Here is a 52,583-nt window from a genome sequence, read left to right on the forward strand (position 1 = left end):
CGCTTGAGCACACCGCGCGTCTCGTCGAGATATTCCGAGATCACCGTCGCACCGATGATCGGCACGTCGCCCTCGGCCAGCAGGATCGGCAGCGTGCCGGCCGGATTCAGCGCCAAAAATTCCTTGCGCCGCGTCCACGGCTTTTCCTCGATCAGCGCCAGCTCCTCGCCATACTCGCCAAAGGCGAGGCGGACGAAGCGGCAGGTTGCGAACATGGGATGGTGGAAAAGCGTCAGCATGGTTCCGCGATGATAAAGCGCACTAATGTGGTTTGGATTTGAAGTTCCTGCCCCTCAATGGCATCCGCGTTCAGGAACTTCAAATCCAAACCACATTAGAACTCAAAGTTGACAGTGTGGCTCAGAATCCGGAATTCGCGCATCGCGCTCGTCCCGGGTGTGGCGAATTCCGGATTGCCACACTGGCGAATCGCAGGGCGCACCGGTAAGTCTTGGCCGCCCGGTTAGCGGGCCGTCAGGGGTGTTGCGACCTATAGGGGGACTTCGGCGCCATGACAAGCAAGCCATTCTGTTAGCCGTCACGCCAACGCCGAGGTAGAAATGGAAAGCCAGACCATCGTCGAAGCCCTGCTGCTTGGCCTGCTGGAAGGGTTGACCGAATTCATACCGGTGTCTTCGACCGGCCATATCCTGCTCGCCGGCCATTTCCTCGGCTTCCAGTCGACCGGCAAGGCCTTCGAGATCCTGATCCAGCTCGGCGCCATCCTGGCGATCCTCAGCGTCTATTTCCGGCGCCTGTGGCAGATGCTGCTCGACCTGCCGCATGACCGGCTGACGCGGCATTTCGTCATCGGCATCCTCATCGCCTTCCTGCCGGCCGCGGTCATCGGCGCGCTGGCGCACGACTTCATCAAGACGGTGCTGTTCGAATCGCCCCGGCTGATCTGCATCATGCTGATCATCGGCGGCGTGGTGCTGCTGGTCGTCGACCGCATGAACCTCAAGCCGGTCTACCGCGACGTCGAGCGGTTCCCGACCAGGCTTTACCTGCAGATCGGGCTTTTCCAGTGCCTGTCGCTGATCCCCGGCACGTCGCGCTCCGGCTCGACCATCGTCGGCGCGCTGCTCCTGGGTGTCGACAAGCGGGCGGCGGCGGAATTTTCCTTCTTCCTCGCCATTCCGACCATGGTCGGCGCGTTCGCCTTCGACCTGTTCAAGAACCGCAACGTGCTGACCTCGGCCGACCTGCCGATCATCGCCATCGGCTTCGTCGCCGCCTTCGTCACGGCGTTGTTCGTGGTGCGCTTCCTGCTCGATTACGTCTCGCGCAACGGCTACTCGCTGTTCGGCTGGTGGCGGCTGGTGGTGGGTGTTGTCGGGCTGGTGACGTTGATGATCTGGGGGTGAGGAGCGATCCGCACCTCCGCGCCTTCGTCATCCACGGGCGGAGCAAGGAATGCCCCGCCTCAACTCCTCCCATAAAACGCATTCGGGACATGCACGGGCCAGCGCCAGGGCAGCACGGCGACCATGTCGAAGCGCATCGACAGCCTGCCATAGTCCGGCTGGCGCGACAGCCAGATGTCGGCCGCACCCTCGATGCGACGCTCCGATTCGTGACCGATCGCTTCCATGGCTTCGATCAGCGTGCGGCGCGCCTTGACCTCGACGAACAGCACCAGGTCGCCGCGCCGCGCGATCAGGTCGATCTCGCCAAAGCGCGTGCGGTGGCGGCGCGCCAGGATGCGGTAGCCTTTCAGCATCAACGCGACAGCCGCCAGCCATTCGCCGCGATGGCCGCGCCGGTAGGCTTTTTGGCGGCTGGCGCTCGGGCGCTCAGCCACTGCCGGCTCCGGAACTTTGCTCGACCATGATCTCTGGACAAACGAAACCGTTTGTCCGAGAAAACCGGCTTCCACTTTTCGGGATCATGGTCTGTCCTTGAGCTCGAGCAGCCGCCGATAGAGCGCCTGCTTCTGGCCGCCGGTCATTTTAGCGGCTTCCGCCGCCGCCTTGGAGGCCGGCATTTCGGCAGCGAGCGACAAAAGCAGACGATCGATGTCTTCGGGTTCGTCGGCCTTGGCCCCGGCCGGGCCGATACAGACGACGATCTCGCCCTTCGGCGTATCGGCCGCCGCATAATGGTCGGCCAGCGCTTGCAGCGTGCCGGTGCGCATTTCCTCGTACGTCTTGGTCAATTCCCGGCCGATCGCAGCTTTGCGTTCGCCGCCCAGCGCCTCGACCATGGCGCCGAGCGACTCAGCCAGCCGGCGCGGTGACTCGAAGAAGATCAAGGTCGCCGGCACCGCCTTCAGTGCCTCCAGCCGTGACAGCCGCTGGCCAACCTTGACCGGCAAAAAGCCGGCGAACAGGAAGGCGTCGGACGGCAGGCCCGACGCCGTCAGCGCGGCAAGCGGCGCCGACGGGCCGGGGATCGGCACGACGCGAATGCCCTGGTCGAGCGCTTCTCCGACCAGCCTGTAGCCGGGATCGGAGACCAGCGGCGTGCCGGCATCCGAAATCAGCGCCACGCTCTGGCCGGCTTCGAGTGCCGCGATCAGCTTCGGCCCGGCCTCGCCGGCATTGTGTTCGTGATAGGCGGTGGTGCGGCGGCGAATGCCGTAGCGGTCGAGCAGCACGCGCGACACACGCGTATCCTCGCAGGCGACGATGTCGGCGGCGGCCAGCGTCTCCAGCGCGCGCAGCGTGATGTCGGCGAGGTTGCCGATCGGCGTCGCCACCAGATAGAGCGCCGGATCGAGCGGACGAGCCGCGATCTCGGCCTGCCCGACCACATAGCTGCGCTTGCCTGTCTCGCCAGTCACCAATGCCGTCTCCGTTCAGGCCTGTCTGGCCCGCCAAATCTTGTTTGGCATGGCTGGCGCCGGCTTGCAAAACTCGCACCGGTGTAAGGCAATCGCCATTCCTTCGCCACAGTAGGGAACGAAACCGGGTTTGGCAGATTTAGCCCCTGATTCCCAAGGGAGGACAGGATGGACAGCCTGACGATACAGGACGCTTTCGAGCCTTACTATGCCGGCCGCAGCCGGAGTGCCGCACGCCAGGACAAACGGCTGCCAGCCCGGAACGACACCAGCCTGACCAAGCAGGCCGCGAGTGCCTTGCCAACAGACGTCAGGCTTTCCGACAACAAACCCGACAGCACGACGGAGCACTGACCGGACGATGCCCAATCGCTTCGATATCTTCATCACCCGTCTTGAAACGAAAACCGCCCGCAACGGCGTACCGCAATCTCCGATAGGCGACCAGCACCGTGGCCGCCGCGACAAAGACGGCGCTAAGCCGGTCCGGAGCGGCGAGACGCATGCAGAGAAGGAGCGCGGAAAGCACCGCCACAAACACGACGCCTGATCTGGCTCAGATTGGCAAGGCGGCCGCCGAAGGCGGAGGGGCGAACGCCGGTCAGGCGCTCAGTCCAGATATCGTGAAACGCGCGCCTTCAGAAGCGCCATCAGCTCCGGGTCCATAAATTCGTAGTCGTCCGGGATGTCGAGGCAGATCACCTTGGCCGCCTTCAGGCTGGCCTTGAATTTCTTCTGCAGTTTCGTCCGGTGGATTTTCTCCATGACAAAGATGATGTCGGCCCAGGCGACAAGTTCGTGCGTCAGCGGAGTGTCGGCATCATGATTGGTGCCGGCCGAGGCGACTTCCATGTCGCGCCGCGTGGAAAACACCTGCTCGGCGGTAGGGCTGCGCAAGCGGTTCTGGCTGCAGATGAAGAGGACGTTTTTCAAGGGTTTAGCGCGCCAGGTCCGCCACCACGGCGTCGAGCACGATCATGCCGGCCGGCGTGGCGCGCAGCCGCGCATTGCCGATCGGCGCCACCAGCCCCTCACCCTGCAGCACCGACAGCCGCGCGCTCGATAGGCCGCGTCCGGAAAACGCCTCGTAGCGGGAGAGGTCAATGCCTTCGGCGAGCCTGAGCCCCATCAAAAGAAACTCGTCGGCCTCTTCGGAGCGCGTCAGGAGTTCGCCGCCGGTGATGCCATGGCCCTTGGCTTCGACCAGATTGGCCCAGGTCTCCGGCATTCTCTCGGCAATCGTCACCACCCGATGGCCGTTCTCGACGAAGCGGCCATGCGCGCCTGGACCGACGCCGACATATTCGCCGTAGCGCCAATAGGTCAGATTGTGCCGGCTCTCGGCGCCCGGCCTGGCGTGGTTGGAAATCTCGTAGGCCGGCAGACCGTGCGCCGATGTGATTTCCTGCGTCAACGCGTAGAGATCGGCGGCGTGATCGTTGTCGGGAATGACGAATTTCTTTGCCGCGTGCAGCGCATGGAAGGGCGTGCCTTCCTCGATGGTCAGCTGGTAAAGCGACAGATGGTCGGCGGCATGGCCGATCGCCTGTTCGAGTTCCGCCTGCCAATCCTGTGGCGTCTGCCCGGGGCGCGCATAGATCAGGTCGAAGGACAGGCGCGGAAAGATTTCGCGCGCGAGCCCGATGGCGTGCAAGGCTTCCTCGACATTGTGCAGCCTGCCGAGAAAGCGCAAATCCTTGTCGTTCAGCGCCTGCACGCCGAGCGAGACGCGGTTGACCCCCGCCGCCCGGTAGCCACGGAAACGCTCCGCCTCGACCGAGGACGGGTTGGCCTCGAGCGTCACCTCGATGCCATCGGGCACCGTCCAGTTCCTGGCCACCGCGTCCAGAACCCTGGCCACCGTTTCCGGCTTCATCAGCGACGGCGTGCCGCCGCCGAGAAAAATGCTGGTCACGTCGCGCGGCCCGGTGCGCTGGCGCATCGTCGCCAACTCGGCCTCGAACGCGGCGGCAAAGCGCTCCTGGTCGACCGGCTGGTGGCGGACATGGCTGTTGAAGTCGCAATAGGGGCACTTGGCCGCGCAGAATGGCCAATGCACGTAGACGCCGAAGCCGGGACTGCGGTCGAGCGCCATGGTGGTTGCGGGTCCGATCATACGGAGCCAAGCCTGACCGAATCAAGCCGAGCTTGGGCGAATTTCTGGAAGGCGCGGGCGCGGTGCGACAGCGCCGTCGCCTGGCCTGGCTTCCAGCCGTGCTTTTCCTCGGCACTCATCTCGCCGAAGGTTTTGTCGAAGCCATTGGGCAAGAACACCGGATCGTAGCCGAAGCCGAGCTCGCCGCGCGGCGGCCAGACCAGCGTGCCCTCGGCCTCGCCGCGATAATATTCGGCCTCGCCGTCGGGAAAGGCGAGGCAGATGACGGCGACGAAGCGGCCCGTGCGCCGCTCGGGCGTGGCCGCGCCGACTTCCTGCAACGCGACTTCGGTGCGCTGCATGGCCATGGCGAAATCGCGCGATCCCTCCGGCGTCTCGGCCCAGTTGGCGGTATAGACGCCGGGCGCGCCGTCGAGCGCGTCGACGCAGAGGCCGGAATCGTCCGACAGCGCCGGCAGGCCGGTCGCCTTCGCGGCGGCGAAGGCCTTGATGTAGGCGTTTTCCTCGAAGGTGGTGCCGGTTTCGTCCGGTTCGGGCAGGCCATACTCCTTGGCCGACTTCGCCTCGAAGCCGAATGGACCCATCAGATCGGCGAATTCGCGCAGCTTGCCGGCGTTGTGGCTGGCAACGACGATCTTCTTGCCATCGAGTGTATGGAGGTTTGGTGAATGCATCAAAGGCCCCAGATTCTTGGCTCGGCGAACTCGATCGAATTGCCCGAGGGGTCGCGTATATAGATCGAACGGCCACCTTGCGGCCATTCGAATTCGCTTTCGATGGCGATTTTCTTCGCTTGGAGATGTGTTCTCCAGCCGTCGATTTCAGCGGCGCTGGCGGCAAAGCACAGATGACCCTCGCCGACCGCGCCGTGCGGCGGCACTTTCAGCTTCGCGTCCGGTGCGGGCGGAATTTTGGTCGCTTCGGCGTTGAAGACGAGCAGGACGCCTGGGCCGCAGCGGAAGAAAAGGTGGCGGCCGTCGACCTTGCCGAGGAGGATGAGGCCGAGGACGTCGGTGTAGAAGTGCTCAGCGGCGTCAAGGTCGGTGACGTAGAGGGCCGATTCCAGGATGGCGGAGGGAGTCACGAGGCACCCCCCTCTGCCCTGCCGGGCATCTCCGCCTCAAGGGGGGAGATTGGCAATTTCGATGTTGTCGCACACCCAGCAACGCTGAAAGCCAGCGAAGGCCGAGACGGTATCCGATCTCCCTCCTCGAGGGGGAGATGGCCGGCAGGCCAGAGGGGGGCGTTCAAGCTCGGCATTAAACCCTACGCGACCGCCATCTGCTGCAGGCTGACCAGTCGGGAAATGCCCTTCTTGGCCAGGCCCATAAGCGTCGCGAACTGGTCTTCGGAGAAAGGTTCGCCCTCGGCGGTGCCCTGAATCTCGACGATGCCGCCCTTGCCGGTCATGACGAAATTGGCGTCGGTGCCGGCCGAGGAATCCTCGACATAGTCGAGGTCGATGACCGGCTGGCCGTCATGGATGCCGCAGGAAATCGCCGCGACATGGTCTTTCAGCACTTTCGAAACGCTGGCCATCTGCCGGGCTTCCATCCAGCGCAGGCAATCATAGAGCGCCACCCAGCCGCCGGTGATCGAAGCGGTGCGGGTGCCGCCGTCGGCCTGGATGACATCGCAGTCGACGGTGATCTGCTGTTCACCCAGCGCCTGCAGGTCGACCACGGCGCGCAAGGAGCGGCCGATCAGGCGCTGGATCTCCAGCGTGCGGCCGCCCTGCTTGCCGGCGGAGGCCTCGCGGCGCATGCGCTCGCCGGTCGAGCGCGGCAGCATGCCGTATTCCGCCGTGACCCAGCCCTTGCCGGAATTGCGCATCCAGCCCGGCACCTTTTCCTCGAGGCTCGCGGTGCACAGGACGTGCGTGTCGCCGAACTTCACCAGGCAGGAGCCTTCGGCGTGTTTGGAGACGCCGCGCTCGAAGGAGATGGCGCGCATTTCGTCGAATTGGCGTTTGGAGGGGCGCATTCGGCCTGCTTTCTTGTCAGTTTCTTGAAATCGTGGCCGGCTTTTAGACGCAAGGGGGGCAGCGCGCAAAGGAAAACGGACCGGCGATCTGACACAGACACCCGGGGTGATCTGGCACAGACACCGAGGTGATCCGACACAGACAGCCCGGGTGATCCGACACAGACACCGGTTGCGCGCGCCCCACCGAAGTCTATATCCTTGAACCGGAGGTTTTTGGCCAAATGACCAAGCCAGTCGATCCCGCGTCGCAGTCGCCGGCGCTTCAATCGCTCGACATGCGCTCGCGCGACATCTTCCGGCGCATCGTCGATTCCTACCTGAGGGACGGCGAGCCCGTGGGCTCGCGCAGCTTGTCGCGCATCCTGCCGTCCTCGCTGTCGCCGGCTACCATCCGCAACGTGATGAGCGACCTCGAACATCTCGGGCTGATCTACGCGCCGCATATTTCGGCCGGCCGTCTGCCGACGCAGGCTGGCCTGCGTTTCTTCGTCGATGCCTTCATGGAGCTTGGCGACCTCTCCGACGAGGAGCGCCGTACAATCGAGGCGCAGGTGCGGGCCTCCGGCTCGGGCGCGACGCTGGAGCATATGCTGACAGAGGCCAGCCAGATGCTGTCGGGCATGTCGCGCGGCGCCGGCCTGGTGCTGGCCGCCAAGAACGAGGTGGCGCTCAAGCATATCGAATTCATCCAGCTGGAGCCGACCAAGGCGCTTGCCGTGCTGGTGTCGCAGAATGGCGACGTCGAGAACCGCGTCGTCGAGCTGCCCGCCGGCATCACCGTCTCGCAACTGCACGAGGCCTCGAATTTCCTCAACGCGCATATCCGTGGCCGCACGCTGGCCGAGGCGCGCACCGAGATCGCCCGCATCAAGGAAGAGACGAGGGCGGCGCTCGACACGCTGTCGCAGGACCTCGTCGAGAAGGGGCTGGCTGTATGGGCGGGCGCCGAAAGCGGCCTGCCAGCCCGGCTCATCGTGCGCGGCCGCGCCAATCTGCTGGAAAACGTCACCGCCCAGGCCGACATCGAATTGCTGCGGCATCTGTTCGAGGACATGGAGACGCAGGATGGTTTGATCCAGCTGCTCGACCTTGCCGAAGAGGGATCGGGCGTGCGCATCTTCATCGGTTCGGAAAACAAGCTGTTCTCGCTATCGGGCTCGTCGCTGGTGGTGGCGCCCTATCGCGATAAGGACGCCCGCGTCGTCGGCGCGCTCGGCGTCATCGGCCCGACCCGGCTCAACTATGCCCGCATCGTGCCGATGGTGGATTATACGGCGCAGCTGATATCGCGCATGCTGCGCTAGGTGTACTGATATTCGGGTGAAGCCGGCCTGCAAACGGCTGATACCTGCGCTTCCGGTGCCGCCGTTTTCGACTCGGCCTGACCCGAATCTCGACATACCTTTGGTGCGACACCGAAGGACCGGCTGCAAAGGAGAAAAAGAATGGCGCTGGAATCATTCAAGGCCCAGATCAGCCTGCTGCTCGAAGAAATGGTCAACCAGCCGGAGGACCAGCACGAAATTCAGGAACAGCTGCGCGAAAAACTGCGGGAAATGCGCGCCATGGGCCTGCCGTTGCCGGCCGATCTCGTGGAACTGGAAAAGCGCCTGGACGACGATTTCTACGCTGCCGGGACCTGATCCCGGAAGTTTGCTCACCGTGCGTGACGGAACCCACCGACAAGCCGATCGTTAATTTCCTTCACGACCGGGTGGAGGAAGTGATGCGATTGGCCGGACTGGCGATGTCGGCACTGTTTCTCACGACCGCGGCTCTCGCCCAGCAGGCCGACCGGCCCGTGCTCAAAGGCCCGGCGGCCTTCGGCGACTGGCGCGCGGATAAGCCCGGCGTGCGCCGGTTGATCAAGCCGGAAGACCTGCCGAGACCCTATGTCACCAAATCCGCCTCGAACGGCGCCGGCCTCACGGAGAGGCCGCAAGGCGCCAAGCCACAACTGCCGCCCGGCTTTTCGGCGGAACTCGTTGCGTCCGGCATCGACAATCCGCGTGTCGTGCGTGTCGCGCCGAACGGCGACCTGTTCGTCGCCGACAGCGAAGCCAACCAGGTCCGTGTCTATCGGCTGACGAACGGAAGCGCGAAAGCCGCGGAGAAAAGCATCTTCGCCGGCGGCCTCAACCAGCCCTATGGCATCGCCTTCCATCCACCCGGCAATGACCCGCAATGGGTCTATGTCGCCAACAGCGACAGCATCGTGCGCTTTGCCTACCGCAATGGCGATCTGAAGGCCTCGGGCGAACCGCAAACCATTGTCGACGACATCCCCTCGAGCCACCACTGGACCCGCGACATCGCCTTTTCCCCCGACGGCAAGACACTTTACCTCTCCGTCGGCTCCGGCTCGAATATCGCGGAGGACATGGGCAAAAGACCCAGAGGCGGGCTCGACGCCTGGGTCAAGTCGAAGCCGCTCGGCGCCAGCTGGGGTTCCGAGGCGGGCCGGGCCGAGGTGCAGGCTTTCGACCCCGACGGCAGGAATGGGCGCATCGTCGCCACCGGGCTGCGCAATTGTTCGGGCATGGCCGTGCAGCCGGCGACCGGCGCGCTGTGGTGCGTCGTCAACGAGCGCGACGCACTTGGCGACAATACGCCGGCGGAATACGCGACGACGGTCAGGGAAGGTGCCTTCTATGGCTGGCCGTGGTATTACATCGGCAACAATGAGGACCCGCGCCACAAGGGCGAGCGTCCCGACCTCGCCGGCAAGACTGATATTCCCGACGTGCTGATGCAGGCGCATTCGGCGCCGCTCAACATCGCTTTCTACGATGGCAAAAGCTTTCCGGCCGAGTACCAAGGCGACGCCTTCGTGGCCCTGCATGGCTCCTGGAACCGCGGCAACAGGACCGGCTACAAGGTGGTGCGGCTCAAGTTCAAGGACGGCAAGCCGACCGGTGAATATGAGGACTTCATGACCGGCTTTGTCGTCTCCAACGGCGAGGTCTGGGGCCGGCCGGTTGGCGTCGCGGTGGCCAAGGACGGGGCGCTGATCGTCACCGAAGACGGCAACGGCACAATCTGGCGCGTGACCTATAGTGACGGCCGGTCCTGATCCGTCTATTGGCAGCGCCGGCCCCCTCACCAGGTCTCACAGGGAGCTGGTGCAATCGAATCCAGTCCTCAGTAAATTCAATTCCATTCAGATATATGCGATGAAGCGCCCTCATCCGAGACCGAATCCATGACCCTCACCGGATTTCTTGCCTACAGCGCCGCGCTTGGCGTCGCCGCCGCCATCCCGGGCCCCGGCGTCACGGCGCTCGTCGCACGTGCGCTGGGCTCGGGCTTTCGCTCGTCGCTCGCCATGTCCTTCGGCCTGATGCTTGGCGATCTCACTTATTTGACCGCCGTGGTGCTGGGCCTGGCCTTCGTCGCGCAGGAGTTCGGCATGGTTTTCCTGGCGATCAAATGGGCCGGCGTCGCCTATCTCGCTTTCCTCGGCTGGCGCTTCTGGACCGCCGGCATAACGCCCGAAACCATCGAAGCCAGGAAGGGCAAGGGCGGCTTGCTGTCGAGCTTCATCGCCGGCCTCACCGTGACGCTCGGCAATCCAAAGACGATGATCTTCTATCTCGCCATCACGCCGACCATCGTCGACCTGAAGACCATCGCGCTTGCCGATTACGGCATTCTCGTCGCGCTGACGCTCGTCGTCCTGTTCGTCGTGCTGGTGCCTTACCTGGCGCTGGCGGCCAAGGCGCGCTGGTTCCTGAAGTCGCCGCGCGCGCTCAAGGTGCTGAACCGCACCGCCGGCGCCTTCATGGTTGGCGCGGCGGCGGCGATCGCTGCTCGCCAGTAGGTCGTTTCGACCAAACCATTCCCTGGCCCGGCTGTTTCGAGGAATGCTTTTCCGGGGTCCAGGCGCTTTCAGCACAGGGCCCACTCGGATATTTTCCAGCCGCAGCCTATCTTGCGCGGCTGAAAGCCCTATTCTGTCGGCTACTGCCAATTGCCTGAAATCCAGGGAGCGAAACCAATGAACAAGCCCGTCACTTCAGCCCGCGTGCCCGGCCGCGGCCGCATCTACGATTCCATCACCGACACGATCGGCGATACGCCCCTGGTACGGCTCGACAAGTTCGCCAAGGAGAAGGGCATCGTCGCCAATCTGGTCGCCAAGCTCGAATTCTTCAATCCGATCGCCTCGGTCAAGGACCGTATCGGCGTGTCGATGATCGAGGCGCTGGAGGCGGCCGGCAAGATTACGCCCGGCAAGACCACGTTGATCGAACCGACATCCGGCAATACCGGCATTGCGCTTGCCTTCGCCGCCGCCGCCAAGGGCTACAAGCTGATCCTGACCATGCCGGAGACGATGTCGGTCGAACGCCGCAAGATGCTGGCGCTGCTCGGCGCCGAGCTGGTGCTGACCGAGGGGCCGAAAGGCATGAAGGGCGCCATCGCCAAGGCCGACGAACTGGCCGCGACGATCCCCAACGCCATCATTCCACAGCAGTTCGAAAACCCGGCCAATCCGGAAATCCACCGCAAGACGACAGCGGAGGAAATCTGGAACGATACCCAAGGCGAGATCGACATCTTCGTCGCCGGCATCGGCACCGGCGGGACGATCACCGGCGTCGGCCAGGTCTTGAAGAAGCGTAAGCCCGTGCTGCATGTCGTCGCCGTCGAGCCGGATGCCTCGCCGGTGCTGTCGGGCGGCCAGCCCGGCCCGCACAAGATCCAGGGCATCGGCGCCGGCTTCGCGCCCAAGATCCTCGATACCACGGTCTATGACGAGATCGTCAAGGTCTCCAACGAGGATTCGGTCGCCAATGCGCGCCTGATTGCCCGCCTCGAGGGCGTGCCGGTCGGCATCTCGTCGGGCGCGGCCCTGCAGGCGGCAATCGTCGTCGGCTCGCGGCCCGAAAACAAGGGCAAGACGCTGGTGGTGGTCATCCCCGACTTCGCCGAGCGGTATTTGTCGACGATCCTGTTCGAGGGCCTGGGGGCTTAACCCTCGCATTCTTCCCGCGAGCGCCTGGCCCGCTGAAAAACTCCTCGTGGCCGCCTGCGCGCAGCTTGAGCCGACCCCTGCTTCCGGTTCATATCACCCCCGGCCCGCGCACGACTGGCCGGGGAGGATTCCATGTACAAGCTTTATACACGTCCCGGCAGCGGCGGCTTCGTCGTCGAGGCGGCGCTGGCGCTGATCGATGTGCATTTCGAACAGATCGACGTGCCGAAGACCGAGGCGCCCGATCCGGCCTTCCTCGCCATCAGCCCGTTGAACCAGGTGCCGGTGCTGATCTTGCCGGACGGACGCTCGATCACCGAATCGGCGGCGATCTGCATCCTGCTCGCCGAGCGCCACCCGCGGGCCGGTCTGGCGCCGGCGGCCGATGAACCGGCGCGCGCCGAGTTCCTGCGCTGGATGGCGTTCATGTCATCGGCCCTCTATCCGGCGATCCTGCGGTTCTACTATGCCCATCGCTACACGGCGGATGCCGAAGGTACGAAGGCGGTGAAACAGGCGGCGGTCGCCGAGATGGATCGCGGTTTTGCCGTCGTCGATGCCGCCTTGCGCGGCCGTGACTGGCTCGCCGGCGACAAGATGTCGGTGGCCGACATCTATCTCGTCATGCTGGTGGCCTGGCATCCCGACATCGACATGGCGCGGGCGGCCTGGCCCGGTATCGAGCGCCTCTGGGCGCGATTGCGGGAGCATCCGCTTATGAAGACGCTCAACACATCGCACGAGATGTGGCCGGCCTGAACGGACGGACCGACAAGTCACCCGCGCTCCGGGATCTCACTGCACGAGCGCGGTGCGTTTTTCCTGCAGGAAGCGGCGCACAGCCGGATCGCGCTCGAGGCCGATCGCCCGATCATAGGCTTCGACCGCCTGCGGTCCCTGGCCGAGCCTGGCCAGCAGGCCGGCACGCGCGGCCCAGTAGGGTTGGTAGTCATTGAGCCGCTTGTCGTCGCCCAGCACGTAAAGAGCCGCCAACCCCGCCACCGCGCCCTCGGTCTCGGCGATCGCCACTGCGCGATTGATCGCCACGACCGGCGACCCGACGATGGAAAACAGCGCTTCGTAGAGCCCGCGGATCGCCTCCCAGTCGGTGCGGCCACTCAGCCGTCGCGCGGCATGCGCCGACTGTACCGCCGCCTCGAGCTGATAGCGGCCGATCGTGCCCATGGTGGCGGCGCGGCCGAGCAGGGCTTCCGCCTCGTCGACCAGGGCATGATCCCACAATGCATGATCCTGCTCGGCGAGCGGCACATACTCTCCGGCCGGGTCGCGCCGCGCCGCGCGGCGCGCCTCGGCGAACAGCATCAGAGCCAGCAGGCCCAGCGCTTCCGGCTCGTCCGGCAGCAGCGAGGCCATCAGCCGGCCGAGCCAGATCCCTTCGGTGGCGAGGTTTCGGCGCCGCGTCTCGGTACCGGCCGGGTCGGACCAGCCCTCGGCGAAAGCGGCGTAGATTGCCTCCAGCACCGCGTCCAGCCTTTCGCCGAGTTCGGCTCGCTCCGGTACGCGGAACGGGATGCCGGTCTCGCGGATGCGGCTCTTGGCGCGCACCAGGCGCTGGCCCATCGTTGACGGCGAGAGCAGGAAAGCGGAAGCGATCGTCGCGGCATCGAAGCCGAGGATGGTCTGCAGGATCAGCGGCGCCCGCACGCCGGCTTCGATCGCCGGATGGGCGCAGGCGAACATCAGCCGCAATCGTTCGTCGGGCAGGTCCTCATCGGTCATGCGCGCCTCCGCCTCCTCTGCAATCAGCTTGAGATGGTCACGGCCGGCTTCGCTGGTCAGCCGCCGCCGCACCGCATCGACACGCCGCCGCCTGGCTACGGCGAGCAACCAGGCTTCCGGCTTTTCCGGCACGCCGGTGCGCGGCCAGCGTTCGAGCGCCGCCGCGAAGGCGTCGGCCAGCGCATCCTCCGCGGCGGCGACGTCGCGCGTGCGCGCGGCGAGCCAGGCGACCAGCTTGCCATAGCTTTCCCGGGCGGCGGCCTCGGCGGCCGCCCGGGCGATATCCGGGCGACTGTCCATCACGCCGTCATTTCTTGGGCATATAGTCGGCCATTTCCCAGATCGGCCGCAACTCGACCGTGCCGGTGCTGGCCGCCGGACAGCGCGCCGCCCAGTCGATGGCGGTATCGATATCGGCCGCCTCGATCATGTAGAAGCCGGCAAGCTGCTCCTTGGTGTCGGCATAGGGACCGTCAATAACGTTGGTTTTGCCATCGGCGATCCGCACCGAGGTCGTCGCCTGGGTCGGGCGCAGCCTTTCGCCGGCCAGCCACGCACCGGACTTCTTCAACGCTTCGGTATAGGCGGCGTAGGCCGCGCTCATCTGCTGGGCTTTCTCGACCGGCGTGTTCGCCAGCGCGGCTTCATCGTTGTTGATCAAAAGCATGTATCGCATGGGTCTTCTCCCGTGGTTTGGAAGGCCGCTTCGTTGCGGGCCGAACGTATGTCGCGCGTCGGCGACCGATTTCGACAGGTTGCGGAAAAAACTTTCGGCTCCGACCGCGCCTTGCGCAAGCGGGTATGTGTTTGGCGACCTCTCAACCATTCGTCTAACGCGTGGAATTGCGGGTTGGCATTTCCCTTTCGCTGTCTAAACTCGCCTCTCTTCGCATCAGGGAGGTGATGCGGCCACTATTTCAGGGAGGAAACCAGATGTTGAATTTCAGAACGAAATTCGTTGCTGCCGGCGCGATGGCGCTTTCACTTGTCCTTGGTGCGGCGTCGGCCAAGGCGCAGGAATTCATCAATGTGCTGACCGGCGGCACTTCGGGCGTTTACTATCCGCTCGGCGTAGCGCTGTCGGAAATCTACGGCAAGGGCATCGAGGGTGCCCGCACGCAGGTGCAGGCGACCAAGGCGTCGGTCGAGAACCTCAACCTCCTGCAGCAAGGCAAGGGCGAGATCGCGTTCGCGCTCGGCGATTCCGTCAAGATGGCCGCCGAAGGCAACGCCGAGGCCGGCTTCCCCGGCAAGCTTGATAAGCTGCGCGGCATCGCCGCCATCTATCCCAACTATATCCAGATCGTCGCCAGCCAGGAGTCCGGTATCAAGACGCTCGCCGACCTCAAGGGCAAGAGCCTGTCGGTCGGTGCGCCGGCCTCCGGCACCGAACTCAACGCGCGCGCCATCTTCGCCGCCGCCGGGCTGAAATATGAGGACCTCGGCCGCGTCGAATACCTGCCCTTCGCCGAATCGGTGGAGCTGATCAAGAACCGCCAGCTCGATGCCACGCTGCAATCGGCCGGGCTGGGTGTCGCCTCGATCCGCGACCTCGCCACCTCCGTGCCGATCAATGTCGTTGCCGTGCCCCCCGAAGACGTCGCCAGGATCGGCTCGCCCTATCTGTCGGTGGTCATCCCCAAGGGCACCTATGAAGGCCAGGGCGAGGATGTCGCCACGGCCGCCGTCGGCAATTTCCTCATCACCCGTGCCGATGTCTCGGATGAGACCGCCTACCAGATGACCAAGCAGCTGTTCGAGCATCTCGACCAGCTTGCCGCCGCGCACGCCGCCGCCAAGGCGATCGATCCGGCCAAGGCGCTCGACGGCATGCCGGTGCCGCTACATCCGGGAGCCGAGCGCTATTACAAGGAAAAGGGGCTGTTGAAGTAAGGTATCGCGGCAATCCGACATGTCTTCGCGAGGCACTGCAATTCGCCTGCTAGGGAGCGCATCCAATGAGCGAAACACCGTCTGGAGCGATAGCCGACGGCAAATCGTCCCTCGCCCATCTCCCCCCGGGCGAAGAGCAGGTCGAAGGGTTGCCGCCGGGCTTCGGCGACGGCATCGCCGGCAAGGCGGCCTTCGCCATCGCGGTCGCCTTTTCCGCCTTCCAGATCTACATCGCCGCCTATGGCAGCCTTCCGAGCCAGGTGGTGCGGGCCATGCATGTCGGCTTCCTGCTGCTGCTCGGCTTCGCCCTGATCGCCAATTTGCGCGCCACCAGCCTGCCGGCAAAAGCCTTCTTCTGGGCACTCGGCCTGCTCGGCTTCGGCACCGGCCTCTATAACTGGGTGTTCTATACCGACCTCATCCGGCGCTCCGGCTTTCTGACCACGCCGGACCTGATCGTCGGCGCGGGGCTGGTGGTGCTGGTGTTCGAGGCGGCCAGGCGGCTGATGGGGCTGCCGCTGGCGGTCATCGCCTTCATCTTTCTCGCCTATTGCTTCGTCGGCAATCATCTGCCGCCGCCCTTCATTCATCGCGGCTATGATTTCGCCCAGCTCGTCGACACCTTCGCCTACGGCACCGAAGGCATTTACGGCACGCCGATCTACGTTTCGGCCGCCTATATCTTTATCTTCGTCGTCTTCGCCGCCTTCCTCGAGCGCGCCGGCATGATCGCGCTGTTCAACGATTTCGCTCTCGGGCTGGTCGGCACCTGGCGCGGCGGCCCGGCGCAGGTCTGCGTGCTGTCTTCGGCGCTGATGGGCACCATTTCCGGCTCCGGCGTCGCCAATGTGGTGGCGAGCGGCCAGTTCACCATCCCGCTGATGAAGCGCTTCGGCTTCCGCTCGGCCTTTGCCGGCGCCGTCGAAGCGACGTCCTCGATGGGTGGCCAGATCATGCCGCCGGTGATGGGCGCGGTCGCCTTCATCATGGCCGAGACGCTGAACATCCCCTATGCCGACGTGGTCAAGGCGGCGATCATCCCGGCGCTGCTCTATTTCGGCGCCTGCTTCTGGCAGGTGCATCTGGAGGCCGGCAAGGCAGGCCTGCGCGGCATGGCCAAGGCGGACCTGCCAAACCCGTGGGACGCGGTGCGACAACACTGGCCGCTGGTGCTGCCGCTCGCGGCACTGATCTACCTGTTGTTCGCCGGCTACACGCCGGTCTTCGCCGGCACGATGGGCCTCGCGCTGACCATCGTGCTGATCCTCGGTACGCCGCTGGCGGCGCTGATCGGGCCGCTCGCCTTCCGCGTCGTCTTCTGGCTGGCGCTCGGGCTTGCCGCCGCCTCCTTCATGAAATTCGGCGTCAACATCCTTAGCCTTGTCATCGCGGCCCTCGTCATTGCCTGCCTTGCCTTCAAGGGCGGCCGCGAGACGCTGCAAATCTGCATCGACTCTCTTGCTGAAGGCGCAAAGAACGCGCTGCCGGTGGGCATCGCCTGCGCGATCGTCGGCATCGTCATCGGTACGCTGACGCTGACCGGCGTGGCCTCCACCTTTATCGGCTGGATCATCTCGATCGGCGAGAACAATCTGTTTCTGTCCCTGGTGTTGACCATGTTGACCTGCCTGGTGCTGGGCATGGGCATCCCGACCATCCCCAACTACATCATCACCTCGTCGCTGGCCGGGCCGGCGCTGCTGTCGCTCGGCGTGCCGCTGGTCGTCAGCCACATGTTCGTCTTCTATTTCGGCATCATGGCCGACCTGACGCCACCGGTGGCGCTGGCCGCCTTCGCCGCAGCGCCGATGGCCAGGGAGAGCGGCCTCAAGATCGGCATCCAGGCGACCAAGCTTGCCATTGCCGGCTTCGTCGTGCCGTTCATGGCGGTCTATACGCCGGCTTTGATGCTGCAGGACGCCGGGCCGATCGCCGCGCAGTTCGGCTATCCCGTCGAGGTCGCCTACATCGTTCTCAAGGCGTGTATGGGCATCGTGCTGTGGGGCGCCGCCGCCGTTGGCTTCCTTGCCACGCGCATGGCCTGGTGGGAACGGCTCGTCGCCTTCGCCGCCGGCGTGCTGCTGGTGGCGGCGGTGCCGCTGACCGACGAGACCGGCTGGGCGCTGTCGCTGGCCTGGATCGGCTGGCATGTCTGGCGTGCCCGGCAGGCGCCGGCCAGGGCATGATCCCGAACCGAAGGTCAGCGAACGCAAAAAACGGGATCCGGTTTTCGCAGGAGATCCTGCTCAAACGAGGAACCGCATGAGCCTGTGCATCCTCGCCGCCGGCAAGACGGTGACGCTTGGCGTTGCCGCCTTCACGCTGGCCTGGACGCATTCGGTGGAACGGACGCGCTGGGAGGAGGACTGGAGGGTGACACCGTCCGGCCTGCAGGTGATAGAAGCCCGCATCAAGGGCTCGGGGGCCGGCATGGAGCCGCCTGAAGGTGCGATATTGAAAAACGGCTGGTGGCTCTATGCGCCCAAGATGGGCGCGCAGCGTCGAATCCTGCTCGCCGCCTCCGGCGCGACCGGTGATGGCTGGACGCTGTGCACGGTTCAGGGCTGCCTGGAACTTGGCAAGACGGCGGGCGACACGATCTCGCTCGAGCCCTGTGAACCCACCGGCTTCAGCCAGCCGCGATAGCGCACGATCAGGCCGGTGAGCGGGTGTGAAATCTCGACATGGAAGCGGAATTTTCCGTCCTCGACGGTCTCGAAGGAGGTCGAGCGCGGGCAGAGCCACATCGGCAATGGCAGGCCGAGAATGCTCCAGCGCCGCAGTGCATCAGCGGGGCGAGCGGCGACAGCGAGCGGACCATGCCGATGCGCGCCAGCCAGGCAAGGCCGATCAGGGCGCGGTTCAGGGTTTGGGGGAACAGGCTAGAGCGCGCTTGCGTGCGGGACCCGCCGTCTGTCGGTGAAAGTCGGGCGATAGGCGGTGGCGCGGGTCTCGATGCCCGGCCTGCAGATGCGGCTGTTGTGGCGGCTTTCGAAAGTCATGGTCAGTGCGCACCCAGCGACGTGCCGCGACGGGCGCAGGCCGGACCGGGGCCGCGCATGTAATAGCGCTCGGGCCGATAGGTCGGCGCGACGAATTCGCGGATGGCGGCGACATAGCCGATGAGGTGCGTGAGGAAGTTCATTTTACCTGGTCCCTGGCCCGATTTTCGGATGTCCCTTCCGAATTGCGGGAACGATAGCATCGAGGCGTGAATACTCAGTGAACGTGATGTTAATTTCTGGTCGAAAACCCGTCGCTTCGTGGCCGGAATGCGGCTGATTCGGGGTGTTTCGGTGCCTTTTGTCGCCATTTCGTCCGGTGTGACTTTTGCATCACATATGTTTCGTTTGAATGTCGCCTTGGCGCGCTTGTGTTTCAGCTTTCGTGCCGCCCTTGGAATTTCCTTGCCGGATGGCCGGTAGGCCCGGAACCGCCCCGCGCAGCGGACGTTGGGATCATAGGACCGGCATTGCCGGCTCAGAGGCGTTGCCACTGGCAAGCCGCAACTCTCGACACAAGCAAGAGCAATGGAAAGGCTGAAATCATGGGTTTCTTTTCGAAGGACATCAAAACGCTGGACGATCTCTTCGTGCACACGCTGCGCGACATCTATTATGCCGAGAAGCAGATCGAGAAGGCGCTGCCGAAGATGGTCGGCAAGGCAACCGATCCGCAGTTGAAGGCCGGCTTCGAAAAACACCTCGAACAAACCAAGGGCCATATCGAACGCGTCGAAGAGGTGTTCGAGCTGCATGGCGTAAAGGCCAAGCAGGTGAACTGCCCGGCCATCGACGGCATTCTCGAGGAGGCCGACGACGTCAGTGGCGATGTCGACGACAAGGATGTTCTCGACGCCGCGCTGATCGCCTCCGCCCAGGCCGTCGAGCACTATGAGATGACCCGCTACGGCACCCTGATCGCCTGGGCCAAGCAGCTCGGCCGCAGCGACTGCGCCAATGTGCTGGCCAAGAACCTTAGGGAAGAGCAGGCGACGGATCGCAAGCTGACCGAAATCGCGGAAAGCAAGATCAACCTGCAAGCCGCCGAATAGGGGCTGACAGCCGGGGCCGGCGGCAACCGCGCCGGCTCCAGCCGGTTGGAACCCATCGGGGTGGTCGTCCGTTGCAGCTGATCTTTGTCAAGGGAAATCATCATGGCGCCGCGCCCGGCCTGGAAAGGCTATCTGAAGCTCTCGCTGGTCACCTGCGCCATCGAACTGACCAATGTCGTCACCCATGCCGATAAGGTCTCGTTCCACATCCTGAACCGCAAGACCGGCAACACGGTGAAGCGTATCTATGTCGACGCCGAGACCGGCAAGCCGATCGAGGAGGGCGACGAGATCAAGGGGTACGAGATCGACAAGGGCGATTTCGTCCATATAGAGGAGGACGAGATCGAGGCGGTGCAGATCGAAACCTCGCACACGATGAGCCTCGACGGCTTCGTCGACAAATCCTCGATCCGGCAGATCTATCTCGACACGCCCTACTATGTCGCGCCGGCCGACAAGGTTTCGCAAGATGCCTTCGCCGTCATCCGCGACGCCATGGCGGGCAAGAAGATGGCCGGGCTGGCGCGCATCGTCCTCTACCGCCGTGAGCGTCCGGTGGTCATCGAGCCGCTCGGCAAGGGCATGGTGCTGACCACGCTGCGCTACGACAATACGGTGCGCCAGCCAGAGGCCGTCTTCGGCGACATCGAGGCGGTGAAGCCCGATCAGGAGATGACCGACCTTGCCGAGCTCATCATCGACAAGAAGAAGACGAAGTTCGATCCCTCGAAATTCGAGGACAAATATGAGGAAGCCCTGCTCGAACTGATCCGCGCCAAGAAGGCGGGGCACAAGGCGCCGAAAGCCAAGGCGGCGCCCAAACCCTCCAATGTCGTCAACCTGTTCGACGCGCTGAAGAAGAGCCTGTCGTCGGATTCAGGATCAACGAAGCCATCCTCGGCGAAAGCCAAGCCGGCGGCCAAACGCGTCAAGGCGAAAAGCGTCGCGCCGAAGCGTAAATCGGCCTGAGGATACGAGATGGCCAGCAGCCTCGAACAGTACCATTCGAAGCGGGACTTCAAGAAGACGGCCGAGCCGGCCGGCAAGGTTGCGCGCGGGAAGAAGCACGGCGGCATCTTCGTCATCCAGAAGCATGCCGCTACAAGGCTGCATTACGATTTTCGCCTTGAGCATGACGGCGTGCTGTGGAGCTGGGCGGTGACGCGCGGACCGAGCCTCGACCCGCACGAAAAGCGGCTTGCCGTGCATGTCGAGGACCATCCCATCGACTATGCCGGCTTCGAAGGCACCATCCCCAAGGGCGAGTATGGCGGCGGCTCGGTCCTCGTCTGGGACGAGGGCACCTGGATGCCCGAGGGCGATCCGGCCAAGATGATGGCGAAGGGCCACATCAACTTCGAGCTCGAGGGCCACAAGCTGCGTGGCAAATGGCATCTGGTGCGGCTGCGGCCGCGCCCGGGCGAAAAACGGGACAACTGGCTGCTGATCAAGTCCGACGATGCTGCCGCACGCCCCGGCGAGGACATTCTGAAGAACGAGCCGAAATCGGTGAAGTCAGGCCTGACGATCGAGGAGGTCGGTGAGGGCAAGGCGGCCAAGGGCGAGAAGCCGAAGGTCTGGCATTCGAACAAGCCGGCCGCCAGCAAGGCCAAAACCGGCAAGAAGCTCGATTTCATTGAGCCGCAGCTCGCCACGCTGGAGCGCGACGCACCCTCGGGCCAGGACTGGCTGCATGAGGTGAAGTTCGACGGCTACCGCATGCAGGCGCAGATCGCCGGCACCGACGTTCGGCTCCTGACCCGCACCGGGCTGGACTGGACCGAAAAATTCGGCGGCGAGATCACGGCCGAACTCGCCGGGCTGAAATGCAGCGATGCCATCATCGACGGCGAGATCGTTGTGCTGGCCGACAGCGGCGTGTCGTCCTTCGCGCTGCTGCAGCAGGATCTGTCGGCGAAGCGGACAAACCGCTTCCTCTACTATATTTTCGACCTGATGCGGCTCGACGGCAAGGATTTGCGCCGTGAACCCCTGGTCGAGCGCAAGCACACCTTGCAGGACCTGCTCGGCGAGCAGGCCGACAATGCGGCGGTGCGCTTCTCCGACCATTTTACCGAACCCGGCAAGATCATGCTGGAACATGCCTGTCGCATGGGGCTGGAAGGCGTCGTCTCGAAACGCGCCGACGCGCCCTACCGCAGCGGGCGCGGTCCGACATGGGTCAAATCGAAATGCACGGCACGGCAGGAATTCGTCATCGGCGGCTATCTGCCGTCGGACAAGACCGGACGCGGCCTGCGCTCGCTGCTGGTCGGCTATTTCGAAGACGGCAGCTTGCACTATGCCGGCCGTGTCGGCACCGGCTTCTCCACCAAGGGCGCCAACGACCTGAAGAAGAAGCTCGATGCGCTGAAGACAGACGCCTCGCCCTTCGATGCGGCCGTGCCGAAGGGCAAGGGCCTGGTCTGGGTCAAGCCGGAGCTGGTCGGCGAAGTGGAATTTCGCAGCTGGACGTCGGACCGTATAATACGCCATGCTTCGTTCCAGGGGCTGCGCGAGGACAAGCCGGCGGAGGAAGTCGTGCAGGAAAAGCCGAAGCCAGCGACAGATAAGGCGGCGACAGGCAAGGGCCCGGCCAAGGCCAAGCCGGCGGCAAACGCCAATACGGCAGGAACGGCGGCGAAAACCACTGTGAAGCTGTCCCACCCGGACAAGCTTCTGTGGCCCGACGAAAAGATCTCGAAGCGGGCCCTGCTCGATCATTACGCGCTGGTATGGCCGCGCATGAAGCAGTTCGTTGTCGAGCGGCCGCTCAGCCTGGTCAGGGCGCCGGATGGCGTCGGCGGCCAGCGCTTCTTCCAGAAGCATGCCTCGGCCGGCATGCATGCGAAGATCGAGAAGACCAGGGATCCCACGGATGGCGAGGAAATCCTGTTCATCCGCGATTTCGACGGCATCGCGGCGCTGGTCCAGCTCGGCGTGGTCGAGATCCACATCTGGGGCTGCACGATCGACAAGCTTGAACAGCCGGACCAGATCGTCTTCGACCTCGACCCCGACGAAGGCGTCGATGTGAAAGCGGTGCGCGAGGCGGCGCTCGACATCAGGGCCAAGCTCGATGAGCTGTCGCTGCCCAATTTCGTCAAGACATCGGGCGGCAAGGGCTTTCATGTCGTCGTGCCGCTGAAACCGTCGGCGGATTGGGCCGAGGTCAAAGGCTTCGCCCATGATTTCGCCAGGGCGCTTGAGCAAGGCGCGCCGGACCGCTACACGGCGACGCTGTCGAAGAAGGCGCGCACGGGAAAGATCTTCGTCGACTATCTGCGCAACGGCAGCGGCGCGACCACCGTCGCACCGTACTCGTCGCGGGCCAAGAAGGGCGCGACGGTGTCGATGCCGGTGACCTGGGCCGAGATCGAGGCCGGCTTGCCGCCAAACGCCTTTCCGATCGGCGACAAGACGACGCTGAAACGGCTTTCGGAAGCCGATCCGTGGGCGGATTTCTTCAAGAAGGGCAAGGTGTTGAAGCGGGGCTAACTCGACTTTCGACGCCGTGGGGCACCACCCCCCTCTGGCCTGCCGGAGGGGGGTGCTGTCCCGCCGAGGTCTCCGCAATCCATCACGCCAGAAACACCCTCTCGAACGCCTGCTTGCCGGGCGGCGAGAAAATCACCGCCCGGCTGTCCTTCTCGCGGCGCGCCCATTTCTCAGCAAGGATCTTGTCGAGGATGGCGGCGCCCAGCGTCCCGGCGAGGTGCGAGCGCCGCACGCTCCAGTCGAGGCAGGCGCGGCACACCGGCCGCCGCGGCTTGGTGTAGACATCGATGCCTATCGCCGCGAAGTGCGATGCGGCGGAGGGCCCGAGCCTGATCTCCTTGTCGTCGCGGACCAGGATGTTTTTCTCGACAAGGCGATCCAGCATCGCAACGGCCTGCTCGCCGGCAAGGTGATCGTAGCAGACGCGCGCGATGCGCATCGCGCCGTCGCGAGGACCCGGCCGCACCCGCTTGGGGCCAACAGCTTCGGCCACGCCGGTGATGGCTTCGATCATGCCGGCCACTTGCGGGCCGGCCAGCCCGTAATAACGATGCCGGCCTTGGCTGGCCAAAGTCAGCAACCCGCCCTCCATCAGTTTGGACAGATGCGAGGAGGCGGTCGGCAGCGACACGCCGGCCTCCAGCGCCAGTTCGCTCGCGGTCAATGCCGTGCCGCCCATCAGGGCGTTCAGCATGTTGGCGCGGGCCGGATCGCCGACCAGGCTGGCGATGCGGGCAATATCGGGTCCTTCACGCATGGTTTGATCCTCATCGAAGCATTCTTGTCAGGTAAACATTATTCTCCGACCAGATCAAGGAGACGACGATGGCCGCACGAATCGCTTTCATCCCCGCACCGTTGCCCCGCCGCCAATCGTTCCCGTTCATCAGCTGGGTCCGCTCGCGGCTGCCGGCCCGCTGGTATGACCGCCATTTGCGGCGCCGCGATCTCCGCGAGATCGACGACCATCTGCTGCGCGACCTTGGCCTGACACGGGAAGATGTGCGCCGCGAATGCGCGAAGTCCTTCTGGCAGGCTTGAGGTCAGGACATTTGCCTAGCAGATCGGACGATACAACGGTTCGACGCCGCTCGAATTATCCACGCGAAAACACTCTTCAAGGAGAGACCGAGATGACCATCACGTGCTTTATCCGCTATGAGATCGACCCGTTCGGCAAGGCCGCCTTCGAGGAGTATGCCCGCAACTGGGGCCAGGCCATTCCGCGCTGCGGCGCCGATCTGATCGGTTATTTCGCGCCGCATGAGGGCTCGGCCACGACGGCCTATGCCGCCTACAACATCGAGAATCTGGCCGCCTACGAAGCCTATCGCGCCCGGCTTGCCGCCGACCCCGCCGGCAAGGCAAACTACGAGTTCGCCCGCCGTGAACGCTTCATCCTTAGGGAGGACCGCATGTTCCTGAAACTGGCTTCCGGCCCGCACGCGCCACTGGTGAAGCTATGATCGCCGTCATCTTCGAGGTGCAGCCCGCACAGGGCCGGCGCGAGGCTTATCTGAGCATCGCCGCCGATCTGCGGCCGCTGCTCGACGGCATCGATGGGTTCATCTCCATCGAGCGCTTCCAGAGCCTGGCCGACCCGAACCGGATCCTGTCGCTGTCGTTCTGGCGTGACGAGGAGGCGGTCAAGGCCTGGCGCAATACCGAAGAACACCGACAGGCACAAAAGACAGGGCGCGGCGGCATCTTTGCCGGCTATAGATTGCGGATCGCGCATATGGTGCGGGATTATGGGCTGACGGAAAGAGACGAGGCGCTGGCGGACAGCCGGGCGGTGAATGGGTGAGAGGTTAGCGCGACGCTTTTCCCTTCCCCCCTTGTGGGGCCCGAAGGGCGGGCGAGGACCGTGACTCGCCCAGGGCGGCGGATCGGCGCGCAGCGCCGAGACGGTCGAGGGGTGTTCCAGCGGAGTGAGACGCTGGCTTTCCCTGGAGCACCCCTCATCCGACCTCGCTGCGCGAGGCCACCTTCCGCCACAAGGGGGAAGGAAGAGGCGTTCTACGCATTCCCGATCAGCACGCCCGCCGCGAACACCAGGGCACCGCCGAGAACCACCTGGAAGGCGGCGCGCAGGAACGGGGTCTGCATGTAGCGGTTCTGGACGAAGGCGATCGCCCACAATTCGAAGAACACCACCACGGCGGCAACGCCGGTCGCCGTCCAGAAATGCGGGATGAGGTAGGGCAGCGCGTGGCCGAGGCCGCCCAGCGTCGTCATGACGCCAACGGTCAGGCCGCGCTTGATCGGCGAGCCCCTGCCCGACAGTTTGCCGTCGTCGGAGGCCACTTCGGTGAACCCCATCGAGATGCCGGCGCCGATCGAGGCGGCGAGACCGACCAGAAGCGTCTGCCACGTGTCATGCGTGGCAAAGGCGGCGGCGAAGATCGGCGCCAGCGTCGATACCGATCCGTCCATCAGCCCGGCCAGGCCCGGCTGCACATAGGTGAGAATGAACTGGCGCTGCTCGGCGGTCGCCTCCTCGACCCTGACTTCGCCCGGGACATGTTTCTGCTCCAGCGCATGCGCCGAGCTTTCATGGCCCTGTTCGGCTGCGGCCAGGTCGTTGAGCAGTTTTCGCGTCGAGGCATCGGTGGTGCGCTTGGCCGCCTCGACATAGAACAGGTAGGCCTGCCGCTCCATCGCCTCGGCCTGGGTACGCACGGCCTCGATGCCGAGCGGCCGCACCAGCCAGTCGGGCTTGCGCTCATAATAGCCTTTCACATGTTCACGGCGGATCAGCGGAATGCGCTCGCCGAAACGCTTGCGATGGAGCTCGATCAGCGAGTTGCGATGGCCGTCCTCCTCCTTGGCCATCGCCTCGAACAGTTTGGCCGATTGCGGGAAAGTCTCGGCCAGTCCATCCGCGTAGGCGCGGTAGATGCGGCCATCATCTTCTTCCGATGAAATGGCCAGCGCCAGGATCTCTTGTTCGGAGAGCGATTCGAAGGAGCGGCGGCCGAAGCCGAAAACACGGGAAAGCATGAGGAAATCACCCTAGTTTAGAATTGTTCTAAACTAGGGTTTACGGCGTCGGTGGTCAATCGCGCGCTTGGCCGCGGTCAACAATAGTTGAAGCCCGGCCTTGGCATCGTCCTTCATTATTGCCGAATGTTCACCTATATGTGGCACCAAGCCATAAAAAGGAACGAGCTGATGACGGCAAAGACGCCTCCGCACGCCTATGACCCGAAACCGGTCCTCGATCTCATCGCCAGCATCGAGGCCGACCTGCAGCGCCTGAAAGGCCTTGTCGAACAGCAGGTCGAGAAATTCGACCCTGCCAATCCGCACAACAAGGCGCCGGACGGCAAGCTGACCGAGGAAGGCGTCGAGTGCTGCTACCGCATGTTCGACGAAGGCAAGTCGCGCTATTCGGTGGCCCAGCAGATGAAGATCTCGTTCGCCGCCGCCACGCATCGGTTCAACAGCTGGCGCAAGCTGGGCGGGACAAAAAGGCAGCGGACGTTGCTGGGGTGAAGTGCGATACGCTGGCGGCCGCAACGCGGGCTATATTTGTATCTTGATCACAATCGCAAATTGTCCCGGTCACATCTTTTCGTTGGCATCGCGCGAGCCTTTCCGTGCACCATGGCCGGATCGCATCACCACAGGACCCGCCATGACCACCCCTCCCGGCATTGCCGACATCCACGCCGCCGCCGCGCGCCTTTCGGGGCTGATCGTCGAGACACCGCTGATCGAATCGCAGGAGCTGAACAGGCGCTTCGGCGGCCGCATCCTGTTCAAGCCGGAGACACTGCAGCGCACCGGCTCGTTCAAGTTCCGCGGCGCCTACAACAAGCTGTCCTCGCTGAGCGAGGCGGAACGCAGCCGTGGCGTCGTCGCTTTCTCCTCGGGCAACCATGCGCAAGGCGTGGCGGCTTCGGCCGCCATGTTCGGCGTCAAAGCGGTCATCGCCATGCCAGCGGATGCACCTGACATGAAGATCGCCAATGTCCGCAAGATGGGCGCCGAGGTGGTGCCCTTCGACCGTTTCAAGGACGACCGCATGACGGTGGTTCGCCCTTACCTCGACAGGGGCATGGCGTTGGTGCCGCCCTTCGACGACCCGGCTATCATCGCCGGCCAGGGCACGATCGGACTGGAGCTGGTGAAGCAGACGCGGACGCTCGGTGTATCGCTCGACGCGGTCGTCATCCCCTGTGGCGGCGGCGGCCTGACCAGCGGCATTTCCGTCGCGGTCAAGGATGCCTCGCCCGGCACCGCGATCTGGGCGGTCGAACCCGAGCATTTCGACGACACTCGCCGCTCGCTGGCGGCGGGCGCCAGGGTTTCGAACGAGCCGGGCCACAGTTCGATCTGCGACGCCATCCTGACCGCCGAGCCGGGCGTCATCACCTTCGAAATCAACCGCCGCAACCTCGCCGGCGCCATCGCGGTTTCCGACAAGGCGACGGCTCAGGCGATGCGCGACGCCATGGCCCATCTCAAGCTGGTGGTCGAGCCCGGCGGCTGCGTTGCGCTCGCGGCGCTGTCATCGGGCGAGATCGAACTGTCCGGCAAATGCGTTGCCGTGATGCTGTCCGGCGGCAATGTCGATTTCGGCACCTATGCGGAAATCATGGGGGCCGCATAAAGGTTGCAATTGATCTGCGGGATCATGCGGTGGCCAATTGGACACGCGGCACTCTAGGGTCAAAGCCAAATCAGTTGGCTGTCGCAAATGGCGCCGGCGCTGCAGGCCGGCGCTCTTGTCCAACTGTCAGAGCCAGCGGCGCACGCGGGCCTTGTAGCCCCGATAGATGTCGCCGAACCGCCTTTCCAGGTAAGCCTCCTCGCGCGCGACGACGCCATAGCGGACCATGAACACAAGCGGCAGTGTTAGGATCAGAACCCACGAGCTTTGTGTCGCGACGCCGATGCCGCCGTACATGAGAAAAAACCCAAGATAGATGGGATTGCGGGTCCAGCGGTAAATGCCTGTCGTCACGAGCACGCGGGCGGGCTGGTTCGTGGGCAAAGGCGTCGCAGCGCTGGAGAAGCGGCGGACCCCCGCGGCAAAAAGCGCCAAACCTATCAGGATCAGCGACCCGCCGATGATCCGGTGGACCAGGTCGATCCCCGGCACCGGGAACGGCAAAGGCAGCACCCGATCCAAGGTGAGACCGACCAGAACAGCGGCAGGAAAGAAAAGGATCGGTCGCCCAGCGACGCCTGCTGTCGCGGCCACTTGTTGCCCATCTGTGTCCATACCCGTGGCTGCTCCTGCAGATCCTGGAGGCTACGTAGGGGAGGTCGCCTTCAAAATGACAACTAAGGTGTCATTCTATACTTGACAATCGGCGTGTCAATCAGGAAACAGGCGAGGTCAGCGGAATGGATGCGCATGGCAGCGGCACGACACAGGACCGAGGCATGCCGAAGGACGGGATCGGACCAATCGTCGACAGCAAGGGCGAGGCAATCGCCGAGCTGATGCTCGAAGTGGCCCAGTGCTTCTTCAGAATACGGGCCCTGGGTCAGAAGACGGGGCTCATCACCAGCTGGGGCGGCGGTGCGTTCGGCTTCATGCGAAGTCTCGCGCTGCTTGGTCCCCTGACCGTGCCGCAGATCGCTCAGATGAGACCCACCAGCCGCCAGCGGATGCAGCGGCTGGCGGATGAGCTTGCGGCCGAGGGGCTCGTCAAATTCGTCCACAATCCGAAGCACCGGCGCTCCAAGCTCGTGCAGCTGACGCCCATAGGCGACGCGCGCTACCGCGAACTCAACACCCAGCTCCTTTCGATCGCAACCACCATGGGCGTCGCGCTCAGCGAACCGGATATTCGCAGGACGACCGAGATCGTGCGGCGGCTGAGCGATGATGTGAGAGGGCGCTCGAAACTTTAGTCCAACGTGCGCCTGAACCGTACCAGCGCCACGCCGGCGAACAGCGCCACGAACGCCGCCAGCCAGCCGATCTCGGTCGCCACCGCCGGCAGCTGGGCGCTCTTCAACATCACCGCGCGGGTGATGCGCAGGAAATGCGTCAGCGGAAAAATCTCGCCGAAGGTCTGCGCCCAGCCCGGCATGCCGCGATAGGGAAACATGAAGCCCGACAGCATGATTGAGGGCAGGAAGAAGAAGAAGGTGAGCTGAAGCGCCTGCATCTGCGTGCGCGCGATCGTCGAGATCGTGTAGCCGAGCAGCACCAGGGACAGCACGAACACCAGCACCGCCGACAAAAGCAGCGTCATCGAGCCGGTGAAGGGGATGGCGAACAGAAGCTTCGACGCCGCCAGCACCACCACCACCTGCACCGCGCCGACCGCCAGATAGGGCAGCACCTTGCCCATCATGATCTCCAGCGGGCTCGATGGCATCGCCAGGAGATTCTCCATCGTGCCACGCTCGGTTTCGCGCGTCAGCGCGATCGAGGTCATCATCACCATGGTCATCTGCAGGATGACGCCGAGCAGGCCGGGCACGATGTTGTATTGCGAGATGCCTTCGGGATTGTAGCGCCGGTGCACGACGACATCGAGTTGGCCCCTGGCGGCCTCGGCGGCGGCTTCCTGCATGCCCTGCGCTCTCAGCAGCGCCTGGCCGGCGATGGTGCCGAGCGTCGATATCGCGCCGCTGGCGACCGCCGGATCGGTGGCGTCGGCCTCGATCAGGATCTGCGGCTTGTCACCGCGCTCGACGCGCCGGGCGAAATCGGCGGGGATGGTGACGACGAAGGCGACGTCGCCGCGCGCCATCAGGAACTCGGCCTCGTCAGCGCTTTGCGCGACATTGTCGAAGCGGTAGTAGCCGGTGGTCTGCAACGCCGAGACCATGGCGCGGGTGTAGGGATCGCTGCTGGTCGCCACCAGCGCCGCCGGCAGGCTTTTCGGGTCGTTGTTGATGGCGTAGCCGAACAGGACGAGCTGTATCAGCGGCACGCCCAGCATCATGGCGAAGGTGATGCGGTCGCGCCGCATCTGGATGAACTCCTTGATCAGCAGGGCGCCGAGCCTGGCGAAGGAAAAGACGTTGTTCATGCCATATTGTCCTTCGATCCCGACATGAACTGAATGAAGACGTCCTCCAGGCTGGTTTCGCCGGGTTTCATGGTCACCCCTTTGTGCTCTCTCTCAACATCGGCAAGGGCAGCCTCAAGCTTCTTGCGGTCGGAACCGACGACATGCAGCGTCGCGCCGAACGGTGCCACCTGGTCGACGCCGGGACGGCCTTGCAGCGTTTGCGCCACCTCGTCGAGCCGCGGACCCTGCAGCACGAAAGTGGTCAGGCCCGCATTCTTCACCACCTCGGCGACGGTACCGGTGGCTAGCATCTTGCCGTAGGAGATGTAGCTGATGCGGTGGCAGCGCTCGGCCTCGTCCATGTAATGAGTGGAAACCAGCACGGTGAGCCCGCCGCTGGCCAGGCGATGGATCTCGTCCCAGAACTCGCGCCGCGCCTTCGGGTCGACGCCGGCCGTCGGCTCGTCGAGCAGAAGCAGTTTCGGCTTGTGCATGATACAGGCGGCCAGCGCCAGACGCTGCTTCCAGCCGCCGGACAAGGTGCCGGCCAGCTGGTTGCGGCGCGTCGCCAGGCCGAGATCCTCCAGCGTGCGCGAGACATATTCCTCGACCGGCTTCAGCCGGTAGAGCCGCGCCACGAATTCCAGGTTCTCGCCGATCGTCAGATCCTCGTAGAACGAGAATTTCTGCGTCATGTAACCGACTTCACGCTTGATCCTGAGCGCATCGGTGCGGATGTTGAAGCCCAGCACCGTGCCTTCGCCCTCGTCCGGCGTCAGCAGGCCGCACATGATGCGGATGGTGGTGGTCTTGCCCGAGCCGTTGGGGCCGAGGAAGCCGACGATCTCGCCCTCGGCGACCGACATCGTCACATGATCGACGACGGTCTTGTCGCCGAAGCGCTTGACCAGGCCGTGAACGTTGATGGCGTTCATTTTCCCATATCCGCGAGATCGACATCGACGATCTGGCCGGGCTGAAGCGGCCCCGCATCGCCCTCCGGCCGCGCCTCGACGAGGTAGACCAGCTTCTGCCGGTTCTCGAGCGAATAGATCACCGGCGGGGTGAATTCGGGATCGGGCGAAACGTAACTGACGCGCGCCTTCACGTCCGGGCCGCAGCCGTCGCAACGGACGCTGAGCAGGCTGCCGACCTTGACCGAGGAGAACGCGCTTTCCGGAATATAGACGCTGAGCTTCACCGCGCCGTCGGGAAGCACCGAGATGACAGGCGCGGTCGGGCCCGCCGTGTCGCCGGGATTGCGGATGACGTCGTTAACGCGGCCGGGCGAAGGGGCTGCGAGCGTGCGCTTGGACAGGCGCCATCGCGCCTGTTCCAGTTCCGCCTGCGCCTGCTTGACCTGGTTATCGGCGGCCTTGATCGTCTCGGGCCGCGCCGGCAGGCCGCCGACGGCGAGATTGGCCTCGGCCTGGCCAACCTGGGCATTGGCGGTTTCCAGCGTCGCCGAGGCGGTGTCATAGTCCGCTTGGGTGCCGGTACCGCGCTTGAACAGATCGGAGGCGCGGTCGTTTTTTCGCTTGGCGTCGGCGGCCTGTGCCTTGGCCATGTCGACCTCGGCCTTCAGCACGGCGATCTCTTCCGGCCGTTTGCCGACCTGGAGGTCGGCAAACTGCGCCTGCGCCTGTGCAAGGGCCGCCTGCGCTTGCGCCACCGCGATCTTGGCGTCGGCATTTTCGAGTGTCACCACGGTGGCTCCCGGCGTGACGCGATCGCCGCGCTTCACGGTCACCGTCTCGACCTGCGCCACTTCGATCGGCGCCAGGAGCACATAATCGCCCTCGACATAGCCGACGGCGAGCGGTGCCGCCGGGGCGCAGGCAGCGAACAGTTGGGCAGCGAGCGGCAGCGAACACAAAATGCTCATTGTCTTGATCCCTTCATCCCTGCCTCTTTCGGGCGGCCAGTATGGCGCCGAGGTTGTCCGTGGTGACCGCCACCACCTTGGCGGCCTCGGCGGCACCGATTTCGTGCCAGCCCATGCGGCGCATCACCGCCTCGCGGCCGATGCGGAAATAGATGACCTGGCCGATCAACGTGAACACGGTGAGCCGGGTCCGTTCGCTCTCGGCCGGCTCGCCGGTGGCCTGCTCCCAGAGCAGACACAAACGACGATGCGCCGGATCGAAGACGCCTTCATAGATGCGGTCGAGCGCCGCCGTCGGATACGACAGCTCGCGCAGCACGAACTGCACGATCTCTCCGGCCTGCGGACTGGCAACGACAAAGCCGACCATCCGTTCCAGGGCCGCGAAGAGCTGCGCGCGCGCCGTCTCCGGATCGCCAGCCGTCGCGGCCTGTTCATTGAGCGCCTGACCGGCGACGGCCTGAATGGTCTCGACGATAAAGTCGGCGGCAGCTGCGCGAAGACCTTCCTTGCCGCCGAAATGATAGGCGATCGAGCCGATATTGGCTCCCGCCTCGGCCGCGATCTCGCGCGTCGAGGTGCCGTCGAAGCCTTGCCGCCCGAACAGTTTCAGCGCCGCCCGGACGAGCGCGGAGCGCGTCAGCTCTGCCGGGGATGTCTCGCGGCGGGGCGTCTTGGCATCTGGCGATTTGATCATGTCGAAGATTTTAATCAATCGATTGATTAAAGTCAACTTCCGCGCGCTCCGTCTTGCCATCGCGCGCGGCAAACGCTTTAGTGCGCGGCCATGGGCAAGGAAGTCGAGCGTAAGTTCCTGGTCTCCAGCACAGCATGGCGGGATCTGGTGGAAGCGGATATCCGCATTCTCCAGTTCTATCTCGCCATGGCACCCGGACGAACCGTCCGCATCCGCATCAGTGACGGAGCCTCGGCCAAGCTGACGCTCAAATTCGGCAGCAGCGCGCGCGAGCGCGACGAATTCGAATATCCGATCCCGCTCGCGGAGGCAGTGGAGATGCTGGACTTCGCCATCGGACGTGTCATCGAGAAGACACGTCACCATGTTAGGCATCGCGGCTATCTCTATGAAGTCGATGTCTTTGGCGGTGCACTGGCGGGACTTGTGGTGGCCGAACTCGAGACTCCGCAAGACGTTCCGGATGAAATGCTGCCGGACTGGCTCGGCCATGAAGTCACCGGCGATCAGAAGTTCTACAACGCGTCGCTCGCCCTCGGAGGGATACCGGAGATCGCCGCATGAGCTTTCGCATAGACCCGCGCATGCCGCTGACCGGCGAGGTCAGACGCATCCTTGCCGAGGAGATCGGCAAGGCCCTGTTGCATCTGGATGCGGCACGCGCCCGGCCGGAACAGGGCCTGCACAAGTGCCGCAAGCGGCTGAAGAGCGCGCGTGCCTTGCTGCGCCTCGTTCGTTCCGGAGACGAAACATTCTGCGCGACCGAGAATCAGTGCTACCGCAACGTGGCGGCGCTGCTAGCCGGCCCGCGTGAGGCGACGGCGCTGATCGAGACCATCGACCGGCTGGCGGCGCGTTTCGCGAAGGAGAGCGCCGATGGCGGGCTCGATGCCGTGCGCGACAGGCTGATCGCGCGCCAGCATGATTTGCACGAAGGCGCCGGGCTGCAGGCGGCGATCGGCGCGGCGACCGCCGCGTGCGAAGACGGCATGAAGCGCATCGAAGCCCTTGCCTTGCCCGACCAGCCGGAACAGGCCGCAGACGTGCTCGCCGAGGGCGCCCGCGTCACCTTGCGCCGTGCTAGGAAGGCGCTCGACAAGGCCGGCGCCCACGGCAAGGCCGACGATTTCCACGACCTGCGCAAGGCGGCCAAGACGCATGGCATGCACCTGTCGCTGCTGGGCAGGCTGTGGCCGACCCCGATCAAGGCGCGGCGCAAGGCTGTCGATGAACTGGGCGAGCAGCTCGGCGAACTGCATGACGTGTTCGTCATGCGCGCGCTGCTCGAGGCGGACAGCGAGCCGCTTGGGCCGCCCGAGGACACGAAACTTATCGGCAAGCTGCTCAAGCGCTCGGAAAAGAGCCTGAGGAAGGCGTGCCTTGCCGACGCGGCCGAACTGTTCGGCGACAGCCCGAAGCGCTCGACGAAGAGGCTTGCCCGCAAGGCCCGCGACGATCTCGCCGGCGCCTCGCCCGCCGACGATCTGGCCGCCGCGGCCGGTTGACGGCGGAAGACCTCGCCGATCGCCATTGCGCTAAGCGGGTAGCGGCGGTCGCCTTTTTGCCTCGGACGCCTGATCCTTCACCCGCGCGCCGGCGTCGCGCGGGTGTGGGCCAATCGGCATGATCGCCTCGAACGGCGTCGCGCCAAAGGCAAACGTCCATTTGTAGCCGACCAGTCCGTCCTCGGGCGTGGTGTGCTGGTCGTGATGGGCCAGCAGTTTCGCGCGGTCGGCAAGCTCCTCCGCCTCGCGCCGCACCATCTCCGCCGTCTCCGGCCGCATCCGCCTGGAGAAGCTGACGAAGGTCGCCTCCCGCTCGAGATGGGTGATCGCCCAGCCGATGAAATTCTTGTTGGTCATCTCGAACAGCGGCCTGAGCGGCCCCTCGAAATTCCACTGGATGGGCGTTTCGACCAGCAATTTCGCCGACAGGCCACGACCGAGCGCGATCAGGCCGAGTTCCTCGAGGTCGCGCAGATAGAGGAACATCGAGGCCTCGCTCAGTCCCTGCGAGCGCATGACGCCTTGCGGCGTGAACTTTTCCGACAGCATGACGAAGACGAAGAGCAGCGCCGGCCGGCCGGCGAGCCTGCGCTCGATCTCCGGCGCGATGTGGTTGACCGGCCCCGGCCCCCGGTTCATCGAGCCGAGCACGTTTTCCAGCTCGACGCCGGCGGCGGCGCAGATCTCCACCAGCCGGTCGAGCTTGCAGTTCTTCTCGTGGAAGATGCGCTTCACCGTCGGCTCGGAAACGCCCATCCGCTCGCCAAGCTCGCGATAGGTGACCCCCTTCGCCTTCAGTGTCCGTTTCAGCGCCTCGAAGATCGGGCCGTTCATGGCATGCACCTCATTCCGGCAGTTTCGTATCGATATTCGATACTAGGGCCAATCGCTCTTCCCGAAAAGTATCGAAAACCATAGGTCTCCGCCGTCATCACAGGAGACCGGACATGAAACGCCTCATCACCTCAGCCTTCATCGCCGCCATCGGCATCGCGGTTCCCGCCCAGGCCGGCGAGCTCTGGCGCGCAAGGGGCCTCGAGCAGCCGGAATCGGCGCTGTTCGACGCCGCCAATAACCGCATCATCGTTTCCAACATCGTCGGCAATCCGGGCGACGCCGACGGCAATGGTTATCTCAGCGTGCTGTCCCTCGACGGCAAGGTCGTAACGCAACACTGGACCGACGGTATGGACGCGCCCAAGGGCATGGCGATATCGGGCGGCAAGCTCTATGTCGCCGACATCACCAAGGTCCGTGTCGTCGACCTCGCCAGCGGCAAGCTCATCGCAAGCATCGCCGTGCCGAAGGCGGTCTTCCTGAACGACATGACATCGGACCAGTCCGGCAAGGTCTATGTCACCGACATGCTGGCCGACACGATCTATCGCATCGATGGCGACAGGCCGGAGCTGTTCGTGAAGGATGCGTTGCTCGCTTCGCCCAACGGCGTCTTCGCCGATGGCACCAGGCTGATCGTCGCCTCATGGGGTAAGGGAATCAAGGCCGACTTCAGCACCGCCGAGCCGGGCGGGCTGCTGGCGGTCGACCTCGCCAGCAAGGCGGTGACGCCGTTGGCGGGCGCCCAAAGGTTCGCCGATCTCGACGGCGTCGTCGCCATTGGCGACACCATCTATGCCACCGCCTACATGACCGGCACGCTCTACCGATACAGGACCGGCGGCACGCCGGAAGCGGTGGCGCGGTTCAAGCCCGGCAGCGCCGACATCGGTACCGACGGCAAGTCGATCCTCTATGTGCCGCTGATGAACGAGGGCGAAGTGGCGGCGCTGAAGCTCGACTGAGAGCCGGCGTCCCGACGCCGATCCGCGCGACCTTAGCTGACAGCCGCGGATGGACCGTGGTAGGACGGTCCACACGGCGATGGTCAAGGAGGTTTGCCATGGACGACCGGGTGATCAGAGCGGCCCTGGATCGCCACTGGGCCGCCTCCGACGCCAGCGACTTCGAGATGGAGCACCAGATCTACCGGGAGGATGCGGTGCTCGACTATCCGCAATTGGGCGAGCGCATAAATGGGCGGCGCAAGATCGAGTCATCGCGCGCCGCGCAGCCGAACCGCAAGCGCTTCACCGTGCGCCGCATCACCGGCACCGGTGACCTCTGGGTCACCGAATATGTCCTGACCTATGACGGCCGGCCATCCTATACCGTCAGCATCATGGAGTTCCTCGACGGCAAGGTGGCCCGCGAGACCCAGTATTTCGGCAATCCGTTCGAACCCGGACCTTCGCGCGCGCAATGGGTCGAGCGGATATCGTGAGCCACAGCGACGATCATCCGCCCCTCGCGCGAGAAGAACTGCCCGACGATACGGCCGCCCTCGCCCGCTATCTCATCGGCAAGCTGGTGGTGCGTGACTTGCCTGAAGGCAGGGTCAGCGGCCGCATCGTCGAGACCGAGGCCTATGTCGTCGGCGATGCCGCCGGGCATGGCTTTCGGGGAATGACGCCGCGCAACCGGTCGCTGTTTCTCGAGCGCGGGCACGCCTATGTCTATCTCGCCTATGGCATCTCGTTCATGCTGAACGTTTCGGGCGACACGCAAGGCACCGGGACCGGCGTGCTGATCCAGGCGCTGGAGCCGCTGGAAGGCATCGCGATCATGCGGCTGAACCGTGGCGTCGAGCGCCTGCGCGACCTGGCGCGCGGGCCGGGACGGCTGGCCGCGGCATTGCGGATCGATCGATCGATCGACGGGCTCGACCTTTGCCGGGAAGGCCCGCTATGGCTCGCTCGGGATGGCACTGAAACCGGCGCGATCGGGCAGAGCATCAGGATCGGCATTTCGAAGGATGCCGAGCGCCTGCTGCGATTTTATCTCGTGGGAAGCCCGTTCGTCAGCGGCCCGGCATCGCTCAACCGGTGAGGGACGGCTGCTCCACCTCTTGTTTTCCCGCCAGCTGCGCCCGAGCGTCGCGGATCGAAGCGGCATAGGTCACCAGCGGCCGCTTGACGCCGTGGTTGATCAGCATGCGCCGTATCCGCGGCGAGGCGCCCGAAATGATGAAGCGCACGCCAGCGCGCCTCGCCTTGCGGGCCGCGCTTTCGATGACATTGGCCGCCGTCGAATCAAAAAGCGGCACGGCCGAACAGTCGAGGATGAAGTTGCGGCGCTGGTCGGCGATGCGGTCGAGCACGCTGCCGACGGTAGAGGCGGCGCCGAAGAAGAAGGCGCCCGAGATGCGGTAGACGACGGTTTCGGCGTCAGCGGCCTCGCTGGAATCATAGGCACGGGCGCCGTCGACGCTGTCGGCGACATCGTCCTGCGCCAGATCCGCCTCGACGGCGACGGACTTCGCCATGCGGTCGATGAACAGGATCGAGCCGAGCGCGAAGCCGACGACGATGCCTTCGGTCAAATCGCGGAAGACGACGATCAGGAAGGTCGCCAGCAGCACCAGCGCATCGCCGCGCGACGCCCTGAGCAGCGTGGCGAAGGCCTGTTTCTCGAACATGTTCCAGCAGACCACCGCCAGCACGCCGGCAAGGGCCGAGAGCGGGATGTAGCTGGCTAGCGGCGCCGCCACCAGCATCAGCACCAGCAGGATGGCCGAATGGACGATGCCCGAAACCGGGCCGTGCGCGCCGGCCCGCACGTTGGTGGCGGTGCGGGCGATGGTGCCGGTGGCGCAGATGCCGCCGAACAGGGCGGACGCGATGTTGGCGAAGCCTTGCGCCACCAGCTCGCAATTCGAGCGGTGCCGCCGGCCAGTCATGCCGTCGGCGACAACGGCCGACAGCAGCGATTCGATGGCGCCGAGCAGCGCGAAGGCGATCGCGTCCGGCAAGACCTCGAGCATCCTGCCGAAGCTGACGGGGGGCAGGCCAGGCCATTGCAGGCTGCGCGGGATGCCGCCGTAGCGCGTGCCGATCGTCTCGGCCGGCAGCGCAAACAGCGCCACGACGAGCGAGGCTAGCCCGATGGCGATCAGCATGGAAGGCCATTTCGGCCGCCAGTGCTTCAGGAAAACGATGGTTGTGATGGTCAGCGCAGCCATCAAGGTCGCGGCGGGGTTGATCGTGCCGGCCGCTTCGCCAAGCGCGATCAACTTGGGCACGAACGGTCCGGGTTCCCTGCCCGGCAGGGTCAGCCCGAACAGTTCGACGATCTGGCCGGAGAAGATGATGACGGCAATGCCGGCGGTGAAGCCGACGGTGACCGGATAGGGAATGAATTTGATGTAGGTGCCGAGCCTGAGATAGCCGATGGCCAGCAGGAACACACCAGCCATCATCGTCGCCAGCAGCAGGCCGTCGACGCCGACGCGGGCGACCGTCGCCGCCACCAGCACGATGAAGGCGCCGGCCGGGCCGCCGATCTGGAAGCGGCTGCCGCCCAAGGCCGAGATGATGAAGCCGCCGACGATGGAGGTGTAGAGGCCGCGTTCCGGCGTCACGCCCGACGCGATCGCGATTGCCATCGACAGCGGCAGCGCGACGATGGCGACGGTCAGGCCGGACATGAAGTCGGCCTTGAATTGCGGCAGGTGGTAGCCCTCCCGCCAGACTGTCGCCAGCTTCGGCGTGAACAATTCGGAAAATGTCGGCTTCACCGGCTGATGGGCCGGTTGATGCACTGCCTGACGCGCTTGATCCATGGGCTGCCTTCCGCACCTGCAAAGGCGGCGGGATCGTCGGCAGGACTGTCGGCGGTCGCCGTCGCAACTTATGCCGGCTCAGCCTAGGGATCCGGCGGCACGGCGGGCTTGAGACGCACGCCCCTGCCGCCGCGCTCGCTGGGCTGGTTCTCGCCGATCAGTTCCACCCCGGCACCATCGAGAGCCTGGATGACCTTCATCAGCGTATCGACCACGCCCCTGACCACGCCGTCGCTCGCTTCCATGCGCTGGATGGTCGGAAGCGAGACGCCGGCGCGCTCGGCGAGCGTCTTCTGGTCGATGCCGGCCAACGCCCTTGCGGCACGCATTTGCGCGGCAGTGATCATCGGCCGGAACCCATGTCTGAGTCTGCGGAGATAATGTGTAATACCATCATTGTGATGTTTCAAGCATCATTGTAAATGCGTTAGACATAATCGTTGTCGCCTGATTGCCCATTTTCTTCGATACTCCGCGAGAATTTCAAGCTAGAGTGGCGTGCATCCGGGACAGGGGTAGACGCGGTTGACCATTTTCAAGACTTTGATGACATCGGCGTGCTTGCTGTCGATGTTTTTGGCGCTGGCGGGCTGTGGTGGGCACCTCATCAACAGATTGATCTGACAGCGAGGTCAGGCGTCGTCGCTCACCGCCTGGCGCCGTTGCAGAAGCCTCGCCACCAACCAGCATAGCATCGCCCAGGCGAAGCCGGCGCACCAGCCCGCCAGCACGTCCGACGGCCAGTGGACGCCGAGATAGATACGGCTGACGCCGACCAGCACCGTCGTCAGAACCGCCAGGAACAAGATATAGACCTTGGTCGTCCGGCCCGGCAGGAAGCGCGCCGCGAGCGAACCGAGCGTGAGATAGGTCACCGCCGACAGCATGGCATGGCCGCTCGGGAAGGAAAGCGAGGTCTCGTTGACCAGATGCGAAACCAGTTCCGGGCGTGGCCGGTCGACGCCGACTTTCAGCAGGCTCGACAGCACTTGGCCGCCCGCTACTGCAACGAAGATGAGAAGCGCCGTCGCCGGGCGGCGGATCAACAGCAGATAGATGATCGTCGCCGTGGTGATCAGCACCAGCACGCTGGTACTGCCAAGGCTGGTGATGTCGCGCATCGCCCCTTCCAGCCATGGCGAGCCGATGGGAACGCCGGGCTGGCCCGGCTGGCGGAAGGCAAGCAGGATTTCGGTATCGAAGGCGTGCGGCGTGGTGGCCCGTGCCACCTCCATCAATTCCTCGAACGCCCGCAGCCCACCGGCGATGACCAGGCCGGCCAGCAGCACCGGGAATTCGACCCGGTTGAGCATAGCTTTCGCAGCGTTCTTCATCGGCACCGTTACAACCGCCCTTGCAGATAGGGTCCAAGGGTGATCAGCGCCACGGCGGCGATCGCCAGCGCGATGCCGGCGGCCTGCAGCGCGTTGACGCGCTCGCCGAAGAACACCAGCGCCACGACGTTGACCGAGACCAGCTGGATCACCGCCGAGAGGCTGAAAGACACCGACATGCCGAACTCGCGGATCAGCCGCAGCATGATCAGATTGCCCAGCGAATAGAGCGCGAGCGTCAGCAGGATCTTGCCCAGGCTCGGTGCCAGGCCCCATTGCTTGGCGGCGGTCGCCGCCAGCAGGAAGATCACCGTCGAAAGGCCAAGCTGCAGCAGTCCCGAAAAACTCAACGTCCGTCCCCCCTCGAAGCGGCTTTCGCCTGATGTCGCGGACCATGTTTCCGAAGCGCGTCGAGACGTCAAGCGACGTCGTTTCCAACGAAGGTCTTGGCAACGGCGAGACTGAAGCTCAATGTGCTGGAATCGCCCGGCATGTCGATAGAAGGGCGGTCAGGGGACCATGATTCGTATTCTTCAGAACTTGGCGCGGCGCTGGAGCGAGCTTTCCCTTGCCCTGCAATTCGTCGTTGCCGGCGGCTTTGGGCTTCTGGTCGTCATGCTGGTCGTAGGGACCTGGGTGACGACGCAGATCCGGGACGGCATCACTCGCAATTCGGCTGCCACGACGGCCCTTTATGTCGACAGCGTGATTGCGCCGCTACTGCCCGACCTGCGCAAGAGCGAGGAGCTTAGCGCATCCGTCAAACAGGCGCTCGACGAGACGCTCGGCCAGGGCGCTCTCGGCAAACGCCTGGCATCGTTCAGGCTCTGGCGTCGCGACGGCACGGTGCTCTACGCGAAGGACGCGGATTTGATCGGCCGCCGCTTCGACCTGAACAAAAATCTGCGTTCCGCCTTCCAGGGCAGTGTCGTTGCCCAGTTCGATACGTTCGACGAGAACGAAGAGAAGGAGCGGGCCGCGGGCGTGCCGTTGCTCGAGATCTACAATCCCGTGCGCGAACCCTGGTCCGGCGACGTGGTCGCCGTCACCGAATTCTACGAGATCGCCAGCGATTTCAAAGCCACCCTGGCTTCCGCCCTGCTGTCGAGCTGGCTGGTGGTGGCCGGCACCACCTTGACGGCATTCCTGCTTCTGTCGAGCATCGTCCTGCGCGCCAGCCGCACCATCGACGACCAGCGCGGGGCGCTGCGCCGCCAGGTATCGGAGCTGCAAGGACTGGTGACGCAGAACAGCGCCTTGCGGCAACGCGTGCAGCGGGCGTCCCGCCGCGCCACCGCACTCAACGAAAGATACCTGCGCCGGATCGGCGCCGACCTGCATGACGGCCCGGCCCAGCTCGTGGCCCTGGCGGCGCTGCGCATGGACAGTCCGGTGTTCACCGGCGACGGCCATGGCAGCGAAGGCCGCTCGACCGAGGTCGCCATGATCCGCAAGACGCTGGAGGATGCGATGCGCGAAATACGCGGCATCTGCACCGGCCTGGTGCTGCCGCAGATAGAAACGGCGGCGGCCGCGGACGTGTTGCGGCTGGCCGTCGAGGAACATGAGCACCGGACGGGCACGTCGGTGAGGCTCACCCTGCCCGGACATTTGCCCGAACCCGGCGCTTCTGAGAAGATCAGCATCTATCGCTTCGTGCAGGAGGGGCTGAACAATGCCTACCGCCACGGGCGGGGCAAGGATCAGGCGGTGCATGCAGGAATGAAAAACGGCAGGCTTTTCGTTGAGGTGTCGGATGGCGGGCCGGGCTTCGATCCGGCGCGGGCCGAGGGGTTGGGGCTGGCCGGCCTCAGGGAGCGCGTTGAAAGCATCGGCGGACAGTTCGAAACCCTGACCGGGCCGAAAGGCACAAAGCTGGTGATCCGTCTTTCAGTCGAGGAGCAAGCATAATGGACGCCATTCGCATCGCCATTGTCGACGACCATCCGCTGTTCCGCGAAGGCGTGACCCGCAGCCTGTCGGAGATCGGAGGCTTCGAGATAGCCGGAGAAGGTGCGACCGCGCAGGACGCGGAACGCATCGTCTCGACCATGCAGCCCGACATATTGCTGCTCGATATTTCGATGCCGGGCGGCGGCCTGGCCGCGGTTGCAAGCATCCTTGCAGACCATCCCGCCCAGAAGATCGTCCTATTGACCGTTTCAGAGGCCAATGGCGATGTCACCAAGGCCCTGAATGCTGGCGTGCGCGGCTATGTCCTCAAAGGCGTCGGGTCGCGCTCGCTTGCCGATATCCTGCGCAACGTGGCGGCTGGCGAAAGCTATCTTTCGCCGATGTTGTCGGCCCGGCTGCTTTCCGATGTGCAGTCCCTGCAGCCTGCCAACGGCGTGGCGGACCGGCTGCGGCAACTCACCGGCCGGCAGACCGAAATCCTGCGGCTGGTGGCGGAGGGACTGAGCAACAAGGAAGTTGCCTTGCGCCTGGAACTGCAGGAGAAGACCGTGAAGCACCACATGACGGGGGTGCTGTCGAAACTCAGCGTGCGAAACCGCACGGAAGCAGCCCTCATGATGCGCGAGTTTCGCGACCGCGAGGCGGACCGCTCATAGAGCGGTTCGGCGTCTGCGTAATTCCGCCAGGAGAAAGCGCTGCGCGCTTTTCGCGGGAAAACCGTTTTTTCCTGGAATAAGCCCTCGGGGCATTTGGAACGCCACGCAAAGGAGGTCACCTCCGCCGGGGGGCGGCGGAGGTGACGTGTGAAACTGGTCGTTGCCTGTTGACCAGCTTCACAAGGCCGAAATTCACAAGGCCGAATTCACAGGGCCGAAATTCACAGCGCCTTGAGACGGCTGACATCGGCCGGTGTGGCCGGGCGGTCGATGATGGTGCGGCCGAGCGCATCCTTCATCCTGAAACGGCCGTTCTCGATGTTTTCCGTCATACCGTCGGGGTGCTGAACTGTAATCTTGTTGCCGTCCACGTCGACCTCGTCGCCGGTGGTGGGGTTGACATGGCTGCCCTTGTCGCTGCTCTTGTCGCGCTGGCCCTTGCCATTTCCGTTGTTCCCGCCGCCGCTATTCCCGTTACTGTTCCCGCTATTCCCACTATTCCCGCTGCCACCACCGTTGCCACCATTGCCGCCGTTGCCGCCGTTGCCGCCACCATTGCCACCGTCTCCGCCACCCTTGGCATGTGCGGTCGCGGCATCGATTCCAGGCACGAATCCATGGAAGGCAATTCCATAGGGAGCGACGGTCAGCGCCAGAAGCGCCGCCGATCTCAGAGCCAGGCGACAACAACGGGCCGTAATCGATCCGTGCATACTGATCTCCGTCGATTGAGCCGGCGCGCTCACCCCAACGTTGCAGTGCAACCAACATCGCCGAAAGACGTGGTGACCGAAAGCAGCCTCCGACCGTTGCGTTTGTCCCCCAGGACCTTTGCAGGCGCAAGATTGGACTAAAGTCCCAAGGCCCCGGCGTGAAAACCGGTATCGTGGGGGAGCGGCAGCGCGCATACGATGTCACGAAAATGTGATCGGTCGACTGTAAGGCGGTCGAACAGGCAACAAAATCCAGCCAAATCCAGCCAGAGGCTCCCATGACCGAACATCGCTCCACTGATGCCCGATTCCGCACCAGCCTGCTCGAGGAAAACGAAGGCCCAGCCAACAATCCCAGCGAAAACCGCACGATGGGCGAGATTATCGCCGCGCGGTTCTCGCGCCGCGGCTTCCTCAAGGGTTCGCTTGCCGTCTCGGCGATCGCCGCCACCGTCAGCCCGCTGGCGATGATCGCCGTCGACGATGCTCGCGCCGCGGAAGGCTCCGCCTTCACATTCGACGAGCTGGAGGCCGGTATCGACGACAAGCACCATGTCGCGCCGGGCTACGACGCCGACGTGTTGTTGCGCTGGGGCGATCCGCTGTTTGCCGATTCGCCGGAATTCGACCCGACCAGGCAGTCGGCGCAAGCCCAGGCCAGGCAGTTCGGCTATAACAACGACTATATCGGCTATGTCGCGATCGACGGCTCGGCGGAACACGGCCTGCTGGTCGTGAACCACGAATACACCAACCCGCATCTGATGTTCCCGGGCATCGTCAAGATCGTCGAGAAGGACGGCAAGAAGTCGGCCGAGGTGGCGCCGCTCTCGAAGGAGCAGGTCGATGTCGAGATGGCCGCCCATGGCGGCACCATCGTCGAGATCCGCAAGGACGGCGGCAAATGGCAGGTGGTGCGTGACGGCAAGCTCAACCGCCGCATCACCTCCAACACCGAGATGGCGCTGTCCGGCCCGGTCGCCGGCCATGACCGCGTCAAGACCAATGCCGATCCGTCCGGAACGAAAGTCTTCGGCACGATCAACAACTGCGCCGGCGGCGTCACGCCCTGGGGCACCTATGTTATGGCCGAGGAGAACATCCACGGCTATTTCTCCGGCGAGCTGCCGGAGGGCCACAAGGAAGCCGCCAACTACAAGCGCCTCGGCATACCGGAAGGCGCCTATGAATGGGGCGCGCATTATGACCGCTTCAACCTCGCCAAGGAGCCGAACGAGCCCAACCGCTTCGGCTGGATCGTCGAGGTCGATGTCAACGACCCGAATTCGGTACCGCGCAAGCGTACTGCCATGGGCCGTTTCAAGCATGAGGGTGCAGAATCGATCGTCGCCAAGGACGGCCGCGTCGTCTTCTATCTCGGCGACGACGAGCGCTTCGACTATGTCTACAAGTTCGTCACCAAGGGCACGTTCAACGCCGGCGACCGCGCGGCCAACAAGGACCTGCTCGACGACGGCACGCTGCATGTCGCCAAATTCGCCGAGGACGGCTCGGTCGAATGGATGCCGATCGTGTTCGGGCAGGGTCCGCTGACGGCGGAAAACGGTTTTGCCGGCCAGGCCGACGTGCTGATCGAGACGCGCCGCGCCGCCGACCTGCTTGGCGCCACCAAGATGGACCGGCCGGAAGACATCCAGCCCAATGCCGGCAACGGCAAGGTCTATGTCATGCTGACCAACAATTCCAAGCGCAAGGCCGATCAGGTCGACGCCGCCAACCCGCGCGCCGGGAATGCCTTCGGCCACATCATCGAGATCGTCGAGGACGGCGGCGATTTCGCCGCCACGAAGGGCAAGTGGGAAGTGCTGCTGAAATGCGGCGATCCGGCGGTGGCCGATGTCGGCGCCACCTTCTCCACCGCGACGACGGCCCATGGCTGGTTCGGCATGCCCGACAATTGCGCGATCGATTCGGCCGGGCGCCTGTGGGTCGCCACCGACGGCCAGGGCCCGAAGGCCACCGGCCGCACCGACGGCCTGTGGGCGGTGGACACGGAAGGATCGGCGCGGGCGACCTCGAAACTGTTCTTCCGGGTGCCGATCGGCGCCGAAATGTGCGGCCCGCTGTTCGCGCCGGACGACCAGACCGCTTTCGTCGCCGTCCAGCATCCGGGTGACGGCGGCGAGGACTGGGATGCGTTCGGCCGGCCCTCCTACTACGAGGACCCGTCGACCCGCTGGCCCGATTTCAAGCCGGACATGCCGGTGCGGCCGGCGGTCGTGGCGATCACCAGACAGGGCGGCGGCAAGATCGCCATCTGACGTCGGGCGAGACAAACGAGAGAGGCTCCGGGCATCCGAAGTCCCTCTTTTTGTGTGGCATTGTATTCAAGCCTCGGGAAAGATTGGCAATTTACACGTGGCGCCCTAGATCGCGACCAGGAGATCATCGCCATGCCCAAGTCGATCTACGACCGTGGCCTGCTCAAACCTGACGAAGTGGCCACCTTGCAACGTGTCTTCGATGAGGCCTGCCGCCGACGCGAAGCGCATCCCGAATCCGCCAAGGCGCGTGAATTGGCTCTCACCTTGCTCGCCCTCTACAATGCCGGCATGGTCGACGAGGAGATGCTGACCGAGGCTGTCCGTTTCCGGCGGCTGGAGCCGAAATCAGCGTGAGGTGCCCGGCTGACCGGGACCGGCGATCCGCCCAGCTATCGCCCTGGCCAATATGGCGGCATTGGCGAAGCAGCCGCGGATGCTCGGCCGCATGCCGGTGAACCACAGGCCGGGCCATTTCGGGTCGGCCTGGCCGCCGTTGAAGAGCGGAACGCCCTTTTCGTCGAGCACGCCGAGATCGCCGACCATGCGCTCCAGCCCGGTACGGTAGCCCGTCGCGGCTATGACGATGTCGGGAGCAACCATGCTGCCATTGGCCAGGATGACGCCATCGCGGGTGAACTCCCGTATCGCCGGCACGACCACGATCCTGCCCGATTTGATGGCATCGACGGCGCCGTCGTCCGCGGCGATCGCGGTATAGTCCGAAGTCAGGCGGCTGGCGCCGCCGGCGGGTGCCGGCGGCATGCCGAATTTGGTGAGATCGCCGAAAACCAGGCGCTGCGTCACCGCCATAACCGCATCGGCGACGCGCAGCGGCAAGCGAGCCATGAGCGGCGAGAGGCGGTGTACGGCGATCTTGCCGACGCGCTTGGGCAAAAGGGCGGGACCGTTGCGAGCCGACAGCCAGACAGCGGCGGTGTCGACGCCCGCCAGGTGATTGAGGGCGTCGAAGCCCGAATTGCCGGCGCCGACAACCAGGACCTTCTTGCCTGCATAGGCCCGGGCGTCGCCAAAATCCGCCGAATGGATGATGCGGCCCGCGAACGCCCGCATGCCCTTCCATTGCGGCGTGTAGGGCTCCCTGTCGCGGCCGGTGGCGACAACGACGTGACGCGCCAGGCGCGAGCCGGCGCTGGTGCGCACGATCCAGTGGTCGCCCGCGAACATGATGGCCTCGGCGGAAACGCCAAACTCGACCGGCAAACGGTTCGCCTCATGGAAATCGTTCATATGGCGGATGACGACATCCCGATGCGGAAAGGCGGGGGTCCCCTTGGGATAGGCAAGGCCGGGCAGCGCCGAGAGATCGCGGTGGGTGTTGAGGTGCAGCTGCTCGTGGCGCCGGCGCCAGGGCTCGGCGAGCCGGCTTTCCTTCTCGAGGACCGCCGTCGCCACGCCGGCCTTCATCAAAGCCCGCGCGACAGCCAGCCCGGCGACGCCGGCGCCAATGACGATCGCCGGCTCGATCGCTACCATCTGCTCCATCATCGTCCCGGGTGTCGTATCAGCCATTCACTCTCGAATCCCGTTCGCCCTTGCGGCAACCCCGAAAGGCTCGCAGGCCGTTGTAACAGTTTGATCGCGTGCAGGTCCCGAACGGCAACTCGATGCCGATCTTCGAAGGCCCCGCGCCGAGGCGCGATCTCGCTCCGGAGCATTCCACCGCCCGGTGGAAACTGCCGGTCGCGGTACCGCGGCCAAAACAACGACAGGAGCGGATTACCCGCTTCTGTCCGAATACATCCAGCCCTATATGGCATATCGGCGGCATCGGCGATAATCAGGTCGCGGCAAAGTGATTGATTCGAGGTCCGGGGGCTGGGGATCTCGTCACAGACGTGGGCATTCGAAACCGGCAATCGATTTCGGCTACCCGCGAGAAATCAAGACGCCGTGGCGCGTCTTGCGTGTCGACCGACACGTCGCGCCACAAACGGCACGCGGAATCTCGACCATGCCCTCCTTGCGGATCTATTTCGACAACATCCTCGAGGGGGCCTCGCCCAAGGTCGAGCGCCAGGCGCTGGCGCATGTCGAGCGGCTGGCGCTGGTTCGCCGCCATGGCGACTTCTCGCTCGCCTATTCCACCGCCGTGCAGCACAAGCTTTCCTATTTTGGCGACGCCGACGGCTACATCGCCTTCGGCACCAAGATGAAGCATCATTTCGCGCTCGGCGATCCGGTGGCGGCGCCGGCGCAGCGGCCCGATTATATCAGACGCTTCGTCGAGAGTGCCGGCGGCCCTTGGTTCGTGCAGATCGGCGAACAGACCGCCCAGGTCCTTGCCGACCTCGGCTACAAGGTCAACCGGCTGGGCATCGATACCCGCCTGCCGCTGCCCGACCATGATTTCTCCGGCAAGCGAAACGAGACGGTGCGCTATTCCGAGCGCTGGCTGCTGAAGAAAGGCTTTTCGTTCGAGGAGGACAAACGCACGATCAACCTCGACGAGATCTCCCGGCTCTCCCAGAATTGGCGCGGCGACCGCATCGTCAAGCGATGGGAGATGGGTTTCCTCAACCGTCCGTTTTACAATCAGCTCGGCAGCGACATGCGCCGTTTCGTGCTGCACGGTCCCGACGGCGACCTGGTCGCCCTGCTCGACTTCGATCCGATGTTCGCTGGCGGCAAGGTGATCGGCTACACCACCGCCTTCAAGCGCAAGCATATCGATGCCTCGCCGCATGCCGAGATCGGCCTGACCAAATTCGCCGTCGACCGGTTTCGCGAGGAAGGCATTTCGGTGGTGACACTCGGCCTGTCGCCGCTCGTCGATGTGGGTCCCAGCGGATTTGCCGAAAGCGACTTCTGGCGCAACATCTTCCAGCGCGCCTACGATTCGCCCTGGGTCAACCGCCGCAGGTTCAACCTGCAGGGCCAGGCGGCATTCAAGCGCCGCTTCCACGGCGTCGAGGAGCCGGTCTACATCGCCTTTCGCGAGGGGACCTACATCGAGATGCTGGGATTGCTGCGGCTGGTCAAGGCGATTTGAGATCTGCCCTTTTCTCGCCCCGCGGAGCGGGAGAGGAACCAAGTCCCAGCCGATCAGTTCCGCAGCCGGTAGCCGGTCCGGAAGATCCAGGCGACGATCGCGATGCAGACGGCCAGGAACACCAGCGTCATGCCGAGGCTGATGCCGACCGAGACGTCGGCCTTGCCGTAGAAACTCCAGCGGAAACCGCTGATCAGGTAGACCACCGGGTTGAACAGCGTGATCGTCTTCCAGATGCCGGGCAGCATGTGGATCGAATAGAAGCTGCCGCCGAGGAAGGTCAGCGGGGTGACGATCAGCAGCGGCACCAACTGCAGCTGCTCGAAGCTTTTCGCCCAGATGCCGATGATGAAGCCGAACAGGCTGAAGGTCACCGCCGTCAGGATCAGGAAGGCGAGCATCCAGAACGGATGTTCGATGTGCAGCGGCACGAACAGCGAGGCCGTGGCCAGGATGATCAGGCCGAGGATGATCGACTTGGTGGCCGCGCCGCCGACATAGGCGATGACGATCTCCAGATAGGAGACCGGCGCCGACAGAAGCTCGTAAATCGAGCCGACGAATTTCGGGAAATAGATGGCGAAGGAGGCGTTGGAGATCGACTGCGTCAAGAGCGACAGCATGATCAGTCCCGGCACGATGAAGGCGCCGTAGCTGATGCCGTCGATCTCGGTGATGCGCGAGCCGATGGCCGAGCCGAAGACGACGAAATAAAGCGATGTCGAGATGACCGGCGAAATGATGCTCTGCAGCACGGTGCGGAACGCACGCGCCATCTCGACCCGGTAGATCGCCCACACCGCACGTAGATTCATGGCCGCGCGCGGGTTCATGGCTCTTGCCTCAGGAGATTGACGAAGATCTCTTCGAGCGAACTGTTCTTGGTGTCGAGATCGCGGAATTGAATGCCGGCCGCCTCGAGATCGCGGATCAGCGAGGCGACGCCCGGCCGGTCGCTCTGGTTGTCATAGGTATAGGTGAGCTGGTTGCCGTCCGGCGACAGTTCGAGCGCGTAGTTCGAGAGGCCCTCGGGCACGCTGCCGAGTGGCGCGCGCAGCTCCAGCCTCATCTCCTTGCGGCCGAGCTTGAGCATCAGTTCGGCCTTGTCCTCGACCAGGATGATCTCGCCGCGGTTGATGACGCCGACGCGGTCGGCCATGGCCTCGGCTTCCTCGATATAGTGCGTGGTGAGGATAATGGTGACGCCATCCTCGCGCAGCCGGCGCACCATCGCCCACATGTCCTGGCGCAGTTCGACGTCGACGCCGGCGGTCGGCTCGTCGAGGAACAGGACGCGCGGCTCGTGCGACAGCGCCTTGGCGATCATCAGCCGCCGCTTCATGCCGCCCGAAAGCGTGATCGCCTTGGCGTCCTTCTTGTCCCACAGCGACAGATCGCGCAGCACCTTCTCGACAAAGGCCGGATTGGCCGGCCTGCCGAACAGGCCGCGGCTGTAATTGACGGTTGCCCAGACGCTCTCGAAGGCGTCGATGGTGAGTTCCTGCGGCACCAGCCCGATCAGGCTGCGCGCGGCGCGATAGTCCTTGTTGATGTCGTGGCCGTCGACGGTGACGGTGCCCGACGAGCGGTTGACGATGCCGCAGACGATCGAGATCAGCGTCGTCTTGCCGGCGCCGTTGGGACCGAGCAGCGCGAAGATCTCGCCGCGCGCTATGTCGAGGCTGACTTCCTTGAGCGCGGTGAAGCCGGTGGCGTAGGTCTTGGAGACCCCGGAAATGGAAAGAATGGAGGGCATGGCTGAAAACGGCTGCTTGAAAGAGGTGACTTGATATAGGCCTGTTGTCGCCCAGTGCAACTGCAAGTCAATGCCCTGCTGCCAGTTCTCGACATTGAAGCCGGGGGCCGGTTGGAAATGGGTGGCTTCTATTCGGTAAAATTGTCCTGTGGCGTTCAGCCTCGCGGCGGGACGCCGCTTTGACCTGACCCAGCTTCGGGCTTATCCTTCGCCAGTATTGGAGCAATTCCAGGAAAAGTGTGAAGCGGTTTTCCCGGGAAAGGCGCATAACGCTTTCCCTAGGGAATTGCGGCAAAATAAATAATAGCAGCCGGAGCCCGCCATGGACCCGCTTATTCTCTCGCGCATGCAGTTCGGCGCGAATATCTCGTTCCATATCCTGTTTCCGACGATCACCATTGCCCTTGGCTGGGTGCTGCTGTTCTTCAAGCTTCGCTACAACGCGACCAATGATTCCGCCTGGATGCGCGCCTATTTCACCTGGGTGAAGGTATTCGCGCTGTCCTTTGCCATGGGCGTGGTTTCGGGCGTCACCATGAGCTTCCAGTTCGGCACCAACTGGCCGGGCTATATGCAGCATGTCGGCAACATCGCGGGACCGCTGCTCGCCTACGAGATACTCACCGCCTTCTTCCTTGAAGCGGCCTTCCTCGGCATCATGCTGTTCGGCTTCCGCCGCGTTTCCAACCGCGTCCACACGCTGGCGACGGTGCTGGTCGCCGGCGGCACCACCCTATCGGCCTTCTGGATCATCGCGCTCAATTCCTGGATGCAGACCCCGGCGGGTTTCGAAATGCGCGACGGCGTCGCGCACGCCGTCGACTGGTGGGCCATCGTCTTCAACCCGTCCATGCCCTATCGGCTGGTGCACATGCTGCTCGCCTCGGGGCTGACGGTGTCGTTCCTGATCGCTGGCCTGTCGGCGCTGCGCTACCTCAAGGGCGACCGTTCGGAATCAATGTGGAAGGCGCTGCGCACCGGCGTCTTCACCGCCGCCATCCTGATCCCGATCCAAATCCTGGCCGGCGACCAGCATGGGCTGAACACGCTGGAGCATCAGCCGCAGAAGATCGCCGCCATGGAGGCCAACTGGAACACCGGCCCCAACGTGCCGCTGGTGCTGTTCGCGCTGCCCGACGAGGCGGCCAGGGAAAACAAGTTCGAGGTCGCGATTCCCGACGGCGCCAGCCTTATCCTGCGGCACAGCATCGACGGTGTCGTGCCGGGGCTGAACGATTTTCCGGGCAACCACCCGCCGGTCTTTCCGCTCTTCTGGAGTTTCCGCATCATGGTCGGCACCGGGCTTTTTATGCTCGCCGTCTCGTGGTCGGCCGCCTTCTTCCTCAAGCGCCGGCATTCGCTGCCCAAGCCGCTCGCGCTGCTGATGGTGCCGATGGCGCTGTCGGGCTGGCTGGCGACACTGGCCGGCTGGTACACGACCGAGATCGGCCGCCAGCCCTGGCTGGTGACCGGCGTGCTGAAGACCGCCGACGCCGTCGGTCCGGTGGCCGGCAGCCATGTCGCGCTGACGCTCGCCGTCTACCTTCTCCTCTACGTGCTTTTGCTGATCGCCTATCTCGGCGTGCTGGTGCACCTGGCGCTGAAGGCGGCCAAGGATGGCGACACCTCGCCGCTGCCGGGTGTGATGAAGACGGCCATGTCGCAACCGGCGGCGGGGGAGTGAAAAGATGAGCTACGACTGGCCAACCCTGCTCCCCCTCATCTTCGCCGGCCTGATGGGCCTCGCCATTCTGATCTACGTCATCCTCGACGGCTTCGACCTCGGCATCGGCATGCTGTTCGCCGCCGCCGAAGACACCGAGCAGGACACGATGATCGCCGCGATCGGCCCGTTCTGGGACGCCAACGAGACCTGGCTGGTGCTGGCCGTCGGCCTGCTCCTAGTCGCCTTTCCGCTGGCGCATGGCGTCATCCTCACCGCGCTCTACATTCCGGTCTTCGTGCTGCTGGTCGGACTGATCCTGCGCGGCGTCGCCTTCGATTTCCGCGCCAAGGTGCCGGCCGGCCGCAAGCACCGCTGGAACCGTATTTTCTTCCTGGGCTCACTCACCGCCTCGCTGGCACAAGGCTACATGCTGGGCGTCTACGTGCTCGGCCTCGATGTCGGGCCAGGCGGCATGGCGTTCGGCGTGCTGGTGGCGTTCTGTCTT

At 64.4% G+C, this 52,583-nt stretch carries 62 protein-coding genes (2 of these 62 only partly in view); 34 read left to right on the top strand and 28 right to left on the bottom strand.

Translation table 11 applies throughout. From position 1 onward, the window contains the following. Window positions 1-239: the 5' portion of a glutathione S-transferase family protein gene (locus tag FJ492_RS20115; RefSeq protein WP_015314714.1), read on the bottom strand. 454 nt of this gene lie to the left of the window's left edge; 239 of the gene's 693 nt are visible here — the first part of the coding sequence; it begins with the start codon at window positions 237-239; its stop codon lies off the left edge, out of view. Between the two features lie 321 nt (window positions 240-560). Here FJ492_RS20115 and FJ492_RS20120 point away from each other — a divergent pair, with 321 nt between their 5' ends. Next, window positions 561-1,367 carry an undecaprenyl-diphosphate phosphatase gene (locus FJ492_RS20120; RefSeq protein ID WP_027142549.1) on the top strand — a complete coding sequence of 269 codons (807 nt, stop codon included), beginning with the start codon at window positions 561-563 and terminating at the stop codon, window positions 1,365-1,367. A gap of 59 nt (window positions 1,368-1,426) precedes the next feature. Here the strand turns inward: FJ492_RS20120 and FJ492_RS20125 are convergent, their stop codons facing one another. Next, window positions 1,427-1,804: a YraN family protein gene (locus FJ492_RS20125; protein WP_140507018.1), complete on the bottom strand. Its 378-nt coding sequence runs from the start codon at window positions 1,802-1,804 to the stop codon at window positions 1,427-1,429. Between the two features lie 84 nt (window positions 1,805-1,888). Further along, window positions 1,889-2,785, bottom strand: a complete 897-nt coding sequence (rsmI, locus tag FJ492_RS20130) for a 16S rRNA (cytidine(1402)-2'-O)-methyltransferase (protein WP_140771808.1) — start codon at window positions 2,783-2,785, stop codon at window positions 1,889-1,891. Window positions 2,786-2,953: 168 nt separating this feature from the next. On the opposite strand from rsmI, the gene FJ492_RS20135 reads away from it, so the two are divergent. Further along, window positions 2,954-3,139: a hypothetical protein gene (locus FJ492_RS20135; protein ID WP_027142552.1), complete on the top strand. Its 186-nt coding sequence runs from the start codon at window positions 2,954-2,956 to the stop codon at window positions 3,137-3,139. 7 nt (window positions 3,140-3,146) lie between these two features. Continuing rightward, the gene (locus FJ492_RS20140; RefSeq protein WP_027142553.1) at window positions 3,147-3,335 is read left to right on the top strand and encodes a hypothetical protein; all 189 of its coding nucleotides are present in this window, start codon (window positions 3,147-3,149) and stop codon (window positions 3,333-3,335) included. A gap of 59 nt (window positions 3,336-3,394) precedes the next feature. Here the strand turns inward: FJ492_RS20140 and FJ492_RS20145 are convergent, their stop codons facing one another. The 5 genes from FJ492_RS20145 to rph form a co-directional block, all read right to left on the bottom strand. Beyond that, window positions 3,395-3,718, bottom strand: a complete 324-nt coding sequence (locus FJ492_RS20145; protein WP_140771810.1) for a low molecular weight protein tyrosine phosphatase family protein — start codon at window positions 3,716-3,718, stop codon at window positions 3,395-3,397. A gap of 4 nt (window positions 3,719-3,722) precedes the next feature. After that, window positions 3,723-4,901, bottom strand: coding sequence for a radical SAM family heme chaperone HemW (gene hemW, locus FJ492_RS20150; protein WP_140771812.1), 1,179 nt, complete (start codon window positions 4,899-4,901; stop codon window positions 3,723-3,725). Then, window positions 4,898-5,575 carry an RdgB/HAM1 family non-canonical purine NTP pyrophosphatase gene (gene rdgB, locus FJ492_RS20155; protein ID WP_140771814.1) on the bottom strand — a complete coding sequence of 226 codons (678 nt, stop codon included), beginning with the start codon at window positions 5,573-5,575 and terminating at the stop codon, window positions 4,898-4,900. Before rdgB ends, hemW begins: the two co-directional genes overlap by 4 nt. After that, window positions 5,575-5,985, bottom strand: coding sequence for a VOC family protein (locus FJ492_RS20160; protein WP_140771816.1), 411 nt, complete (start codon window positions 5,983-5,985; stop codon window positions 5,575-5,577). The genes rdgB and FJ492_RS20160 overlap by 1 nt, the downstream gene beginning before the upstream one ends. A 182-nt stretch (window positions 5,986-6,167) precedes the next feature. Continuing rightward, the gene (gene rph, locus FJ492_RS20170; RefSeq protein ID WP_027142558.1) at window positions 6,168-6,884 is read right to left on the bottom strand and encodes a ribonuclease PH; all 717 of its coding nucleotides are present in this window, start codon (window positions 6,882-6,884) and stop codon (window positions 6,168-6,170) included. A gap of 224 nt (window positions 6,885-7,108) precedes the next feature. On the opposite strand from rph, the gene hrcA reads away from it, so the two are divergent. From hrcA to FJ492_RS20200, 6 genes are all read left to right on the top strand, one after another. Next, window positions 7,109-8,191: a heat-inducible transcriptional repressor HrcA gene (gene hrcA / locus FJ492_RS20175; protein WP_140771820.1), complete on the top strand. Its 1,083-nt coding sequence runs from the start codon at window positions 7,109-7,111 to the stop codon at window positions 8,189-8,191. A gap of 141 nt (window positions 8,192-8,332) precedes the next feature. Beyond that, window positions 8,333-8,530, top strand: coding sequence for a hypothetical protein (locus tag FJ492_RS20180; RefSeq protein ID WP_015314792.1), 198 nt, complete (start codon window positions 8,333-8,335; stop codon window positions 8,528-8,530). A gap of 83 nt (window positions 8,531-8,613) precedes the next feature. Next, a complete protein-coding gene (locus FJ492_RS20185) occupies window positions 8,614-9,960 on the top strand; it encodes a sorbosone dehydrogenase family protein (protein ID WP_181166709.1) in 1,347 nt (448 codons plus the stop codon). A gap of 129 nt (window positions 9,961-10,089) precedes the next feature. Further along, window positions 10,090-10,707 (top strand): LysE family translocator, encoded by a 618-nt coding sequence (locus FJ492_RS20190; protein WP_140771822.1) that lies wholly within the window; start codon window positions 10,090-10,092, stop codon window positions 10,705-10,707. 177 nt (window positions 10,708-10,884) lie between these two features. Further along, on the top strand, window positions 10,885-11,865 hold the full coding sequence (gene cysK / locus FJ492_RS20195) for a cysteine synthase A (protein WP_140507035.1): 981 nt from the start codon (window positions 10,885-10,887) through the stop codon (window positions 11,863-11,865). Window positions 11,866-11,997: 132 nt separating this feature from the next. Beyond that, a complete protein-coding gene (locus FJ492_RS20200) occupies window positions 11,998-12,624 on the top strand; it encodes a glutathione S-transferase family protein (RefSeq protein WP_140507036.1) in 627 nt (208 codons plus the stop codon). A 36-nt stretch (window positions 12,625-12,660) separates the two neighbouring features. Here FJ492_RS20200 and FJ492_RS20205 read toward each other — a convergent pair whose 3' ends face one another. Together FJ492_RS20205 and FJ492_RS20210 are read right to left on the bottom strand one after the other, a co-directional pair. Continuing rightward, a complete protein-coding gene (locus FJ492_RS20205; RefSeq protein WP_140771824.1) occupies window positions 12,661-13,905 on the bottom strand; it encodes an RNA polymerase sigma factor in 1,245 nt (414 codons plus the stop codon). Window positions 13,906-13,912: 7 nt separating this feature from the next. Beyond that, complete coding sequence (locus tag FJ492_RS20210; protein ID WP_027142565.1) at window positions 13,913-14,281, bottom strand: YciI family protein; 369 nt, start codon at window positions 14,279-14,281, stop codon at window positions 13,913-13,915. A gap of 257 nt (window positions 14,282-14,538) precedes the next feature. Here FJ492_RS20210 and FJ492_RS20215 point away from each other — a divergent pair, with 257 nt between their 5' ends. The 3 genes from FJ492_RS20215 to FJ492_RS20225 all read left to right on the top strand — a co-directional run bounded on the left by FJ492_RS20215 (window position 14,539) and on the right by FJ492_RS20225 (window position 18,144). Continuing rightward, window positions 14,539-15,498 carry a TAXI family TRAP transporter solute-binding subunit gene (locus tag FJ492_RS20215; protein WP_140749894.1) on the top strand — a complete coding sequence of 320 codons (960 nt, stop codon included), beginning with the start codon at window positions 14,539-14,541 and terminating at the stop codon, window positions 15,496-15,498. Between the two features lie 65 nt (window positions 15,499-15,563). Then, a complete protein-coding gene (locus FJ492_RS20220; RefSeq protein ID WP_140771827.1) occupies window positions 15,564-17,684 on the top strand; it encodes a TRAP transporter permease in 2,121 nt (706 codons plus the stop codon). Between the two features lie 76 nt (window positions 17,685-17,760). Then, window positions 17,761-18,144 carry a DUF1850 domain-containing protein gene (locus tag FJ492_RS20225; RefSeq protein WP_140771829.1) on the top strand — a complete coding sequence of 128 codons (384 nt, stop codon included), beginning with the start codon at window positions 17,761-17,763 and terminating at the stop codon, window positions 18,142-18,144. On the opposite strand, the gene FJ492_RS20230 is transcribed toward FJ492_RS20225, so the two are convergent. Together FJ492_RS20230 and FJ492_RS20235 are read right to left on the bottom strand one after the other, a co-directional pair. Beyond that, window positions 18,057-18,245, bottom strand: a complete 189-nt coding sequence (locus FJ492_RS20230; protein ID WP_246673849.1) for a DUF4166 domain-containing protein — start codon at window positions 18,243-18,245, stop codon at window positions 18,057-18,059. The genes FJ492_RS20225 and FJ492_RS20230 overlap by 88 nt on opposite strands. A 257-nt stretch (window positions 18,246-18,502) precedes the next feature. Further along, the gene (locus FJ492_RS20235; protein ID WP_084636462.1) at window positions 18,503-18,643 is read right to left on the bottom strand and encodes a hypothetical protein; all 141 of its coding nucleotides are present in this window, start codon (window positions 18,641-18,643) and stop codon (window positions 18,503-18,505) included. A gap of 402 nt (window positions 18,644-19,045) precedes the next feature. Here FJ492_RS20235 and FJ492_RS20240 point away from each other — a divergent pair, with 402 nt between their 5' ends. The 3 genes from FJ492_RS20240 (at window position 19,046) to ligD (ending at window position 23,053) form a co-directional block, all read left to right on the top strand. After that, the gene (locus FJ492_RS20240; protein ID WP_027142569.1) at window positions 19,046-19,552 is read left to right on the top strand and encodes a ferritin-like domain-containing protein; all 507 of its coding nucleotides are present in this window, start codon (window positions 19,046-19,048) and stop codon (window positions 19,550-19,552) included. Window positions 19,553-19,654: 102 nt separating this feature from the next. Then, the gene (locus FJ492_RS20245; RefSeq protein WP_140771831.1) at window positions 19,655-20,524 is read left to right on the top strand and encodes a Ku protein; all 870 of its coding nucleotides are present in this window, start codon (window positions 19,655-19,657) and stop codon (window positions 20,522-20,524) included. 9 nt (window positions 20,525-20,533) lie between these two features. Next, window positions 20,534-23,053 carry a DNA ligase D gene (ligD, locus tag FJ492_RS20250; RefSeq protein WP_140771833.1) on the top strand — a complete coding sequence of 840 codons (2,520 nt, stop codon included), beginning with the start codon at window positions 20,534-20,536 and terminating at the stop codon, window positions 23,051-23,053. An 82-nt stretch (window positions 23,054-23,135) separates the two neighbouring features. On the opposite strand, the gene FJ492_RS20255 is transcribed toward ligD, so the two are convergent. After that, window positions 23,136-23,810 carry a winged helix-turn-helix domain-containing protein gene (locus FJ492_RS20255; RefSeq protein ID WP_140507050.1) on the bottom strand — a complete coding sequence of 225 codons (675 nt, stop codon included), beginning with the start codon at window positions 23,808-23,810 and terminating at the stop codon, window positions 23,136-23,138. Between the two features lie 68 nt (window positions 23,811-23,878). On the opposite strand from FJ492_RS20255, the gene FJ492_RS20260 reads away from it, so the two are divergent. From FJ492_RS20260 to FJ492_RS20270, 3 genes are all read left to right on the top strand, one after another. Beyond that, complete coding sequence (locus FJ492_RS20260; RefSeq protein ID WP_140771835.1) at window positions 23,879-24,094, top strand: DUF1127 domain-containing protein; 216 nt, start codon at window positions 23,879-23,881, stop codon at window positions 24,092-24,094. Window positions 24,095-24,186: 92 nt separating this feature from the next. Beyond that, window positions 24,187-24,519 (top strand): NIPSNAP family protein, encoded by a 333-nt coding sequence (locus tag FJ492_RS20265; protein WP_140749876.1) that lies wholly within the window; start codon window positions 24,187-24,189, stop codon window positions 24,517-24,519. Continuing rightward, window positions 24,516-24,860 (top strand): antibiotic biosynthesis monooxygenase, encoded by a 345-nt coding sequence (locus FJ492_RS20270; protein WP_140771837.1) that lies wholly within the window; start codon window positions 24,516-24,518, stop codon window positions 24,858-24,860. Before FJ492_RS20265 ends, FJ492_RS20270 begins: the two co-directional genes overlap by 4 nt. Window positions 24,861-25,072: 212 nt before the next feature. On the opposite strand, the gene mbfA is transcribed toward FJ492_RS20270, so the two are convergent. Next, window positions 25,073-26,056, bottom strand: a complete 984-nt coding sequence (mbfA, locus tag FJ492_RS20275) for an iron exporter MbfA (protein ID WP_027146460.1) — start codon at window positions 26,054-26,056, stop codon at window positions 25,073-25,075. Window positions 26,057-26,227: 171 nt separating this feature from the next. Here mbfA and FJ492_RS20280 point away from each other — a divergent pair, with 171 nt between their 5' ends. Together FJ492_RS20280 and FJ492_RS20285 are read left to right on the top strand one after the other, a co-directional pair. Further along, window positions 26,228-26,551: a hypothetical protein gene (locus FJ492_RS20280; protein WP_027146459.1), complete on the top strand. Its 324-nt coding sequence runs from the start codon at window positions 26,228-26,230 to the stop codon at window positions 26,549-26,551. Window positions 26,552-26,693: 142 nt separating this feature from the next. Then, on the top strand, window positions 26,694-27,671 hold the full coding sequence (locus FJ492_RS20285; protein ID WP_140771839.1) for a threonine/serine dehydratase: 978 nt from the start codon (window positions 26,694-26,696) through the stop codon (window positions 27,669-27,671). 126 nt (window positions 27,672-27,797) lie between these two features. Here FJ492_RS20285 and FJ492_RS20290 read toward each other — a convergent pair whose 3' ends face one another. Then, window positions 27,798-28,286, bottom strand: a complete 489-nt coding sequence (locus FJ492_RS20290; protein WP_140507062.1) for an isoprenylcysteine carboxylmethyltransferase family protein — start codon at window positions 28,284-28,286, stop codon at window positions 27,798-27,800. A gap of 164 nt (window positions 28,287-28,450) precedes the next feature. Between FJ492_RS20290 and FJ492_RS20295 the strand changes: the two genes are divergently transcribed. Beyond that, window positions 28,451-28,924 carry a MarR family transcriptional regulator gene (locus tag FJ492_RS20295; RefSeq protein WP_140715704.1) on the top strand — a complete coding sequence of 158 codons (474 nt, stop codon included), beginning with the start codon at window positions 28,451-28,453 and terminating at the stop codon, window positions 28,922-28,924. Here the strand turns inward: FJ492_RS20295 and FJ492_RS20300 are convergent. The 4 genes from FJ492_RS20300 to FJ492_RS20315 are packed head-to-tail and all read right to left on the bottom strand — an operon-like array spanning window position 28,921 to window position 32,621. Further along, the gene (locus FJ492_RS20300) at window positions 28,921-30,057 is read right to left on the bottom strand and encodes an ABC transporter permease (protein ID WP_140507066.1); all 1,137 of its coding nucleotides are present in this window, start codon (window positions 30,055-30,057) and stop codon (window positions 28,921-28,923) included. The genes FJ492_RS20295 and FJ492_RS20300 overlap by 4 nt on opposite strands. After that, a complete protein-coding gene (locus FJ492_RS20305) occupies window positions 30,054-30,974 on the bottom strand; it encodes an ABC transporter ATP-binding protein (RefSeq protein ID WP_140771841.1) in 921 nt (306 codons plus the stop codon). The genes FJ492_RS20300 and FJ492_RS20305 overlap by 4 nt, the downstream gene beginning before the upstream one ends. After that, window positions 30,971-31,924: an HlyD family efflux transporter periplasmic adaptor subunit gene (locus FJ492_RS20310; RefSeq protein ID WP_140507070.1), complete on the bottom strand. Its 954-nt coding sequence runs from the start codon at window positions 31,922-31,924 to the stop codon at window positions 30,971-30,973. Before FJ492_RS20310 ends, FJ492_RS20305 begins: the two co-directional genes overlap by 4 nt. A gap of 13 nt (window positions 31,925-31,937) precedes the next feature. Then, window positions 31,938-32,621 (bottom strand): CerR family C-terminal domain-containing protein, encoded by a 684-nt coding sequence (locus FJ492_RS20315; protein ID WP_140771897.1) that lies wholly within the window; start codon window positions 32,619-32,621, stop codon window positions 31,938-31,940. A 90-nt stretch (window positions 32,622-32,711) separates the two neighbouring features. Here FJ492_RS20315 and FJ492_RS20320 point away from each other — a divergent pair, with 90 nt between their 5' ends. Both FJ492_RS20320 and FJ492_RS20325 read left to right on the top strand, forming a co-directional pair. Then, window positions 32,712-33,185, top strand: coding sequence for a CYTH domain-containing protein (locus tag FJ492_RS20320; protein ID WP_140507072.1), 474 nt, complete (start codon window positions 32,712-32,714; stop codon window positions 33,183-33,185). Further along, window positions 33,182-34,126 carry a CHAD domain-containing protein gene (locus FJ492_RS20325; protein WP_140715708.1) on the top strand — a complete coding sequence of 315 codons (945 nt, stop codon included), beginning with the start codon at window positions 33,182-33,184 and terminating at the stop codon, window positions 34,124-34,126. Before FJ492_RS20320 ends, FJ492_RS20325 begins: the two co-directional genes overlap by 4 nt. A gap of 30 nt (window positions 34,127-34,156) precedes the next feature. Here FJ492_RS20325 and FJ492_RS20330 read toward each other — a convergent pair whose 3' ends face one another. Further along, window positions 34,157-34,960, bottom strand: coding sequence for a helix-turn-helix transcriptional regulator (locus FJ492_RS20330; RefSeq protein WP_140749845.1), 804 nt, complete (start codon window positions 34,958-34,960; stop codon window positions 34,157-34,159). Between the two features lie 113 nt (window positions 34,961-35,073). Between FJ492_RS20330 and FJ492_RS20335 the strand changes: the two genes are divergently transcribed. From FJ492_RS20335 to FJ492_RS20345, 3 genes are all read left to right on the top strand, one after another. After that, window positions 35,074-35,928 (top strand): ATP/GTP-binding protein, encoded by an 855-nt coding sequence (locus tag FJ492_RS20335; RefSeq protein WP_140771843.1) that lies wholly within the window; start codon window positions 35,074-35,076, stop codon window positions 35,926-35,928. A gap of 98 nt (window positions 35,929-36,026) precedes the next feature. Beyond that, on the top strand, window positions 36,027-36,407 hold the full coding sequence (locus FJ492_RS20340; protein ID WP_140771845.1) for a nuclear transport factor 2 family protein: 381 nt from the start codon (window positions 36,027-36,029) through the stop codon (window positions 36,405-36,407). Then, on the top strand, window positions 36,386-37,012 hold the full coding sequence (locus tag FJ492_RS20345; protein WP_140771847.1) for a DNA-3-methyladenine glycosylase: 627 nt from the start codon (window positions 36,386-36,388) through the stop codon (window positions 37,010-37,012). Before FJ492_RS20340 ends, FJ492_RS20345 begins: the two co-directional genes overlap by 22 nt. Here FJ492_RS20345 and FJ492_RS20350 read toward each other — a convergent pair. The 4 genes from FJ492_RS20350 to FJ492_RS20365 all read right to left on the bottom strand — a co-directional run bounded on the left by FJ492_RS20350 (window position 37,002) and on the right by FJ492_RS20365 (window position 40,428). Then, window positions 37,002-38,744 carry a SulP family inorganic anion transporter gene (locus FJ492_RS20350; protein WP_140771849.1) on the bottom strand — a complete coding sequence of 581 codons (1,743 nt, stop codon included), beginning with the start codon at window positions 38,742-38,744 and terminating at the stop codon, window positions 37,002-37,004. The two genes, FJ492_RS20345 and FJ492_RS20350, sit on opposite strands and share 11 nt — an antisense overlap. 83 nt (window positions 38,745-38,827) lie before the next feature. Further along, window positions 38,828-39,091 (bottom strand): helix-turn-helix transcriptional regulator, encoded by a 264-nt coding sequence (locus tag FJ492_RS20355; protein ID WP_140715716.1) that lies wholly within the window; start codon window positions 39,089-39,091, stop codon window positions 38,828-38,830. A 285-nt stretch (window positions 39,092-39,376) separates the two neighbouring features. Beyond that, entirely contained in the window at window positions 39,377-40,078 is a 702-nt protein-coding gene (locus tag FJ492_RS20360; protein WP_140771899.1) for a phosphatase PAP2 family protein, read from the bottom strand. Between the two features lie 8 nt (window positions 40,079-40,086). After that, window positions 40,087-40,428 (bottom strand): hypothetical protein, encoded by a 342-nt coding sequence (locus FJ492_RS20365; RefSeq protein ID WP_027146446.1) that lies wholly within the window; start codon window positions 40,426-40,428, stop codon window positions 40,087-40,089. 169 nt (window positions 40,429-40,597) lie between these two features. On the opposite strand from FJ492_RS20365, the gene FJ492_RS20370 reads away from it, so the two are divergent. Next, window positions 40,598-41,989, top strand: a complete 1,392-nt coding sequence (locus FJ492_RS20370) for a sensor histidine kinase (protein ID WP_140715720.1) — start codon at window positions 40,598-40,600, stop codon at window positions 41,987-41,989. Further along, window positions 41,986-42,648: a response regulator transcription factor gene (locus tag FJ492_RS20375; RefSeq protein WP_140507092.1), complete on the top strand. Its 663-nt coding sequence runs from the start codon at window positions 41,986-41,988 to the stop codon at window positions 42,646-42,648. The genes FJ492_RS20370 and FJ492_RS20375 overlap by 4 nt, the downstream gene beginning before the upstream one ends. A 221-nt stretch (window positions 42,649-42,869) precedes the next feature. On the opposite strand, the gene FJ492_RS20380 is transcribed toward FJ492_RS20375, so the two are convergent. Further along, complete coding sequence (locus tag FJ492_RS20380; protein ID WP_140771851.1) at window positions 42,870-43,361, bottom strand: hypothetical protein; 492 nt, start codon at window positions 43,359-43,361, stop codon at window positions 42,870-42,872. Window positions 43,362-43,639: 278 nt separating this feature from the next. Between FJ492_RS20380 and FJ492_RS20385 the strand changes: the two genes are divergently transcribed. Together FJ492_RS20385 and FJ492_RS20390 are read left to right on the top strand one after the other, a co-directional pair. Next, window positions 43,640-45,643, top strand: coding sequence for a PhoX family phosphatase (locus FJ492_RS20385; RefSeq protein ID WP_140771853.1), 2,004 nt, complete (start codon window positions 43,640-43,642; stop codon window positions 45,641-45,643). Between the two features lie 132 nt (window positions 45,644-45,775). After that, window positions 45,776-46,000: a hypothetical protein gene (locus FJ492_RS20390; RefSeq protein ID WP_140771855.1), complete on the top strand. Its 225-nt coding sequence runs from the start codon at window positions 45,776-45,778 to the stop codon at window positions 45,998-46,000. Here the strand turns inward: FJ492_RS20390 and FJ492_RS20395 are convergent. Beyond that, complete coding sequence (locus FJ492_RS20395; RefSeq protein ID WP_140771857.1) at window positions 45,992-47,176, bottom strand: NAD(P)/FAD-dependent oxidoreductase; 1,185 nt, start codon at window positions 47,174-47,176, stop codon at window positions 45,992-45,994. The genes FJ492_RS20390 and FJ492_RS20395 overlap by 9 nt on opposite strands. A 95-nt stretch (window positions 47,177-47,271) precedes the next feature. On the opposite strand from FJ492_RS20395, the gene FJ492_RS20400 reads away from it, so the two are divergent. Further along, the gene (locus FJ492_RS20400) at window positions 47,272-47,463 is read left to right on the top strand and encodes a hypothetical protein (protein WP_140507102.1); all 192 of its coding nucleotides are present in this window, start codon (window positions 47,272-47,274) and stop codon (window positions 47,461-47,463) included. Window positions 47,464-47,618: 155 nt separating this feature from the next. Next, entirely contained in the window at window positions 47,619-48,656 is a 1,038-nt protein-coding gene (locus FJ492_RS20405) for a phosphatidylglycerol lysyltransferase domain-containing protein (RefSeq protein ID WP_140771859.1), read from the top strand. Window positions 48,657-48,709: 53 nt separating this feature from the next. Here FJ492_RS20405 and FJ492_RS20410 read toward each other — a convergent pair whose 3' ends face one another. Both FJ492_RS20410 and FJ492_RS20415 read right to left on the bottom strand, forming a co-directional pair. After that, window positions 48,710-49,471, bottom strand: a complete 762-nt coding sequence (locus tag FJ492_RS20410; protein ID WP_027146438.1) for an ABC transporter permease — start codon at window positions 49,469-49,471, stop codon at window positions 48,710-48,712. Between the two features lie 14 nt (window positions 49,472-49,485). Further along, window positions 49,486-50,412, bottom strand: coding sequence for an ABC transporter ATP-binding protein (locus tag FJ492_RS20415; protein WP_140715732.1), 927 nt, complete (start codon window positions 50,410-50,412; stop codon window positions 49,486-49,488). Window positions 50,413-50,734: 322 nt separating this feature from the next. On the opposite strand from FJ492_RS20415, the gene FJ492_RS20420 reads away from it, so the two are divergent. After that, the gene (locus tag FJ492_RS20420) at window positions 50,735-52,096 is read left to right on the top strand and encodes a cytochrome ubiquinol oxidase subunit I (RefSeq protein ID WP_140771860.1); all 1,362 of its coding nucleotides are present in this window, start codon (window positions 50,735-50,737) and stop codon (window positions 52,094-52,096) included. A 4-nt stretch (window positions 52,097-52,100) separates the two neighbouring features. Next, window positions 52,101-52,583 carry the beginning of a cytochrome d ubiquinol oxidase subunit II gene (locus tag FJ492_RS20425; RefSeq protein ID WP_140715736.1) on the top strand. The gene runs 522 nt beyond the window's last position, so the window shows 483 of its 1,005 coding nt (coding positions 1-483); it begins with the start codon at window positions 52,101-52,103; its stop codon lies beyond the right edge, outside the window.

The sequence above is a fragment of the Mesorhizobium sp. B2-5-4 genome (assembly GCF_006441095.1).
Classification (GTDB): domain Bacteria; phylum Pseudomonadota; class Alphaproteobacteria; order Rhizobiales; family Rhizobiaceae; genus Mesorhizobium; species Mesorhizobium salmacidum.

Excerpts from the sequence above, each read along its gene's own strand:
- FJ492_RS20120 (WP_027142549.1), top strand. The coding sequence starts at position 561 with ATGGAAAGCCAGACCATCGTCGAAGCCCTGCTGCTTGGCCTGCTGGAA.
- FJ492_RS20135 (WP_027142552.1), top strand. The coding sequence starts at position 2,954 with ATGGACAGCCTGACGATACAGGACGCTTTCGAGCCTTACTATGCCGGC.
- FJ492_RS20140 (WP_027142553.1), top strand. The coding sequence starts at position 3,147 with ATGCCCAATCGCTTCGATATCTTCATCACCCGTCTTGAAACGAAAACC.
- hemW (WP_140771812.1), bottom strand. The coding sequence starts at position 4,901 with ATGATCGGACCCGCAACCACCATGGCGCTCGACCGCAGTCCCGGCTTC.
- rdgB (WP_140771814.1), bottom strand. The coding sequence starts at position 5,575 with ATGCATTCACCAAACCTCCATACACTCGATGGCAAGAAGATCGTCGTT.
- rph (WP_027142558.1), bottom strand. The coding sequence starts at position 6,884 with ATGCGCCCCTCCAAACGCCAATTCGACGAAATGCGCGCCATCTCCTTC.
- hrcA (WP_140771820.1), top strand. The coding sequence starts at position 7,109 with ATGACCAAGCCAGTCGATCCCGCGTCGCAGTCGCCGGCGCTTCAATCG.
- FJ492_RS20180 (WP_015314792.1), top strand. The coding sequence starts at position 8,333 with ATGGCGCTGGAATCATTCAAGGCCCAGATCAGCCTGCTGCTCGAAGAA.
- FJ492_RS20185 (WP_181166709.1), top strand. The coding sequence starts at position 8,614 with ATGCGATTGGCCGGACTGGCGATGTCGGCACTGTTTCTCACGACCGCG.
- FJ492_RS20190 (WP_140771822.1), top strand. The coding sequence starts at position 10,090 with ATGACCCTCACCGGATTTCTTGCCTACAGCGCCGCGCTTGGCGTCGCC.
- cysK (WP_140507035.1), top strand. The coding sequence starts at position 10,885 with ATGAACAAGCCCGTCACTTCAGCCCGCGTGCCCGGCCGCGGCCGCATC.
- FJ492_RS20200 (WP_140507036.1), top strand. The coding sequence starts at position 11,998 with ATGTACAAGCTTTATACACGTCCCGGCAGCGGCGGCTTCGTCGTCGAG.
- FJ492_RS20205 (WP_140771824.1), bottom strand. The coding sequence starts at position 13,905 with ATGGACAGTCGCCCGGATATCGCCCGGGCGGCCGCCGAGGCCGCCGCC.
- FJ492_RS20210 (WP_027142565.1), bottom strand. The coding sequence starts at position 14,281 with ATGCGATACATGCTTTTGATCAACAACGATGAAGCCGCGCTGGCGAAC.
- FJ492_RS20215 (WP_140749894.1), top strand. The coding sequence starts at position 14,539 with ATGTTGAATTTCAGAACGAAATTCGTTGCTGCCGGCGCGATGGCGCTT.
- FJ492_RS20220 (WP_140771827.1), top strand. The coding sequence starts at position 15,564 with ATGAGCGAAACACCGTCTGGAGCGATAGCCGACGGCAAATCGTCCCTC.
- FJ492_RS20225 (WP_140771829.1), top strand. The coding sequence starts at position 17,761 with ATGAGCCTGTGCATCCTCGCCGCCGGCAAGACGGTGACGCTTGGCGTT.
- FJ492_RS20230 (WP_246673849.1), bottom strand. The coding sequence starts at position 18,245 with ATGTGGCTCTGCCCGCGCTCGACCTCCTTCGAGACCGTCGAGGACGGA.
- FJ492_RS20235 (WP_084636462.1), bottom strand. The coding sequence starts at position 18,643 with ATGAACTTCCTCACGCACCTCATCGGCTATGTCGCCGCCATCCGCGAA.
- FJ492_RS20240 (WP_027142569.1), top strand. The coding sequence starts at position 19,046 with ATGGGTTTCTTTTCGAAGGACATCAAAACGCTGGACGATCTCTTCGTG.
- FJ492_RS20245 (WP_140771831.1), top strand. The coding sequence starts at position 19,655 with ATGGCGCCGCGCCCGGCCTGGAAAGGCTATCTGAAGCTCTCGCTGGTC.
- ligD (WP_140771833.1), top strand. The coding sequence starts at position 20,534 with ATGGCCAGCAGCCTCGAACAGTACCATTCGAAGCGGGACTTCAAGAAG.
- FJ492_RS20255 (WP_140507050.1), bottom strand. The coding sequence starts at position 23,810 with ATGCGTGAAGGACCCGATATTGCCCGCATCGCCAGCCTGGTCGGCGAT.
- FJ492_RS20260 (WP_140771835.1), top strand. The coding sequence starts at position 23,879 with ATGGCCGCACGAATCGCTTTCATCCCCGCACCGTTGCCCCGCCGCCAA.
- FJ492_RS20265 (WP_140749876.1), top strand. The coding sequence starts at position 24,187 with ATGACCATCACGTGCTTTATCCGCTATGAGATCGACCCGTTCGGCAAG.
- FJ492_RS20270 (WP_140771837.1), top strand. The coding sequence starts at position 24,516 with ATGATCGCCGTCATCTTCGAGGTGCAGCCCGCACAGGGCCGGCGCGAG.
- mbfA (WP_027146460.1), bottom strand. The coding sequence starts at position 26,056 with ATGCTTTCCCGTGTTTTCGGCTTCGGCCGCCGCTCCTTCGAATCGCTC.
- FJ492_RS20280 (WP_027146459.1), top strand. The coding sequence starts at position 26,228 with ATGACGGCAAAGACGCCTCCGCACGCCTATGACCCGAAACCGGTCCTC.
- FJ492_RS20285 (WP_140771839.1), top strand. The coding sequence starts at position 26,694 with ATGACCACCCCTCCCGGCATTGCCGACATCCACGCCGCCGCCGCGCGC.
- FJ492_RS20290 (WP_140507062.1), bottom strand. The coding sequence starts at position 28,286 with ATGGACACAGATGGGCAACAAGTGGCCGCGACAGCAGGCGTCGCTGGG.
- FJ492_RS20295 (WP_140715704.1), top strand. The coding sequence starts at position 28,451 with ATGCCGAAGGACGGGATCGGACCAATCGTCGACAGCAAGGGCGAGGCA.
- FJ492_RS20300 (WP_140507066.1), bottom strand. The coding sequence starts at position 30,057 with ATGAACAACGTCTTTTCCTTCGCCAGGCTCGGCGCCCTGCTGATCAAG.
- FJ492_RS20305 (WP_140771841.1), bottom strand. The coding sequence starts at position 30,974 with ATGAACGCCATCAACGTTCACGGCCTGGTCAAGCGCTTCGGCGACAAG.
- FJ492_RS20310 (WP_140507070.1), bottom strand. The coding sequence starts at position 31,924 with ATGAGCATTTTGTGTTCGCTGCCGCTCGCTGCCCAACTGTTCGCTGCC.
- FJ492_RS20315 (WP_140771897.1), bottom strand. The coding sequence starts at position 32,621 with ATGATCAAATCGCCAGATGCCAAGACGCCCCGCCGCGAGACATCCCCG.
- FJ492_RS20320 (WP_140507072.1), top strand. The coding sequence starts at position 32,712 with ATGGGCAAGGAAGTCGAGCGTAAGTTCCTGGTCTCCAGCACAGCATGG.
- FJ492_RS20325 (WP_140715708.1), top strand. The coding sequence starts at position 33,182 with ATGAGCTTTCGCATAGACCCGCGCATGCCGCTGACCGGCGAGGTCAGA.
- FJ492_RS20330 (WP_140749845.1), bottom strand. The coding sequence starts at position 34,960 with ATGAACGGCCCGATCTTCGAGGCGCTGAAACGGACACTGAAGGCGAAG.
- FJ492_RS20335 (WP_140771843.1), top strand. The coding sequence starts at position 35,074 with ATGAAACGCCTCATCACCTCAGCCTTCATCGCCGCCATCGGCATCGCG.
- FJ492_RS20340 (WP_140771845.1), top strand. The coding sequence starts at position 36,027 with ATGGACGACCGGGTGATCAGAGCGGCCCTGGATCGCCACTGGGCCGCC.
- FJ492_RS20345 (WP_140771847.1), top strand. The coding sequence starts at position 36,386 with ATGGGTCGAGCGGATATCGTGAGCCACAGCGACGATCATCCGCCCCTC.
- FJ492_RS20350 (WP_140771849.1), bottom strand. The coding sequence starts at position 38,744 with ATGGATCAAGCGCGTCAGGCAGTGCATCAACCGGCCCATCAGCCGGTG.
- FJ492_RS20355 (WP_140715716.1), bottom strand. The coding sequence starts at position 39,091 with ATGATCACTGCCGCGCAAATGCGTGCCGCAAGGGCGTTGGCCGGCATC.
- FJ492_RS20360 (WP_140771899.1), bottom strand. The coding sequence starts at position 40,078 with ATGAAGAACGCTGCGAAAGCTATGCTCAACCGGGTCGAATTCCCGGTG.
- FJ492_RS20370 (WP_140715720.1), top strand. The coding sequence starts at position 40,598 with ATGATTCGTATTCTTCAGAACTTGGCGCGGCGCTGGAGCGAGCTTTCC.
- FJ492_RS20380 (WP_140771851.1), bottom strand. The coding sequence starts at position 43,361 with ATGCACGGATCGATTACGGCCCGTTGTTGTCGCCTGGCTCTGAGATCG.
- FJ492_RS20385 (WP_140771853.1), top strand. The coding sequence starts at position 43,640 with ATGACCGAACATCGCTCCACTGATGCCCGATTCCGCACCAGCCTGCTC.
- FJ492_RS20390 (WP_140771855.1), top strand. The coding sequence starts at position 45,776 with ATGCCCAAGTCGATCTACGACCGTGGCCTGCTCAAACCTGACGAAGTG.
- FJ492_RS20395 (WP_140771857.1), bottom strand. The coding sequence starts at position 47,176 with ATGGCTGATACGACACCCGGGACGATGATGGAGCAGATGGTAGCGATC.
- FJ492_RS20400 (WP_140507102.1), top strand. The coding sequence starts at position 47,272 with ATGCCGATCTTCGAAGGCCCCGCGCCGAGGCGCGATCTCGCTCCGGAG.
- FJ492_RS20405 (WP_140771859.1), top strand. The coding sequence starts at position 47,619 with ATGCCCTCCTTGCGGATCTATTTCGACAACATCCTCGAGGGGGCCTCG.
- FJ492_RS20410 (WP_027146438.1), bottom strand. The coding sequence starts at position 49,471 with ATGAATCTACGTGCGGTGTGGGCGATCTACCGGGTCGAGATGGCGCGT.
- FJ492_RS20415 (WP_140715732.1), bottom strand. The coding sequence starts at position 50,412 with ATGCCCTCCATTCTTTCCATTTCCGGGGTCTCCAAGACCTACGCCACC.
- FJ492_RS20420 (WP_140771860.1), top strand. The coding sequence starts at position 50,735 with ATGGACCCGCTTATTCTCTCGCGCATGCAGTTCGGCGCGAATATCTCG.